The sequence below is a fragment of the Streptomyces sp. A3M-1-3 genome, assembly GCF_024213665.1.
GTDB lineage: Bacteria > Actinomycetota > Actinomycetes > Streptomycetales > Streptomycetaceae > Streptomyces.
In genome coordinates this window covers 55,213-103,696 of sequence record NZ_JANAVP010000025.1, presented here as the reverse complement: position 1 = coordinate 103,696, position 48,484 = coordinate 55,213, and the positions used below count along the sequence as shown (strand labels likewise).

The 48,484-nt window shown below is 72.1% G+C and carries 44 protein-coding genes, 2 pseudogenes and 1 riboswitch (1 of these 47 cut by a window edge); of the genes and pseudogenes, 13 read left to right on the top strand and 33 right to left on the bottom strand.

The window, feature by feature from the left end:
* Positions 1 to 73: 73 nt before the first annotated feature.
* The 3 genes and pseudogenes from NLX86_RS25510 to NLX86_RS25500 all read right to left on the bottom strand — a co-directional run.
* Positions 74 to 1,297 (bottom strand): TerD family protein, encoded by a 1,224-nt coding sequence (locus NLX86_RS25510; protein ID WP_254374124.1) that lies wholly within the window; start codon positions 1,295 to 1,297, stop codon positions 74 to 76.
* A gap of 56 nt (positions 1,298 to 1,353) precedes the next feature.
* Complete coding sequence (locus NLX86_RS25505) at positions 1,354 to 1,575, bottom strand: hypothetical protein (RefSeq protein ID WP_254374123.1); 222 nt, start codon at positions 1,573 to 1,575, stop codon at positions 1,354 to 1,356.
* A gap of 43 nt (positions 1,576 to 1,618) precedes the next feature.
* Positions 1,619 to 2,107 (bottom strand): annotated as a pseudogene (locus tag NLX86_RS25500) (NAD(P)-dependent oxidoreductase); the annotation flags it as partial.
* Here NLX86_RS25500 and NLX86_RS34820 point away from each other — a divergent pair.
* Together NLX86_RS34820 and NLX86_RS25490 are read left to right on the top strand one after the other, a co-directional pair.
* A pseudogene (locus NLX86_RS34820) lies at positions 2,105 to 2,360 on the top strand (dihydrodipicolinate synthase family protein); the annotation flags it as partial. The pseudogenes NLX86_RS25500 and NLX86_RS34820 sit on opposite strands and share 3 nt — an antisense overlap.
* A gap of 241 nt (positions 2,361 to 2,601) precedes the next feature.
* A complete protein-coding gene (locus tag NLX86_RS25490) occupies positions 2,602 to 4,059 on the top strand; it encodes an NCS2 family permease (protein ID WP_254374122.1) in 1,458 nt (485 codons plus the stop codon).
* A gap of 24 nt (positions 4,060 to 4,083) precedes the next feature.
* Here NLX86_RS25490 and NLX86_RS25485 read toward each other — a convergent pair whose 3' ends face one another.
* The 6 genes from NLX86_RS25485 to NLX86_RS25460 form a co-directional block, all read right to left on the bottom strand.
* A complete protein-coding gene (locus NLX86_RS25485) occupies positions 4,084 to 5,529 on the bottom strand; it encodes a penicillin-binding protein 2 (RefSeq protein ID WP_254374121.1) in 1,446 nt (481 codons plus the stop codon).
* Between the two features lie 82 nt (positions 5,530 to 5,611).
* Entirely contained in the window at positions 5,612 to 6,304 is a 693-nt protein-coding gene (locus NLX86_RS25480; protein ID WP_254374120.1) for a response regulator transcription factor, read from the bottom strand.
* Positions 6,301 to 7,590, bottom strand: coding sequence for a sensor histidine kinase (locus NLX86_RS25475; protein ID WP_254374119.1), 1,290 nt, complete (start codon positions 7,588 to 7,590; stop codon positions 6,301 to 6,303). The genes NLX86_RS25480 and NLX86_RS25475 overlap by 4 nt, the downstream gene beginning before the upstream one ends.
* Entirely contained in the window at positions 7,587 to 8,528 is a 942-nt protein-coding gene (locus NLX86_RS25470) for a hypothetical protein (RefSeq protein WP_254374129.1), read from the bottom strand. Before NLX86_RS25470 ends, NLX86_RS25475 begins: the two co-directional genes overlap by 4 nt.
* A gap of 456 nt (positions 8,529 to 8,984) precedes the next feature.
* Positions 8,985 to 9,476 (bottom strand): GNAT family N-acetyltransferase, encoded by a 492-nt coding sequence (locus NLX86_RS25465; RefSeq protein ID WP_254374118.1) that lies wholly within the window; start codon positions 9,474 to 9,476, stop codon positions 8,985 to 8,987.
* Between the two features lie 3 nt (positions 9,477 to 9,479).
* Positions 9,480 to 10,250: an IclR family transcriptional regulator gene (locus NLX86_RS25460; RefSeq protein WP_254374117.1), complete on the bottom strand. Its 771-nt coding sequence runs from the start codon at positions 10,248 to 10,250 to the stop codon at positions 9,480 to 9,482.
* Positions 10,251 to 10,379: 129 nt separating this feature from the next.
* Between NLX86_RS25460 and NLX86_RS25455 the strand changes: the two genes are divergently transcribed.
* A complete protein-coding gene (locus NLX86_RS25455) occupies positions 10,380 to 11,912 on the top strand; it encodes an aldehyde dehydrogenase (NADP(+)) (protein ID WP_254374116.1) in 1,533 nt (510 codons plus the stop codon).
* A 27-nt stretch (positions 11,913 to 11,939) separates the two neighbouring features.
* Here the strand turns inward: NLX86_RS25455 and NLX86_RS25450 are convergent, their stop codons facing one another.
* Positions 11,940 to 12,233, bottom strand: a complete 294-nt coding sequence (locus tag NLX86_RS25450; RefSeq protein WP_254374115.1) for a hypothetical protein — start codon at positions 12,231 to 12,233, stop codon at positions 11,940 to 11,942.
* A complete protein-coding gene (locus tag NLX86_RS25445) occupies positions 12,220 to 12,573 on the bottom strand; it encodes an AbrB/MazE/SpoVT family DNA-binding domain-containing protein (RefSeq protein ID WP_254374114.1) in 354 nt (117 codons plus the stop codon). Before NLX86_RS25445 ends, NLX86_RS25450 begins: the two co-directional genes overlap by 14 nt.
* Before the next feature lie 95 nt (positions 12,574 to 12,668).
* On the opposite strand from NLX86_RS25445, the gene NLX86_RS25440 reads away from it, so the two are divergent.
* The 3 genes from NLX86_RS25440 to NLX86_RS25430 all read left to right on the top strand — a co-directional run bounded on the left by NLX86_RS25440 (position 12,669) and on the right by NLX86_RS25430 (position 14,982).
* Complete coding sequence (locus tag NLX86_RS25440) at positions 12,669 to 13,043, top strand: GNAT family N-acetyltransferase (RefSeq protein ID WP_254374113.1); 375 nt, start codon at positions 12,669 to 12,671, stop codon at positions 13,041 to 13,043.
* Positions 13,044 to 13,116: 73 nt separating this feature from the next.
* Positions 13,117 to 13,845: a DsbA family oxidoreductase gene (locus tag NLX86_RS25435; RefSeq protein ID WP_254374112.1), complete on the top strand. Its 729-nt coding sequence runs from the start codon at positions 13,117 to 13,119 to the stop codon at positions 13,843 to 13,845.
* Positions 13,846 to 13,878: 33 nt separating this feature from the next.
* Positions 13,879 to 14,982 carry an aminotransferase class V-fold PLP-dependent enzyme gene (locus NLX86_RS25430; RefSeq protein ID WP_374213956.1) on the top strand — a complete coding sequence of 368 codons (1,104 nt, stop codon included), beginning with the start codon at positions 13,879 to 13,881 and terminating at the stop codon, positions 14,980 to 14,982.
* Here the strand turns inward: NLX86_RS25430 and NLX86_RS25425 are convergent.
* Positions 14,931 to 15,536 carry a MarR family winged helix-turn-helix transcriptional regulator gene (locus NLX86_RS25425; protein ID WP_254374110.1) on the bottom strand — a complete coding sequence of 202 codons (606 nt, stop codon included), beginning with the start codon at positions 15,534 to 15,536 and terminating at the stop codon, positions 14,931 to 14,933. The genes NLX86_RS25430 and NLX86_RS25425 overlap by 52 nt on opposite strands.
* Positions 15,537 to 15,673: 137 nt before the next feature.
* Here NLX86_RS25425 and NLX86_RS25420 point away from each other — a divergent pair, with 137 nt between their 5' ends.
* The gene (locus NLX86_RS25420; RefSeq protein WP_254374109.1) at positions 15,674 to 16,750 is read left to right on the top strand and encodes an alkene reductase; all 1,077 of its coding nucleotides are present in this window, start codon (positions 15,674 to 15,676) and stop codon (positions 16,748 to 16,750) included.
* A gap of 73 nt (positions 16,751 to 16,823) precedes the next feature.
* Here the strand turns inward: NLX86_RS25420 and thpD are convergent, their stop codons facing one another.
* From thpD to NLX86_RS25395, 5 genes are all read right to left on the bottom strand, one after another.
* Positions 16,824 to 17,714, bottom strand: a complete 891-nt coding sequence (thpD, locus tag NLX86_RS25415) for an ectoine hydroxylase (RefSeq protein WP_254374108.1) — start codon at positions 17,712 to 17,714, stop codon at positions 16,824 to 16,826.
* Between the two features lie 2 nt (positions 17,715 to 17,716).
* Positions 17,717 to 18,121, bottom strand: coding sequence for an ectoine synthase (locus NLX86_RS25410; protein WP_254374107.1), 405 nt, complete (start codon positions 18,119 to 18,121; stop codon positions 17,717 to 17,719).
* Positions 18,122 to 18,174: 53 nt separating this feature from the next.
* Positions 18,175 to 19,443 (bottom strand): diaminobutyrate--2-oxoglutarate transaminase, encoded by a 1,269-nt coding sequence (gene ectB / locus NLX86_RS25405; RefSeq protein WP_254374106.1) that lies wholly within the window; start codon positions 19,441 to 19,443, stop codon positions 18,175 to 18,177.
* Between the two features lie 66 nt (positions 19,444 to 19,509).
* A complete protein-coding gene (gene ectA / locus NLX86_RS25400) occupies positions 19,510 to 20,034 on the bottom strand; it encodes a diaminobutyrate acetyltransferase (protein ID WP_254374105.1) in 525 nt (174 codons plus the stop codon).
* 268 nt (positions 20,035 to 20,302) lie between these two features.
* On the bottom strand, positions 20,303 to 21,415 hold the full coding sequence (locus NLX86_RS25395) for an aminotransferase class V-fold PLP-dependent enzyme (RefSeq protein ID WP_254374104.1): 1,113 nt from the start codon (positions 21,413 to 21,415) through the stop codon (positions 20,303 to 20,305).
* Between the two features lie 79 nt (positions 21,416 to 21,494).
* Here NLX86_RS25395 and NLX86_RS25390 point away from each other — a divergent pair, with 79 nt between their 5' ends.
* The gene (locus NLX86_RS25390; RefSeq protein ID WP_254374103.1) at positions 21,495 to 22,586 is read left to right on the top strand and encodes an amidohydrolase family protein; all 1,092 of its coding nucleotides are present in this window, start codon (positions 21,495 to 21,497) and stop codon (positions 22,584 to 22,586) included.
* A gap of 310 nt (positions 22,587 to 22,896) precedes the next feature.
* Positions 22,897 to 23,847: an SCO1860 family LAETG-anchored protein gene (locus tag NLX86_RS25385; RefSeq protein WP_254374102.1), complete on the top strand. Its 951-nt coding sequence runs from the start codon at positions 22,897 to 22,899 to the stop codon at positions 23,845 to 23,847.
* Positions 23,848 to 23,868: 21 nt separating this feature from the next.
* On the opposite strand, the gene NLX86_RS25380 is transcribed toward NLX86_RS25385, so the two are convergent.
* The 7 genes from NLX86_RS25380 to cobM all read right to left on the bottom strand — a co-directional run bounded on the left by NLX86_RS25380 (position 23,869) and on the right by cobM (position 31,088).
* A complete protein-coding gene (locus NLX86_RS25380) occupies positions 23,869 to 24,297 on the bottom strand; it encodes an SgcJ/EcaC family oxidoreductase (RefSeq protein WP_254374101.1) in 429 nt (142 codons plus the stop codon).
* A gap of 146 nt (positions 24,298 to 24,443) precedes the next feature.
* A complete protein-coding gene (cobC, locus tag NLX86_RS25375; protein WP_254374100.1) occupies positions 24,444 to 25,538 on the bottom strand; it encodes an Rv2231c family pyridoxal phosphate-dependent protein CobC in 1,095 nt (364 codons plus the stop codon).
* Positions 25,483 to 26,433 (bottom strand): sirohydrochlorin chelatase, encoded by a 951-nt coding sequence (locus NLX86_RS25370; protein ID WP_254374099.1) that lies wholly within the window; start codon positions 26,431 to 26,433, stop codon positions 25,483 to 25,485. The genes cobC and NLX86_RS25370 overlap by 56 nt, the downstream gene beginning before the upstream one ends.
* Positions 26,430 to 27,032 carry a precorrin-8X methylmutase gene (locus tag NLX86_RS25365; RefSeq protein WP_254374098.1) on the bottom strand — a complete coding sequence of 201 codons (603 nt, stop codon included), beginning with the start codon at positions 27,030 to 27,032 and terminating at the stop codon, positions 26,430 to 26,432. Before NLX86_RS25365 ends, NLX86_RS25370 begins: the two co-directional genes overlap by 4 nt.
* Entirely contained in the window at positions 27,029 to 28,993 is a 1,965-nt protein-coding gene (gene cobJ, locus NLX86_RS25360; protein ID WP_254374097.1) for a precorrin-3B C(17)-methyltransferase, read from the bottom strand. The genes NLX86_RS25365 and cobJ overlap by 4 nt, the downstream gene beginning before the upstream one ends.
* The gene (gene cbiE, locus NLX86_RS25355; protein WP_254374096.1) at positions 28,990 to 30,252 is read right to left on the bottom strand and encodes a precorrin-6y C5,15-methyltransferase (decarboxylating) subunit CbiE; all 1,263 of its coding nucleotides are present in this window, start codon (positions 30,250 to 30,252) and stop codon (positions 28,990 to 28,992) included. Before cbiE ends, cobJ begins: the two co-directional genes overlap by 4 nt.
* Positions 30,249 to 31,088, bottom strand: coding sequence for a precorrin-4 C(11)-methyltransferase (gene cobM / locus NLX86_RS25350; RefSeq protein ID WP_254374095.1), 840 nt, complete (start codon positions 31,086 to 31,088; stop codon positions 30,249 to 30,251). Before cobM ends, cbiE begins: the two co-directional genes overlap by 4 nt.
* A gap of 128 nt (positions 31,089 to 31,216) precedes the next feature.
* Between cobM and NLX86_RS25345 the strand changes: the two genes are divergently transcribed.
* A complete protein-coding gene (locus NLX86_RS25345; RefSeq protein ID WP_254374094.1) occupies positions 31,217 to 31,942 on the top strand; it encodes a ZIP family metal transporter in 726 nt (241 codons plus the stop codon).
* Positions 31,943 to 31,944: 2 nt separating this feature from the next.
* Here the strand turns inward: NLX86_RS25345 and cobI are convergent, their stop codons facing one another.
* The 9 genes from cobI to NLX86_RS25300 form a co-directional block, all read right to left on the bottom strand.
* The gene (gene cobI, locus NLX86_RS25340) at positions 31,945 to 32,694 is read right to left on the bottom strand and encodes a precorrin-2 C(20)-methyltransferase (protein WP_254374093.1); all 750 of its coding nucleotides are present in this window, start codon (positions 32,692 to 32,694) and stop codon (positions 31,945 to 31,947) included.
* On the bottom strand, positions 32,691 to 34,184 hold the full coding sequence (locus NLX86_RS25335; RefSeq protein WP_254374092.1) for a cobyrinate a,c-diamide synthase: 1,494 nt from the start codon (positions 34,182 to 34,184) through the stop codon (positions 32,691 to 32,693). The genes cobI and NLX86_RS25335 overlap by 4 nt, the downstream gene beginning before the upstream one ends.
* The gene (gene cobO, locus NLX86_RS25330; RefSeq protein WP_254374091.1) at positions 34,178 to 34,777 is read right to left on the bottom strand and encodes a cob(I)yrinic acid a,c-diamide adenosyltransferase; all 600 of its coding nucleotides are present in this window, start codon (positions 34,775 to 34,777) and stop codon (positions 34,178 to 34,180) included. The genes NLX86_RS25335 and cobO overlap by 7 nt, the downstream gene beginning before the upstream one ends.
* Positions 34,777 to 36,780, bottom strand: coding sequence for a putative cobaltochelatase (locus NLX86_RS25325; protein WP_254374090.1), 2,004 nt, complete (start codon positions 36,778 to 36,780; stop codon positions 34,777 to 34,779). Before NLX86_RS25325 ends, cobO begins: the two co-directional genes overlap by 1 nt.
* Before the next feature lie 142 nt (positions 36,781 to 36,922).
* Entirely contained in the window at positions 36,923 to 40,573 is a 3,651-nt protein-coding gene (gene cobN / locus NLX86_RS25320) for a cobaltochelatase subunit CobN (RefSeq protein WP_254374089.1), read from the bottom strand.
* Positions 40,570 to 42,165: a cobyric acid synthase gene (locus tag NLX86_RS25315; RefSeq protein WP_254374088.1), complete on the bottom strand. Its 1,596-nt coding sequence runs from the start codon at positions 42,163 to 42,165 to the stop codon at positions 40,570 to 40,572. The genes cobN and NLX86_RS25315 overlap by 4 nt, the downstream gene beginning before the upstream one ends.
* Before the next feature lie 11 nt (positions 42,166 to 42,176).
* Entirely contained in the window at positions 42,177 to 43,136 is a 960-nt protein-coding gene (locus NLX86_RS25310) for a cobalamin biosynthesis protein (protein ID WP_254374087.1), read from the bottom strand.
* A gap of 141 nt (positions 43,137 to 43,277) precedes the next feature.
* A riboswitch (cobalamin riboswitch) is annotated at positions 43,278 to 43,408 on the bottom strand.
* Between the two features lie 157 nt (positions 43,409 to 43,565).
* Positions 43,566 to 43,796: a hypothetical protein gene (locus tag NLX86_RS25305; protein WP_254374086.1), complete on the bottom strand. Its 231-nt coding sequence runs from the start codon at positions 43,794 to 43,796 to the stop codon at positions 43,566 to 43,568.
* A 12-nt stretch (positions 43,797 to 43,808) separates the two neighbouring features.
* Positions 43,809 to 45,065, bottom strand: a complete 1,257-nt coding sequence (locus tag NLX86_RS25300) for an inorganic phosphate transporter (RefSeq protein ID WP_254374085.1) — start codon at positions 45,063 to 45,065, stop codon at positions 43,809 to 43,811.
* A 285-nt stretch (positions 45,066 to 45,350) separates the two neighbouring features.
* Between NLX86_RS25300 and NLX86_RS25295 the strand changes: the two genes are divergently transcribed.
* From NLX86_RS25295 to NLX86_RS25285, 3 genes are all read left to right on the top strand, one after another.
* Entirely contained in the window at positions 45,351 to 46,040 is a 690-nt protein-coding gene (locus NLX86_RS25295; RefSeq protein WP_254374084.1) for a class II aldolase/adducin family protein, read from the top strand.
* Positions 46,041 to 46,076: 36 nt separating this feature from the next.
* Positions 46,077 to 47,204: a prolyl oligopeptidase family serine peptidase gene (locus NLX86_RS25290; protein WP_254374083.1), complete on the top strand. Its 1,128-nt coding sequence runs from the start codon at positions 46,077 to 46,079 to the stop codon at positions 47,202 to 47,204.
* A 187-nt stretch (positions 47,205 to 47,391) separates the two neighbouring features.
* Positions 47,392 to 48,484: the 5' portion of a hypothetical protein gene (locus NLX86_RS25285; RefSeq protein WP_254374082.1), read on the top strand. It continues 311 nt past the right edge of the window; only the first 1,093 of its 1,404 coding nucleotides appear in the window; its start codon is at positions 47,392 to 47,394; the stop codon falls past the right edge of the window.

Here is a 48,484-nt window from a genome sequence, read left to right as displayed (position 1 = left end):
GTTCGTCCGTCAGATCTGCACGCGCCACAACACAAGATCATTTCACAGGCGAGATCCACTTTCGCAACAGGCCCTAGAGCGCCTGCGCCGCGGGCTTGACCATGCCGCGGACCGTGCGCGACTTCGCAAAGTCGCCCATCGCCGTCATTTCCCACTCGCCGGAGAACTGTTTGATCAGCTTGGCCATCATCACGCCGGTCTGCGGCTCGGCGCCGGTCAGGTCGAAGCGGACCAGCTCCTCGCCGGTGCCGGCGTCGATCAGCCGGCAGTAGGCCTTGGCGACCTCCGTGAACTTCTGGCCGGAGAAGGAGTTGACCGTGAAGACCAGTCCGGTCGCCTCCGCGGGCAGCCGGCCGAGGTCGACGACGATCACCTCGTCGTCCCCCGCGCCCTCACCCGTGAGGTTGTCCCCGGAGTGCTTGATGGAGCCGTTGAGGATGGACAGCTTGCCGAAGTAGCAGCTGTCGAGGTGGTTGCGCTGAGGGCCGTACGCGATGACGGAGGCGTCGAGGTCGATGTCCTTGCCGCGGAAGGCGGGCTCCCAGCCGAGGCCCATCTTGACCTGGGAGAGCAGTGGGCGGCCGCCCTTGACGAGGGAGACGGTCTGGTTCTTCTGGAGGCTGACCCGGCCCTTGTCGAGGTTGATCTTGCCGGTGGAGGCCGACGCGGCCGCCGGTGCCTGCGGGGCCGCCGGGGCGGAGGGGGTCACCGGGGCGGAGGGGGTCACCGGGGCGGCGACCGGAGCCGGTGGCGCCACGGGGGCGGGGGCGGGCGGCGCTGCCGGGGCCGCCGCGGGCTCGTCGACCGAGACTCCGAAGTCGGTGGCGATGCCCGCCAGGCCGTTGGCGTATCCCTGACCGACCGCGCGCGCCTTCCAGGCGCCGCCGCGCAGGTAGACCTCGACGACCACGAGCGCGGTCTCGGCGCCCAGCTGCGGCGGGGTGAACGTGGCGAGCACGCTTCCGTCGTCGGCGTTGCGGATGGTGGCCGTGGGCTCGATGCCCTGGAAGGTCTGCCCGGCGGCGTCGGGGCTCGCGGTGACCACGATCTTCTCGATGCCGGGCGGGACGGCGGCCGTGTCCACGACGATGGCGTCGGGGGCCGCGCCGCCGCCGGACCGGTAGGTGACTCCGGCGCCCGACGGCTGGTTGTAGAAGATGAAGTCGTCGTCGGAGCGCACCTTGCCGTCGGCGGTGAGCAGCAGGCCCGACACGTCGAGCCGCACGGGGGCGGAGACGTCCACCGCCACGCGGGCGGCGGACAGCGGGATGTTCGAGCCGGGGGTCATAGCGGTCATGCCCCGGATAACGACCGAGCCCGCTTTGCCGTTCCCTTACCGTCGCCCGGACGGGTTCACCGGCGGTTGCGCGGGTGGTCGCGAGCGGTGCGTTCGTTGCCGTGCTTGTACGCGCCGGTCCACCGGGCCATCACCAGCTGGCCGTCGCCGGACTCCACCTCGGCGAGGAACCTCTCCGCCCGTGCGCCGCGCAGGGTGCCCGCGGCCCGTTCCTGGTGGGTGATGACGACGGTCCCGTCGCGGTGCTGTTCGTACGTGAATCCGTAGGGCCGTGGCATGCGGCTCACTCTGGACCGTGCCGGCCGGGCCCGGCAAACGGATTTACCACATCGGCGGGTGGGTGCAGAAGTGGCCGCCGAGCTGGGCGTGGTCGGGGTTGGCAGGGTCGAGTTCGCCCTGCTCGGCGATGAGCTTTTCGGCGTACTGCTCGGAGTCGTCCTGCGATTCGTAGCCGAGCGCCCGTGCGGTCGAGAGGTCCCACCACAGGCGCGTGTGGGCGGAGGAGCCGTAGACGACGGTGTGGCCGACGTCCTCGGCGGTGAGCGCAGCGTGGAAGAGCCGCGCGCCGTCGCCCGGGCTCATCCAGACCGAGAGCATGCGCACCGAGCTGGGCTCCATGAAGCAGGAGCCGATGCGGACGGAGACGGTCTCCACGCCGTGGAGGTCCCAGTAGAGCTGGGCGAGATCCTCGCCGAAGCATTTCGACAGCCCGTAGAAGGTGTCGGGGCGGCGCGGGGTGTCGATCGGGATCAGCGCGCTCGAGTCGAGCGGGGGCTCGCCCTGCGGGCGCGGGGTGAAGCCGACGGCGTGGCCGCCGCGACCTCGGTCGACGTCATCGTCTACCAGCGCGACAACGCGGTCTTCACCCCCGAGACCGTGGTGGAACTTGCCAAGGTCCCCGGCATCATCGGCCTCAAGGACGGACACGGCGACCTCGACCTGATACAGCGCATCGTCGGCGCCGTCCGGACCGAACTGCCCGAGAGGGACTTCCTCTACTTCAACGGCCTGCCGACCGCCGAACTGACCGGCCTCGCCTACCGTGGCATCGGTGTGCTGCTCCGTTTCGGAGCCGGGGCGTACGAAGTGGCCCAGATCGAGCCTTCGGATGGAGGTGTCGGCAGCCATCGGCCCATCCTGGCACGGCACGCGACCTCACCGGGCGGCTCCGCCCCGGCAGTTCGGGTGTCCGGGCTGATAGCCCGGGCGGCCCAATGCGTTGCACAACGAAAAGCTGAACCTGGCCTGCGGCGGCAACAATCCAGCTACCCAGCGACGGATCATCTCGCCCATCGAGGAGAGCCATGTCAGGTCAGGCCCCGGACAAGGCCGCACCACTGCCGCCAAGCGCACCGCCCCGGAACGCGGTCGACCGGTACTTCCGGATCACCGCACGCGGCTCCACCTTCGGACGCGAGGTACGCGGCGGCTTCGCCACGTTCTTCACCATGGCCTACATCCTGGTGCTCAACCCGATCATCCTCGGCAGTGCCGAGGACAAGTTCGGCGCCCAGCTGTCCGGGCCCCAGCTCGTCACCGCCACCGCCCTGGTGGCAGCCGTAATGACCGCGATCATGGGTCTCGGCGGCAATCTGCCGCTCGCCCTTGCCGCCGGGCTCGGCCTCAACGCCGTCGTCGCCTTCCAGATCGCGCCGCTGATGAGCTGGGCCGACGCGATGGGCCTGGTTGTCCTCGAAGGGCTGCTGATCTGCGTCCTCGTCGTCACCGGACTGCGCGAAGCGATCATGCAGGCCATTCCGCAGTCCCTCAAGCAGGCCATCAGCGTAGGCATCGGCCTCTTCATCGCCTTCATCGGCTTCATCGCCGCCGGCTTCGCCTCCCGCATCCCCGGCGACACCGGCACCGTCCCGGTCCAGCTCGGCGCGGCCGGTCGGCTGTCCGGCTGGCCGGTGCTGGTCTTCTGTCTGGGTGTCCTGCTCACCGTCGCGCTGCTGGCCCGCAAAGTGAGGGGCGCGATCCTCCTCAGCATCGTCGCCATGACCGTCCTCGCGATCGTCATCAACGAGATCGCGGACATCGAGCCGATCGCCTGGGGCCTGACTGTCCCGGCGGTCCCGGACGACGTCGTCGCGGCCCCCGACCTCGGGCTGGTCGGCTCGTTCAGCCTGTTCGGCGCGTTCGAGCAGGTCGGTGTGATCACCCTCGTCCTGCTGGTGTTCACCCTCATCCTCAGCGACTTCTTCGACACCATGGGCACGGTCGTCGGCGTCTCCAACGAGGCCGGCCTCCTCGACGAGAGCGGCAAGGTCCCCAACCTCGGCCGGGTCCTGCTGATCGACGGTGCGGCGGCAGCAGCGGGCGGCGCGGCGTCCGCGTCCTCCAACACCTCGTACATCGAATCCGCGGCCGGCGTCGGTGAAGGCGCGCGCACCGGCTTCGCCTCCCTCGTCACCGGAGTGCTCTTCGCCCTCGCGCTCTTCCTCACCCCGCTCGCCACGGTCGTCCCCGCCCAGGCGGCGGCGCCCGCGCTGGTCGCGGTGGGTTTCCTGCTGATGACGCAGGTCCGCCATATCGACTGGGAGAGGTACGAGGTCGCGATCCCCGCGTTCCTCACGATCGCGGTGATGCCGTTCACGTACTCGATCACCAACGGCATCGGCGCGGGCTTCATCGCGTACGTCGTCATCAAGACGGTGCTGGGCCGGGCCCGTGACGTCCACTGGCTGTTGTGGGGGACCGCGGCACTGTTCGCCGTGTACTTCGCGATCGACCCGCTCGAGCAGCTGCTCGGCGTGAACTGAGCGGTGCCCCTCGCACACGACGGCCTACCTCAGTGCCGCCTCCATCATCTTCTGCGCGACCGGCGCCGCCAGTCCGTTGCCACTGACCTCCGACCGCGCCGCGCCCGAGTCCTCGATGATCACCGCGACCGCGACCGTCTTGCCGTTGCCGTCCTTCGCGTAGGAGGTGAACCAGGCGTACGGCGTCTTGCTGTTGCCCACGCCGTGCTGCGCCGTGCCGGTCTTGCCGCCGACCTCCATGCCGCTGATCCGCGCGTTGCTGCCGGTGCCGTCCTCGACGACGGTCCGCATCGCGCTGCTCAGCTGCTCGGCGGTCGACGCGCTGACGATCTGCTCGGACTCCGGGTCCTCGAAGCTCTGCAGCGTGTTGCCGTCGGCGTCGGTGACCTCGGAGACCATGTGCGGGGCCTTCAGCTCACCGCCGTTGGCGATCGCCGCCGAGACCATGGCGATCTGCAGCGGGGTCGCGGTGACCTCGAACTGGCCGATGCCGCTGTAGGCCGTGGACGGCTGGTCCATCCCGGACGGATAGATGCTCTTGGCGGCCCGTACCGGCACATCGAGCTTGTCGTCGTTGAAGCCGAACTCCTCCGCCGTCGCCCGGACCTTGTCCTCGTCGAGGTCGACCGCCAGCTTCCCGAAGACGTTGTTGCAGGAGAACTGCAGAGCGGTGCGCAGCGTCGCGTTCTCGCAGGGCGCCGACTTGTTCTCGTTCTCCAGGACCCTGCTCGTGCCGGGCGGGCTGTACGGGTCGGGGCTGTCTGTCGGGGTATCCACGGACGCGTACAGCCCGTCCTCCAGCGCCGCGGCCGCGACCACCAGCTTGAACGTCGAGCCGGGCGGCAGCGGCTGCCGCAGCGCCCGGTTCACCAGCGGCTTGTCCTCGTCCTCGGTCAGCTGCTGCCACGCGTCCCCGTCCGTACTCCCGGCGATCTTCGAGGGGTCGTACGACGGCGTGCTGGCCATGGCGAGGATCTTCCCGGTGTCGGGGTCGAGGGCGACGGCGGCCCCCTTCTTGTTGCCCAGCGCCTCGTAGGCCGCTTTCTGCACCACCGGGTCGATGGTGGTGAGCACGTTGCCGGGATCGGCCCGCTCGCCGGTGATCAGGCCGAGCGGGTTGCTCAGCCTGCTGTCCGAGCCGTCGAGCACGTCCTGGTAGATGCCTTCGAGCTGGGTCGCCCCGAAGACCTGGGAGCTGAAGCCGGTGACGGCCGAGTACAGCTCGCCGTTCTCGTACGTCCGCTGGTACGCGAAGTCGCCGCTGTCCGTCCTCTTCGATCCGGTGACCGCTTCCCCGGCCACGATGATGTTCCCGAGCGGCTGCGCGTACTTCGCGATGGTCGTCCGCCGGTTGTGCTTGTCGTCTGCGAGGGCCTCGGCCTTGTACCCCTGAACCCAGGTGACCCGCACCAGCAGGGCGAGTATGAGCAGCAGAGAGAAGACCGAAGCGCGCCTGATCGTCTTGTTCATCCCGCAGGAGGGACGAGCGGGCGGCGGGGCGGAGTTCCGGTTGGTCCCGGTTCTCAGGACTTCTTCATCAGCCCGGGGGGATTCAGCCCGGCGTGATGAAGCCGGACTCGTACGCCGCGATCACCGCCTGCGTGCGGTCGCGGGCCCCGGTCTTCGCCAGGACCGCCGCGACATGCGTCTTCACCGTGGCCGCACCGACCCCGAGCCGTCCGCTCATCTCCGCGTTGGACAGGCCCGTCGCCATCAGCCGCAGCACATCGGCCTCCCGCTCGGTGAGCCGGGCCACCCAGGGGGCGGCGGCCGCCGCCTGCCGCTTCCCGTACGCGGCGGCCAGGCCCCGGACGGCGGCCGGGAAGAGCAGCGAGTCGCTGCGGGCAACCAGCCGGACCGCCCCGATCAGCTCTTCGGCGCCGGCGCGCTTGAGCAGGAAGCCCGCGGCGCCGGCGCGCAGCGCGTCGTACACGTAGGAGTCGTTCTCGAACGTGGTGACCACCACGATGCGCGGCGGCTCCGGGAGCGAGCCGAGGATCTGCTCGGTGGCCCGGATGCCGTCGATCTCCGGCATCCGTACGTCCATCAGCACGACGTCCGGGCGCAGCTCCCGCACCACCGACACCGCCTCGGCGCCGGTCGCGGCCTCCCCGACGACCTCCAGGTCCGGTTCGGCGGCGAGGATGACCCGCAGGGCGGTCCGCACCATCCGCTCGTCGTCGGCGAGCACGATACGGATGCTGCCCCCGCCGAGTGCGCCGCCAGGTCCTGTCCGGGGGCTCATCGCGTGCCCCCGAGCGGCAGCCGGGCGGTGAGCCGCCAGGCGCCGTCCCGCGGGCCGGCCTCCGTGTGGCCGCCGAGCAGCGCGGCCCGTTCAGCCGCGCCGCGCAGGCCGCGGCCGCCGGTGGTCCGTGGGCCGGTCGCCCGTGCCGCCGGGTCCGTGCGGCCGGGCAGTGGATTGGTCATCGTGATCTCCAACTCCTCGCCGGTCACGGCGATCCGCAGTTGCACCGGCGTCGCCCCGCCGTGCCGCAGGGCATTGCTCAGCCCCTCCTGGACGATCCGGTACGCCTCCCGGGACACGACCGGGGGGAGGGCCGCCCAGCCGTGGCCGGCCTGTTCGGTGACAGTGACGGTGACGGTCACGCCGGCGCCTGCCGCGCGGGTGCGGTCCAGCAGACCGTCCAGGTCGGTGGCGAGTGTGGGGGCCGGGGCGGTCTCGCGGGCCTCGTCGCCCTCACGCAACAGCCCCAGTACGGCGTCGAGTTCCCCGACTGTACGCCGGGTGGTGTCCTCGATGGCGGCCAGCGCCTCCCGTACGAACTCCCGGTCCGCCGGGCGGTCGCTGTCCAGCACCCGGCGGGCCGCGCCCGCCTGGAGGGTGACGGCGCTCAGCGCATGGCCCACCGAGTCGTGCAGTTCGCGGGCCAGCCGGTTGCGCAGGGCCAGGTCGGCGGCCCGCTCCTCGGCGGCGGCCAGCCGGTCCGCGGGCGTCGGCCCCAGCAGTACGGGTGCCAGGCGGGCCAGCAGCGCGCCCGCGCCGGCCGCGCAGGCCGCCAGCGCCAGCAGGGACGCGACGCCGATCACCGGGGCGAGGACGAGCCCGGCCGGGGTGCCGAAGAACTCGGGCAGCCCGAGCCGGGAGTCGCGCAGCCCGGCGAAGAGCGGCAGCACGATCAGCACCACCGCCATCGGCGGAAGGGCGAGGGTCGTACCGCTGACGAGGGCGCCGAGCCCGACGTGCAGCGTGTACCAGGCCGAGGTCCGCAGCCGGGCGGCCCTGGACCGGGCGGGCCCGTCGGCCAGTTGCTCCGCCGGCACCCCGCACATGGCGCGCACCGCCGCCACGGACATCGGGCGGGTGAGCGGGAAGAGGGCGCTGACCGCGGCGAGCGGCAGCGCGACGGCGTACGCGCCCAACTGCAGCGGCAGGGAGCTGAACACGTTCTGGTCCTCGGTGAACGGCCCGACGACGACCGAGCCGACGAGGAAGTACGGCATCAACAGCGCGCCGCCGAGGATCAGATGGACCCAGCGCAGCCGGGCCCGCGCCCCGAGCAGGATGGTCATGGGTTCCGCCGGGCCGCCGCTGCGCGCTCCGCGAAGAAGTAGGCGCCGATCGTGACCACGAGCATCCCGACGATCATCTGCGCAGAGTACGTCAGGTTCATCAACTGGGTGGGGTTCTCGGCCGGGTCGTCGCCGCCGACCGATGCGGTCAGCATCCAGCCGCCCCAGCAGGCCAGAGCACTGGAGCCGAGCCAGGCCATCGCGAGTGGCGCCTTCAGCGGGAGGGCACGGCCGCGGCGGAATGCGAGCATCAGGACGCCCGCGACCGTGAGGGCGGCGAACAGGACAAACACCGCTTCGAGGGCGTAGAAGTCGCTGGTACGGTCCTCGATCCGGGCCTCGCCGAGACCGGCGGTGCCGCCGCACGCCCACAGCATGTGCATGGCGGCGGGCAGCAGTGCGAGCACCGCCGCGGCCACGGCGGCGGCCTGCTGAGCGGGGCGGGTGGGGCTGCTCGGCAGCTCCCGCATCCTGCCGCTCCACAAGTGGCCCCAGCGGTCCCGGGCGTACAGCACGAACAGTGTGCCGAGGGTGAGGCCTTGGATGATGAAGCCGGGGTAGACGACGGCGAAGACCCATTCGTCCAGGAAGGGTTCGCGGCCGTTGTTCGACGCGGTGGCGACGGTGCCGCCGAAGGCCCGGACCAGCAGCTGGAGCGGGTAGCCGGTCATGATGGGGGCGAGCAGCCCGGTGGCGAACCACATGGGAAGTGCCGGCAGCCAGGCCGGCACGCGCCGGCCCCAGGCCTGGGTGAGCAGCAGCGCGAGCACGATGACGCACGCGTCCATGAGGACGGTGACCCCGTTGGCGACGATCATGCCCATGCGGTGGTCGAGCAGCACGCTGCCTTCGGGGATGCCGATACGGCTGCCGGCGATCCAGGCGATCTTGAGCGCCAGGTACGGCACGCAGGAGGCGATGGCGACCGCCCGCAACACGCCACGGGCGCGTCCGGCGCGACCGGCCCCGTCCGGGCGCGGGCCCGGCCCTGGCCGGGAGTCCGGCTCTTGCCCGGAGTCCCGCCCCTGGCCGACAGGGTCCGTATCCGCCCGGCGGTAGGCCGCGGTGTCCGTGCCCGTGGGGGCGGCGCCTTGGCCGAGGGCGGGCGCCGAGTTCGTGGATGGGTCCGCGGCCGCGGGCATGTGCCCACGCGGGAGCGCCGCTGCGGCGGCGTTCGGCTCGGCGGCGGGGACGGGGCGGGGGGAATCGGGCTGGGTCATGGGTCCACCCTCCCCGGCGGAGCCGCCCCGTACGTCCTGCGCTGCGACGATCCCCCTCCGCCGTGCGGCGGAGGGACCCCTCAGCCCAGCGGGGTGAGTACGACCTCCGCCCGGGCCGGTGGGCCCCTCAGCCCAGCGGGGTGAGTACGACCTCCGCCCGGGCCGGTGGACCCCTCAGCCCAGCAGGGTGAGGACGACCTCGTCGATCTCCTCGCCGCGCGCGTTCGCGAAGCCCTTGTCGTGTCCCGTGACCACGAAGCCGGCCTTCTCCAGCACCCGGATCGAGCCGGTGTTGTCGGCCGCGGCGCGGGCGTGCAGCGGGCGGTCCGGTACGAGCGCGAGCAGCGCCCGCAGCGCCCCCGTGGCCACCCCGTGGCCCCAGTGCTCGCGCCCGATCCAGTACGTGACCTCGCGCTCCTCCGGCGGGCCGAAGACCGCCGCATGCCCGACGATGATCTCGCCGTCGCTCTGCGGACCCGCCCCGACGACCGTGCGTACGGTGACCTCGGGGTTGCCCCGGACCCGCGCCCAGTGCGACGCGAAGTGCCCTCGGTCCGCGGGGTCCTCGTGGGTGAAGGCGGCCATGTGGTTCGCCACCGGGTCGTTCAACTGGCCGAAGAAGGCCGGCAGATCGCTGTCGCGCACCTCGCGCAGGGAGATCTCCACCGGTCAGAGCCTGCGGGTCGCGAGGGTCAGGCGGTCGCGCGCGTCGAACAGCGCGTCCTTGATCATCTGCTCGTGTGCGGGCGTGAGCCGGGCCACCGGGACCGAGCAGCTGATCGCGTCCCGCGCCGGGGTGCGGTAGGGGATCGCGATGCCGAAGCAGCGCAGCCCGAGGGTGTTCTCCTCGCGGTCCACGGCATAGCCCTGCTCGCGGACCGTGTGCAGCTCCTCGATGAGCTTCTCGCGGTCGGTGATGGTGTGCTCGGTCAGCGGGTGCAGGGTCTCCGGCAGCATCTTGCGGATCTGCTCGTCGGTGTACGTGGCGAGCAGCGCCTTGCCGAGCGAGGTGGAGTGCGCGGGCAGCCGGCGGCCGACCCGGGTGAAGGGCCGCAGATAGTGCTGGGACTGGCGGGTGGCCAGGTAGACCACGTTCACGCCGTCCAGCCGGGCGAGGTGGATCGTCTCGGTGGTGTCGTCGGAGAGCCGGTCCAGAGTGGGGCGGGCGGCGGTGACGACCTCGTCGCCGTCGATGTACGAGGTGCCGACCAGCAGGGCGCGTACGCCGATGCCGTACCGCGTGCCGGTCGCATCCGTCTCCACCCAGCCCAGCTCGACCAGGGTGCGCAGCAGCATGTAGAGGCTGGACTTGGGGTAGCCGACGGCTTCCTGGACGGCCGCGAGACTGTGCATGCCGGGCCGCCCGGCGAAGTACTCGAGCAGCTCCACCGTCCGCACCGCGGACTTGACCTGTGCCCCACCCGTATCCGCAGTCGTCATTGCCCTTGCCCCTCTTGTCAACGCAGAACGCCCGGAAATAGAGTCCCCAACAATATTCATCATCAGGAACTCTGTTCAGAATACCGAACGACTCCTGGTGGGTGGCAGAGGAGCCGGGAGGAACCCGCGGTGACAGCAGCACCAGTCTGGAGTCACGACCCCCGAACCGGGAAGCCGCGCGAGCAGGTTGCAGTCGAATCGACACACCGGGAAGTGGACCAGGCGGTGCGCGCCGCGCTCGCCGCCCGGGGCGCGCTCGCCGACCGTACGGTACGCGCCGCACTGCTGCGCACGGCCGCCGACCTCCTCGACGAGGCCGGCGAGCACGTAATCGAGGCGGCCGACGCCGAGACGGCCCTCGGCCCCGGCCGGCTCACCGGCGAACTCGGCCGCACGACCTACCAGTTGCGGGCCTTCGCCGACATCGTCGAGGAGGGCGCGTTCCTCGACGTGCGCATCGACCACGCCGACGACACCCTCACCCCGCCGCGCCCCGACCTGCGCCGCTACAAGGTGCCGCTGGGCGTGGTCGCCGTCTACTCGGCCAGTAACTTCCCGCTGGCTTTCTCGGTACCCGGCGGCGACACCGCCAGCGCGCTCGCCGCCGGCTGCCCGGTCGTCGTCAAGGCACACCCCGGCCATCCCGCGACCTCCGAGCTGTGCGCTTCCGTACTGCGCCGGGCCGCCGCCCGGGTGGGGCTGCCGGAGGGCGTGGTGTCGGTCGTCCACGGCTTCGACGCGGGCGTCGAACTGGTCCGGCACCCGCTGGTGTCCGCCGCCGGATTCACCGGTTCCGTACGCGGCGGGCGGGCCCTCTTCGACGCCGCGGCCGCCCGGCCCGTACCCATCCCCTTCCACGGCGAACTCGGCTCCCTCAACCCGGTCGTGGTGACCGAGGCCGCCGCCGCCGAGCGCGCCGAGCAGATCGGCGCCGGGCTGGCCGGCCCGATGACGCTGGGCGTCGGGCAGTTCTGCGTCAAACCGGGCCTCGTGCTGGTCCCGGCGGGGGCGGACGGTGACCGGCTGGCCAAGTCGCTCACCGACGCGGTCAGCGAGACCGAGGCGGGCGTGCTGCTCGACCACCGGATGCGCGACAACTTCGTCGCCGGGGTACGGGAGCGGGCCGCGCTCCCCGGGGTGGTGGCCCCGGTCACCCCGGGCGCGGGCGGAGAGCACACCGTCGGCGCCGGGTTCCTGACCGTAGCGGCGCGGCGCCTGGCCGAGGCGGGCCCGCACGACCTGCTCCTGGAGGAGTGCTTCGGGCCGGTCACCGTGGTCGCGCGCTACCAGGACGAGGCCGAGATCACCGCCGTACTCTCCCGGCTGCCCGGCAACCTCACCGCCACCGTCCAGCTCTCCGCCGCCGAGGCGGAGGGAACCGAAGGCCGCGGCGCCGAACTCCTCGCCGCACTCACCCCGCTCGCCGGCCGGGTCCTGGTCAACGGCTGGCCCACCGGCGTAGCCGTCGCCCCGGCCCAGCACCACGGCGGCCCCTACCCGGCGACCACCTCCACCGCCACCTCGGTCGGCGGCACGGCCATCGAACGCTGGCTGCGCCCGGTCGCGTACCAGAGCACACCGCAGCCCCTGCTCCCGCCGGAGCTGCACGACGACAACCCACTGGGTGTGCCGCGGCGTATCAACGGCCGGGCGGAGAGCTGAGCCGCGCCCCCGAGCCCGGACGCCCGGTCAGGGACGGGTGAAGACGGAATGTGTCCCGATCCGACGCCACACGATGTGCGGCTCCCCCTCGTGCACGGGCTCGCCATAGTGGAACGTGGCACGTCCGTCCGGGGCCCACGACATTTCCCAGACGTCGTCGAAGCCCTGCATCTTCTTCACTCGCAGTCCCCGGCGGAATCCTGATCCGGTCTTGAGATCGGCGACGAACTGCGTGACAGCGACGAGGAACGCCGCTTTCTGGGAAGCGGTGAGATTCTTCCAGTCCCGCAGAAAGTGGCTCAGCGTCTCATACGTCGGCACGCTTCACGATCTCCCCGAGATCGATGCCGGCGTCCTCCGCGAGTGTCCGCAGGAAGGCGTCCCCGTCCTGGTGAACCTCGCCTCGTTCGCCTTCGGCAAGCGACTCATCCACCTCGCGCTCCTTGGCCTGCCATTCGGGCGACCAGAACCATGCCTGGTCGTCAGGAACCACGGATGCCGGAGTCAGCACGATCCGACCGTCCTCTACCGCCACGACCAGCTGGTCACCCTCCTGGAGGTCCAGCTGATCCCTTATGTCCTGCGGGATGGTGATGACGCCCTTCTTCCGCAGGGGGGTAGCCACGAGGTGCGGCCTGCGCCGCCGCTTGACAGTCGCCATACGGCAAGTCTACCTGGCAGACTTTCTTTCCGGCGCACCAAGGTTTCCCGACGCGTGACGGAACCTACTGCCGGGTTGGTCGCGTCCGCTTCCTCATGATCAGAATCGCCACCCCCGCCGACCTCGACGCCATCGGCCGCGCCGACGGCAGCGTGCTCTGCGCCGAGCAGGACGGGACGGTCGCGGGCGTCGCCGCGTTCCGCGCGGTCGGCGGGGCCATGACCCTCACCCAGCTCCATGTGGACCCCGACCGCTGGAGCCGGGGCATCGGCGGCGCGCTGCACGCCGCCTGCGTCGCGGCCTGGCGGCGGGCCGGCGTCACGGCCGCGCGCCTGGAGGTATACGAGCACAATGAGCGCGCCCAGCGGTTCTACGCCGAGCACGGCTGGCAGCCGGACCCGGACGTCTCGCGCGCCCCGGACTCCGCCCATATCGCGCTGCGGCTCGCCGTCGGACCGTCGGGGGAATGAGCCGGGCCGGTCCGGCGTTGTGCTCCGGGGCGGAGGGCGCCTCCGCATCGTACGAACCGGAGAGAAGACAGACATGCGCGTCGAGATCTGGAGCGACATCGCCTGCCCGTGGTGCTACATCGGCAAGGCCCGCTTCGAGAAGGGGCTGGCCGCCTTCCCGTACCGCGCGGAGATCGAGGTCGTACACCGTTCCTTCGAGCTCGACCCGCAGCGCGCCAAGGGCGACACCGCCCCGGTGATCGACATGCTGGCGAAGAAGTACGGACGTACGCGTGCGGAGGCGCAGGCGATGGAGGAGCACGTCGCCGCCAACGCCAGGGCCGAGGGCCTCGACTACCGCACCGAGGGGCGCGACCACGGCAGTACCTTCGACATCCACCGGCTGCTGCACCTGGCCAGGGCCCGCGGCCGCCAGGACGAGCTGCTGACGGCGGCCTACCGCGCCAACTTCGCCGAGGAGCGTAGCGTCTTCGACGCTGAGGTCCTGGTGGACCTCGCCGTCGAGGCCGGTCTCGACGCCGAGGAGGCCCGCGCGGTGCTCGGCGACGACAGCGCGTACGCCGACGCGGTACGGGCCGATGAGCGCGAGGCCGCCGACCTCGGCGCCAACGCCGTGCCGTTCTTCGTCCTCGACCGGCGCTACGGGATCTCCGGGGGCCAGCCCTCCGAGGTGTTCACCCGGGCGCTGGAGGAGGCATGGGAGGGGCGCACGCCGACCCCCCTCGCCGGGACCGACGCAGCCGACGCAGCCTGCGGCACGGACGGCTCGTGCGAGGTTCCGCAGGTCAGCGGCCACGCGTAAGCGGTGCTTGGAGGTTTCCGTTAATTAATCGCAATGGACGGGGAGTCGGGCACCCAGCACAGTGGGGGCATGGACTCCCTCTCTCTTTCACTGACTGACGTGGCAGACGCCGAGTTCGCCCCCGGCAGGACCTACCTGAACACCGCCAGCTGCGGGCTGCTGCCGCGGCGCACCGCCGCGGCGGTACGGGTATTCGCCGACGAGGCCGTGGCCGGCGGCGCCGCCGCGCTCGGCAGTTTCGACTCCGTGACCGCCGCCCGCGCGGCCTTCGGCCGCCTGATGGGCGTCCCGGCCGAGCGGGTGTCCACGGGGTCGGCGGTGGCCACCCATGTCGGTCTGGTCGCCGCCTCGCTGCCGGAAGGCGCGGAAGTCCTGGCCGCCGAGGGCGACTTCAGCTCGGTGATCAACCCCTTCGTGGTGCGCCGGGATCTCAAGGTGCGGCTTGTGCCGCTGGAGGCGCTGGCCGAGTCCGTTCGCCCCGGTACCGCACTGATCGCCGTCAGCGCCGTGCAGTCGGCCGACGGGCGGATCGCCGACCTGCCCGCGATTCGGGCCGCGGCAACCGCCCATGGGGCCCGTACCCTCGTGGACGCCAGCCAGGCGGCGGGCTGGCTGCCGCTGAACGCGGGCGACTACGACTACACCGTCACCGGCGGCTACAAGTGGCTGCTGGCCGTGCGCGGCGCGTCCTATCTGACGGTGACCGAGGAGGCCCAGGAGTCTTTGGTGCCGATCCACGCCGGCTGGGTCTCGGGCGAGGACCCCTGGGGGTCGACGTACGGGCCGGTCGAGGAACTCGCCCGCTCCGCCCGCCGGTTCGACGAGGGCCCCGCTTTCGTCGCCTACCACGCGGCCGAGCAGTCCTTCGCGCTCATCGAGGGGATCGGGGTCGAGCGCATCCACGGCCACAACACGACCCTGGCCGCCCGCTACCGCGCCGGCCTCGCGGAGCTGGGCCTGGCGCCGGTCCCCGGCGAGTCCCCGATCGTCTCCGTACCCGGCCTCGCGCACCGTCAGGAGGACGTGGCCCGGGCCGGCATCCTGACCTCCGCCCGCGCCGGAAACCTGCGCGCGGCCTTCCACTTCTACAACTCCGCCGCCGATGTGGACCGGCTGCTGGACGTGCTCTCCGGCTGAGCCGCCGGCCCCGCTGCCCGGCCGCCGCGCAGCTCCGGGCAGCCGCTGGTCTCGGTGCAGAGGTTGTCCTCGACCCTGGCCAGCAGCCGGGCCAGTTCGCTGCGCTCCCCGTCATCGAGGCCCGCGAGGGTGAGCTCCTCCAGCCCGTTCCAGGCCCGCTCCACATCCGCGAGCAGCGCGCAGCTGGCGTCGGTGGCCTCGACGACCACGGCCCGGCGGTCCGAGGGGTCCGGGCGGCGCCGTACATGACCGGTCTGCTCCAGACGCTGGAGCATCTTCGTCACGGTCGAGGGGTCGAGGTCGACCGACTTGATGAGGTCGGACTGGCGGACCGGGCCGGCATCCCACAGGTGCATCATCAGGAATTCCTGCCCCGGATAGAGGCCGAGCTGCTTGAGCAGCTTGCCGGCGGCGATTCGGTGCAGCCGGGCCACCCGGGACACGGCATGGCTGACCGGGCCGCCGCGGGCGGCGCTCGGCAGCCCGGTACAGGCGGGGTCTCCCTGGGGCGCCGGTGCCGGTGCCGGTGCCTTGGGGCCGGTGGTGCCGGTCATGGCGATTCTCCTCGGGGCGGTGCGGTGGCTGCCGGTCGGGCAGCTGAGAAAATTTTACCTTGGTCGGCCAAGTAATGCGTTACAGTGGCACTCGACCCAATTACTTGGCCGACCACATAAATTCTCCAGGAGCTCCCATGACCACCGCATTCGACCCGATCGACCTGGCCGGCACGGTCCTCGCCAACCGCATCGCCATGGCCCCGATGACCCGATCGAGGGCGTACGGACCGGGGAACTCCCCGACCGACTCCAACGCCGCGTACTACGCCCAGCGCGCCTCCGCCGGCCTGATCATCACCGAGGGGGTCCAGCCCTCGGTGCTCGGCCAGGGCTATCCCGACACCCCCGGACTGCACAGCGACGAGCAGATCGCCGGCTGGCGCAAGGTCACCGACGCCGTGCACGCGGCCGGCGGCCGGATCTTCGCCCAGATCATGCACACCGGCCGCATCGGCCACCCCGTACTGCTGCCCGGCGGCCTGGTTCCCGTCGGCGTCTCACCGGTCGCCGCCGCGGGGCAGGTGTACACGCACGAGGGGCCGAAGGACTTCATCGTGCCGCGCGAGCTGCCGGACGCCGAAATTCACGCGACCATCGGCGAGTTCGCCTCCGCCGCCCGCAACGCCATCGAGGCCGGCTTCGACGGGGTCGAGCTGCACGGCGCCAACGGCTACCTGATCCACCAGTTCCTCGCCCCCAACACCAACCTGCGCACCGACGCGTGGGGTGGCTCGGTCGAGGGCCGCATCCGCTTCGCCGTCGAGGTGGCGAAGGCAGTCGCGGCCGAGATCGGGGCGGACCGGACCGGCCTGCGGATCTCGCCGACCAACCCGTACAACGACATCGACGAGCAGGACGCCGAGCCCACCTACACGGCGCTGGTGGAAGCCCTCGAGCCGCTCGGTCTCGCCTATCTGCACGTCGTCGAGGCCGGCCCCGAGCTCAGGGAGCTGGCGCTCGCCCTGCGCAAGCGGTTCACCGGCACCTTCATCCTCAACCCGGCGACCGAAGGCCCGACCGGCGCCGACACGCTCGGCCTGATCGAGGACGGCACCGCGGACATCGTCGCCTTCGGCGCGCTGTTCCTGGCCAATCCGGACCTGCCGGCCAGGCTCGCGGCCGGGGGCCCGTACAACACCCCCGACCCGGCCACCTTCTTCGGCGGCGACGACAGCGGCTACCTGGACTACCCGACGCTGCAGGCAAGCTGACCATGCGAGGGCCCGGCACCCACGGGGATGGCGCCGGGCCTTCGCGTCCGTACGTACGCGTCCGTACGTACGGCTACCGGACGGGAGTGAAGTCCCGCGCCCCGATGTAGTCGGGCCGCCGCACGGGCGCCGCGAACGGTTCCACCGCCGCGTTCTCGACGCTGTTGAAGACGATAAAGACATTGCTGCGCGGATACGGGGTGATGTTGTCGCCCGAACCATGCATGCAGTTGCAGTCGAACCAGGTCGCCGAGCCCGCCTTGCCGGTGAACAGCCGGATGCCGTGCTGATCAGCCATCGCCGTCAGGGCCTCGTCGGACGGGGTGCCGGCCTCCTGCATTTTCAGCGACTGCTTGTAGTTGTCCTTCGGCGTCTCACCCGCGCAGCCGAGGAACGTTCTGTGCGACCCCGGCATGATCATCAGGCCGCCGTTGGTGTCGTGGTTCTCGGTCAGCGCGATCGAGACGGACACGGTCCGCATGTTCGGCAGCCCGTCCTCGGCGTGCCAGGTCTCGAAGTCCGAGTGCCAGTAGAAGCCCGAAGCCCCGAAGCCCGGCTTGACGTTGATCCGGGACTGGTGGACGTACACGTCGGAACCGAGGATCTGCCGGGCGCGGTCCACGACACGCGGATCGCTCACCAGCCGGGCGAAGACCTCGCTGAGCTTGTGGACCTCGAACACCGACCGGACGGCCTGGGACTTGGGCTCGATGATGGCGCGCTGGTCCGCGCGGACCGCCGGATCGGCGATCAGCCGCTCCAGCTCGTCGTGGTAGAGCGCGACCTCGTCCGGCCTGATCAGCTGCGGCACCGCGGCGAAGCCGTCCCGCTCGAAGCCCGCCAGCTCGGACGGCCGGAACGGTCCCGGAGTGCCGGGGCCCTGCCACACCACCGGGTCCTGGCGGGGGACGGTCACCTCGGTGGCACCACGGGTCGGGTAGAGGTCGCTCAGTACGGTGGTCATGGTCAGCCCTCCTCGGCCTCGGTCAACAGGGGGTAGACGCCGTTCTCGTCGTGGTCCTCCCGTCCGGTGACGGGCGGGTTGAAGACGCAGACACAGCGGAAGTCGGTCTTGGGGCGCATGGTGTGGCGCTCGTGGCCGTCCAGCAGGTACATCGTGCCGGGCTCGATCCAGTGCGTCTCACCGGTCTCGTCGTTGGTGAGTTCGGCCTCGCCCTCCACGCAGAGGACGGCCTCGATGTGGTTCGCGTACCACATCGACGTCTCGGTACCCGCGTACAGCGTGGTCTCGTGCAGCGAGAATCCGACCCGCTCCTTGGCGAGCACGATGCGCTTGCTCTCCCAGGTGCCGGACGCGGCCTTCACATGGCGCTCGGTGCCTTCGATGTCCTTGAACGATCGGACGATCACGATGGGTTGCAGCCTTTCTCTTACGTCTCTTACGCGGTTTCTCGGCTTCTCGGTTACGCGGTCTCGCGGACGGAACGGGCCAGGGTCCGCAGGCCCTCGTCCAGCTCCTCGGGCGTGATGGTGAGCGGCGGCAGCAGTTTCACCACCTCGCTCTGCGGGCCGGAGGTCTCCAGCAGCAGACCGAGTTCGAAGGCGCGGGCGCAGACGGCCGCCGCCCGGGACTTCTCGGTGAACTCCAGGCCCCACACGAGGCCGCGGCCCCGGTACTCCGCGCCGAGGCGGGCGTGCTCGTCGCAGATGGCCAGCAGCGCCTGCTCCACCTGTTCGCCGCGCGCGACGGTCTGCTTCTCCATCTGCCCGTCGGCCCAGTAGGCGTCGAGCGCGGCGGCGGCGGTGACGAACGCCGGGTTGTTGCCGCGGAACGTGCCGTTGTGCTCGCCCGGCTCCCAGATGTCCAGCTCCGGCTTGAACAGGCACAGCGACATCGGCAGTCCGTAGCCGCTGATGGACTTGGAGAGCGTGACGATGTCCGGGGTGATGCCGGCCTCTTCGAAGGAGAAGAATGCGCCGGTACGGCCGCAGCCCATCTGGATGTCGTCGACGATCAGCAGCATGTCGCGACGGCGGCACAGGTCCGCGAGCGCGCGCAGCCACTCGGGACGGGCCACGTTGATGCCGCCCTCGCCCTGCACCGTCTCGACGATCACGGCGGCGGGCTGGTTGAGCCCGGAGCCCTGGTCCTCCAGCAGCCGCTCGAACCACAGGAAGTCCGGCGTCCGGCCGTCGAGGTAGTGGTCGAACGGCATCGGCGTGCCATGCACCAGCGGGATGCCGGCGCCGGCCCGCTTGAAGGCGTTGCCGGTGACGGCCAGGGAGCCCAGCGACATGCCGTGGAAGGCATTGGTGAAGGAGACGATCGACTCGCGGCCCTTGACCTTGCGGGCCAGCTTGAGCGCCGACTCGACGGCGTTGGTGCCGGTCGGGCCGGGGAACATCACCTTGTACGGCAGGTCACGCGGGCGCAGCACCACATTCTGGAACGACTCCAGGAAGGCGCGCTTCGCGGTGGTGGCCATGTCCAGGCCGTGGGTGATGCCGTCGCGCTCCAGGTAGTCGATCAGCGCGCGTTTGAGCACCGGGTTGTTGTGGCCGTAGTTGAGCGAGCCGGCGCCGGCGAAGAAGTCGAGGTATGTGTGGCCGTCCTCGTCGTGGAGGCGGCTGCCCTGGGCCCGGTCGAACACGGCCGGCCAGTTGCGGCAGTAGCTGCGTACCTCCGACTCCAGGGTCTCGAAGACGCTGAGGGCGGGCGGGGTGATGGTCACCAGGTTCTCCTGTTCGTGGGGGGTGTCAGGCTGGGCCGTCAGGCGCGGTGTCAGGGGCGTCGGGCGTCAGGCTGCGATCGGTCCGATGCGGTAGAGCACCTCCGGCTGGTGCGCCCCGTCGGGGAACAGCTCCCCGTCGAAGAGGACTTCACGGCTGACGGATGCGCCGCGCCGTTCGGCGTACGAGGTGAACAGGCGCTCGGAGGCGGTGTTTTCCGGGGTGATCGTGGTCTCGATCCGGTCGACCCCGTGGGTGTCGGCGACCTTCGCCGCCAGGTCCTCCAGCAGGGTGCCGGCCAGGCCGCGCCCGCGGTGCTCGCGGTCCACGGCGACCTGCCAGACCACCAGGGTCTGCGGGCTCTCGGGGCGTACGTAACCGGTGATGAAGCCGACCGGCTCACCGTCCGCACGGCGTGCGACCGCGGAGGTCGCGGCGAAGTCGCGGCACCACAGCAGATAGCTGTAGGAGGAGTTGAGGTCCAGGGTCACGGAGTCGCGCGCGATTCGCCACATCGCGGCGCCGTCTTCCACCTTCGGAGTGTCGACCTTCGGAGTGTCGACCTTCGGAGTGTCGATATGCGCTGCGGTCATGGGGTGCGAATTTAGCGAGCGAATTCTGAAATCGCATCCGGCGTGGGGGTTACGCGAGAATGCCTGCTGTGTTATCACGCGGGCGCGAAACAGGGTCGTTTTGCCCGGAAATTACCGGGCAAATCGCCTCCAGTGTGGAGTCGGTCACATGCCCGTGGACCTTGTCGAAATCTTGGCGTTTACAGCTGGAGAACGCGGGCAGACGAGCAGCTGACAACAAATCGGGAAGCCGCCCGGAATTTAACTTCTTCCGGGTGTGAGGAATTCATTAATTCGAAGCGCTCTGCCAGGTTTCCGAAATTGCCTTACGGGCAGACTCGAGATCCGGCGTGCGCCCGTGGCGGCCGAGCGCGGTACCGAGCGCTGCCACCGAGGCCCGCACCACCTCCCGGGTCGCGTCCGGCCCGTAGTGATTGACCCGGATCATCTCGCCGGCCAGTGCCCCGCCGCCCGCGACCAGCGGCAGCGTCGGGTCGGCGGCCAGCGCCGCGGCGACCAGCTCCGACGCGTCGACCCCGGCCGGTGTACGCAGCGTGGTGGCCACCGGCGCCGCCTCGGCCGCCGCGTGGACGAACGGTGCGAGGCCGGCGCCGAGAGCGAGCGCGCCCGCGCGGGTGGCCGCTGCGGCCGCCGCGTGCCGGTTCATCACCGCCGCCGGCCCCTCGGCCTCGATCCGCTCCAGGCAGGCGTCCAGGGCCAGCATCTCCAGCTGCGCGGGCGCGTGCAGCAGCGCGTTGCGGCCGCCGTCGATCCAGCGCTCCTTCCAGTCCAGCAGCGAGAGGTAGGACCGGCGCGGCGCCTGTGGGTTGGCGGCGAACCGGGCCCAGGCGCGGTCGCTCACCGACACCGCCGAGACGCCGGCCGGTCCGCCCATGGCCTTCTGCGCGCCGATCACGCACAGGTCGACGCCCCACGCGTCCGGAAGCAACGGCTCCGCGCCCACAGAGGCGACGGCGTCCAGCATGAACAGGGCGCCGCGGGCCCGTACGACCTCACCGATCTCCGCGACCGGGTTGGTGTTCCCGGTCGCCGCCTCCGCGTGGACCAGGGAGACGAAGTCGATCTCCGGGTGCTCGGACAGCACCTGCTCCACCTGCTCGGCGGTGACCGCCGTGTGGAACGGCACCGCCAGGTCGACCACCGAGGCACCGCAGTCCCGCAGCCAGTTGCCGAAGGTCTGGCCGTACGGCCCCGTGACGATGTTCAGCGCGGTCGAGCCGGGCCGGGCGCCGCTGCGGATGCAGCCCTCCAGGGGCAGCAGTGCCTCGCCCTGGGTGATGACCACGTCCTGCTCGGTCGAGAGCAGTGCGGCCACGCGTCGCTCGATCGACGCGAAGTGCGCTGCGGTCAGCGGGGCCAGGTCAAGCAAGGGGTGCGTCACGGTGGTGCTCTCTTCGCGAGGTTGCGCTTTGTCCGGGGTGCTGAGCCGAGGGTACCCACGGCCTCGTACAGTGCCTCATATGAGCGATCAGCCTGTGCTGCACGTCAGGGGTCGGGTGCTGTTGGGCCCCGAGGAGGTCCGGGACGAGCTGTGGGCCGTCGGCGGCCTGGTCTCGTACGAACGGCCCGCCGGCGCGCGTGAGGTGACGACCGTCGACGGCTGGGCGCTGCCGGGCCTGGTCGACGCGCACTGCCATGTCGGCCTCGACCAGCACGGCCCGGTCGACGACGCGACCAGCGAGAAGCAGGCGCTCACCGACCGGGACGCCGGCACCCTGCTCATCCGGGACGCCGGGTCGCCCTCCGACACGCGCTGGATCGACGACCGCGAGGACCTCCCGAAGATCATCCGGGCCGGCCGGCACATCGCCCGTACCCGCCGCTACATCCGCAACTACGCCCACGAGATCGAGCCGGACGACCTCGTCGAGTACGTCGCCCACGAAGCGCGGCGCGGCGACGGCTGGGTCAAGCTCGTCGGCGACTGGCTCGACCGGGACTCCGGCGACCTCGGTGCCTGCTGGCCGCGGGGCGCGGTCGAGGCGGCCATCGCCGAGGCGCACCGGCTCGGCGCCCGGGTCACCGCGCACTGCTTCGCCGAGGACTCACTGCGCGACCTCGTGGAGGCGGGCATCGACTGCATCGAGCACGCCACCGGCCTCACCGAGGAGACCATCCCGCTCTTCGCCGAGCGCGGCGTCGCGATCGTCCCGACGCTGGTGAACATCGCGACCTTCCCGCAGCTCGCGGCGGGCGGCGAGGACAAGTTCCCGCGCTGGTCGGACCATATGCGCCGGCTGCACGAGCGCCGTTACGACACGGTCCGCGCGGCGTACGACGCGGGCATCCCGGTCTTCGTCGGCACCGACGCGGGCGGCTCGCTCTCGCACGGACTGGTCGCGGCGGAGGTCGCGGAGCTGGTGAAGGCGGGCATCCCGCCGCTGGAGGCGCTGTCGGCGACCGCGTGGGGAGCGCGCAGGTGGCTCGGCCGACCGTCGCTGGAGGAGGGCGCGCCGGCCGACCTGGTGGTGTACGAGTCGGATCCGCGGGCGGATGTCCGGGTGCTGGCGGCGCCGCGGGCGATTGTGCTGAACGGCCGCGTGATCGGCTGATCCGCGGCTTTGCCAGGTTGACCGGGCGTGACGTACGGCGGCGGTTTCCCGTTGACGCTTCTTCGCGGGCGCTCCTGCGCGGTCAACCGGCGTACGCCGTACGGTCCGTGAAACGGGTGACGCACGAGAACCTCCGTGCCAACAGATTCGAATGAAGGCGCGGAAACCCCACTTTGGAGTGAACTCACGCCAGGTTGCTGCCCATTCACTCACCGTGCGTAAAGATTCCGGGGTCGAGGTCGTCGGCGCACGCGATGTCCCCCATCGGCGGCGCCCGGCGGCTCCATGTCTCCTGTGAGGTTCCACCACCTTGAACAGCAACACCTTCCGCATGCCCGCACGCCGTTGCGCCTCCGCCGTCGCGGCCGCCACCCTGGCCGCCGGACCGGCCGCCCTGCTGACCGCGTCCCCCGCGCATGCCACCGACGGGGGCGGCACCGGCGGTGACGGCCGGGCGAGCGCCGTCGTGCTGCGGACCGGGCTCGATGTCTCCCTGCTCAACAAGACCGTCCACGTGCCGCTGAAGGCCACCCTCAACGAGGTGCACGCCCCGGCGAGCGCCGGGAAAACCGCGCTGACGGTCACCTTGGACGGCGTCGACCAGGGCAGGCCGTTCACTGTGCTGCGCGCGGATGTCGCCACCGCGAAAGCGACCGCCGACGGGCACCGCGCGGAGGGCTACACCAATCTCGCCAAGGCCAGGGTCCATGTGCCGGGGCTGCCCCTGCTGTCCCTGATCGAGGTGGAGAAGGTCACCTCGAAGGCGGTCTGCGAGGCGGGCAAGCAGCCGGTCGCCGAGTCGAACGTGCTGGGCGCGGTCACCGTGCTCGGCAAGCGGACGACACTGACCACGGGAGGTACGACCAAGGTCGGGGTACCGGGAGTCGGCGAGGTGCGGCTCGACCTGTCGAAGACGGAGACCACGTCCTCCACGGCGGCCGCCACCGCGCTGCGACTCAACGTGTCCCTGAACCCGCTCAAGCTGAACGTCGCGGAAGTCGAAGGCGAGATCACGCTCGCCGAGGCGACCTGCGCCGCGCCCAAGGCCCCCGCCCAGGCCCCCGCTGAGCAGGCCCCCGCTGAGCAGGAGCCCTCCGGCGTGGAGGCCCAGTCCGGCGGCACCGAGCCCGAGCCCGCCGAGGAGTCCCTCGCCAAGACCGGCGGCAGCTCGACGACCCCGTACGTCGCGGGCGGAGCGATCGCACTCGTCGCGGCGGGCGCGGCAGCGCTGGTACTGGCCCGCGGCCGAAGCAGGACCTGACGGCAGAACAGCGCGGGCCCGTCACCGATCGGTGGCGGGCCCGTCATCCTCGCCGGAGGTATCAGGGAACGAGTGGTGCTCGTGTGCCACAGTCCAACGGCCCTGCTCCTTGCGCAACCCGAGCGTGAGCCGCAGCCGATTGGCCGGTTGCTCGGTGAGTTCCTGCGGAGTTCCGCAGCGCAGCAAGGCGTGGGCATAGGCGACATCGTCGCCGGCGGTGACATCGAGGGACACGATCTCGAACGAGGCGCCTTGCAGCTGCCACTTGAAGAACGGCGGCCATGTCTCGCGGTAGGCGTCAATGCCGCGGACGCCCTCATACGGCGGCGGCACATCGAACATCACGATGTCGCCGGAGTGATCCGCCACGACACCGCTCAGGTCTCCCCGGTGCACCGCCGCGGCCCACTGCTCGATCAAGGTCCGAATCTGCTCTTCGTCATCGCGCATGTCAGCTCACAGTCCTTTCGACGGCACCGCTCCGTGTCCCCAGCCCGAAAGGTAGCCGTCGGGTGGCTCGCGGGAGTTGCGCACGCGGCCGTTGCTCCGGCCTTCGCCGTTTCGTTGGGCTGAACGGAACGGTTCGGGCTTCGCCGTCAGCGGTCCGACAGGACCAACGCCTGGTCCAGGGCCTGGAGGAAGCGGCCCGTTGTGGTCCGGTCGCGTACGGCCAGGCGCAGCCACTGCGTGCCCAGGCCCGGGAATGTGTCGCCGCGCCGGGCCGCGAAGCCCAGGCGGCGCAGCCGGTCGCGTACCGCGTCCGCCCGTTCCATCCGGATCAGTACGAACGGTCCCTCCGCCCGCTCCACCACCCGGATCTCGTCGAACTCGGCCAGCCCGGCCAGGAGATGCGCCCGGTCGGCCGCGATCCGGTGGGCGGCGTGCGCCGCCTCCGCGAGCGCCGCCGTGGACATACACGCCTCGGCGGCGGCCAGCGCGGGCGTCGAGACCGGCCAGAGCGGCTGCGCCCGCTCCAGCGCGGCGACCGTGTCCGGCTCGGCCAGGACGTAACCGATCCGCAGGCCTGCCAGCCCCCAGGTCTTGGTGAGGCTCCGCAGCACTACCAGGCCCGGTACGTCGGTCCGCCCCGCCAGTGCCTCGCGCTCACCCGGCACGGCGTCCATGAACGCCTCGTCGACGACGAGGGTGCGGCCCGGGCGGGCCAGCGCGGCCAGCGTCCGGGCCGGATGCAGTACGGACGTGGGGTTGGTCGGGTTGCCGACCACCACCAGATCCGCGTCCTCGGGGACGGCGGACGGGTCCAACCGGAAGCCGTCCCCGTCCGCCAGCAGCACCCGCCGCACCTCGTGCCCCGTATCCCGCAGCGCCGCCTCCGGCTCCGTGAACTGCGGGTGCACGACGACCGGCCGGCGCGCCGGCAGGGCGCGCGCGATCAGTACGAACGCCTCCGCCGCGCCCGCCGTCAGCAGCACCCGGTCCACCGGCAGCCCGTGCCGTCCCGCGACCGCCGACCGCGCGGCCCGGCCGTCCGGGTAGGCGGCCACGGTGTCCAGGGACGCGGCGATGCGCGCCTTCAGCCAGGCCGGGGGAGTCCCGGCCCGTACGTTCACCGCGAGATCGGTGAGATCCCCGCCGCGCACCTCCGCGTCCCCATGGTGACGCAGGTCGTGGGCGTCAGTGGGCGTGTGCATGGCCGCTGTGGTGGTGATGGTGGTGCCCACCGTGTCCATGCCCGCCGTGCCCGCCGTGTCCGTCGTCGTCCGGGTGGAAGTGCGGCTGCTGCGGCAGGCCCACCTTGTCCTCGAACCCGGGCAGCGCGATCCGGTATACACAGGAGTCGCAGTTCATCCGCAGATCGCCCTGCACGGCCTCCCGGTAGCGCTCCATCACCAGGCCGAGCAGCTCCTCGGTGGGGCCGATGACATCGGCCGAGCGCACCTCGGTCCCCGGATGCGCCGCCGCCCACTCCGCCGTCTGCGTACACACGCGGTCCGGCAGGATGCCGGTGAAGAGGAAGTACGGCAGTACGACGACGCGGCCCGCGCCGAGCTTCACGCACCGGTCGAGCCCCGAGGGCACGTCGGGCGCCGCCAGCGACACGAACGCGGTCTCCACGCCCGCGTAACCGCGCCCCTCCCACAGCAGCCGCGCCGCCTTGTGCACCTCCGCGTTGGCGTCCGGGTCGGTCGAGCCGCGGCCGACCAGCAGCACGGTCACATCCGAGCGGTCGACGTCTTCGGATGTGACAGCGCCGATGACCTCGTCTATGCGCCGCTCCAGCACGGACAGCAGCGCCGGGTGCGGGCCGAGCGGTCGGCCGTAGGAGTACGAGATCCCGGCGTGCCGCTCCTTCTCGCGGGACAGCGCCGCCGGGATGTCGCCCTTGGCGTGCCCGGCCGACACCAGCATCAGGGGGACCGCGGCGAAGCGCCGTACCCCTCGCTCGACGAGTTCCGTCACGGCCTCGCCGAGCGGCGGAGGGGACAGCTCGATAAAGCCGCCCGCGACGGGCAGTTCGGGGTTGCGGCGGGCAAGCTCCCGTACGAAGTCGCGGAAGGCTTCGGCTCCCGCTTCGTCCCGGGTGCCATGGCCGGCGATGAGCAGTGCGGGGGGCGGGGTGGTCACGCGTTCTCCTTGGTGCTGAGGGGGGTGGTGTGGAGCGGGGTGTAGAGCAGGGCGTTGAGCGCGGCCGCGGCGACCGCGGAACCGCCCTTCTCGGAAACATTGCTGACGGCGGGCAGGCCGCTCTCGCGCAGCGCGGCCTTGGACTCCGCCGCTCCCACGAATCCGACCGGCAGGCCGATGACGAGCGCCGGCGCGGCATCGAGGACGAGCAGCTCCTCCAGTGCGGTGGGTGCGCAGCCGATCACCCAGACCGCGCCGGGCCCCACCTGTTCGTACGCCAGCCGGATCGCGTGCGCCGAACGCGTCAGGCCGGGACGGGACTCGGCCTCCTTCAGCCGGCACACGCTCTCGCGGCGCGTGATGCCGGCCGCGACCATCTCGACGTCCGCGACCACGGGGGCGCCGGCGTGCAGCGCGGTGTGCGCGGCGCGCAGGGTGGTCTCGTCGCAGACGAGGTCGTCCGCGTACGCCAGATCGGCGCTGGAGTGGATGACGCGCTCCACCACCGCGCGGGTGAGCGGCGCGAAGTGCGAGGTGTCGAGGCGGGTCCGCAGCCTGCGGAACGACTCCTGCTCGATGGGGTGGACAACCCTGGTCACCGTGCTCCCTCCGACTGCCACCGGTAGCCCCGGGGGGTCACCATCCGGCCCGCGATCTCCCGCGTGGCCGTGTTCCCGACGGTCACCACCGTCATCATGTCCACCGTCGCCGGATCGAGTCCTGCGAGTGTCGTCAGCCGGCTGCTCTCGTCCGTACGGGACGCGTTGCGTACAACGCCCACCGGGGTGGTGGGCGCGCGGTGCTCGGCGAGAATGCCCAGCGCGTTGGGCAGTTGCCAGTCGCGGCCGCGGCTGCGCGGGTTGTAGAAGGTCACCACGATGTCCGCCTCGGCGGCGGCCCGAACGCGCCGCTCGATGACCTCCCACGGCGTGTGCAGGTCGGAGAGGCTGATCGAGACGTGGTCGTGGCCGAGCGGCGCACCGAGGATGGCGGCGGCCGCGAGGGCGGCGGTCACCCCGGGGACGCCCACCACGTCGATGTCGTCGGCCGCCTCGGCGAGCGCGGGCGACGCCATGGCGTACACGCCCGCGTCGCCCGACCCGATCAGGGCCACGGCGTGCCCCTTGCGCGCCTCGGCGACGGCGGTACGGGCCCGCTCCTCCTCGGCGCCGAGCCCGGACTCCAGGATCGTCGTCCCGGGCCGGAGCAGGTCGCGGATCTGGTCGACGTACTGGTCGAGTCCCACGAGCACCGAGGCGCGCCGCAGCTCCTCCCTCGCACGGGGGGTGAGCAGGTCCCGCGCTCCCGGACCGAGCCCGACGACGGCCAGCCGGCCGCGCGGTGCCCGCCGCACGACGGCGCAGGTGGCCATCGCGGCGCGTCCCTCGGGCGCGGACTTCCGCTTCGGTACGAGGAGTTCGCCCCCGCCGGCGAGGGCAGCGGCCTCCGCGACGGACGGCGTCCCGACGGCGGCGAGCGGAGCGCCGGACGGGTTCGGCACCACGATGGCGGCCAGCGTCCCGGCGTCGTACGTCCTGACCGGCACGCCGAGGCGGGCGGCGGCCTCGACGATCCCGGCCTCGCCGGCCTTGGCGTCCACGGTCGCCAACTCCACGACGGAGCCGACGGAGAGCCCGGCGTCACGCAGGGCGCCCTCGACGAGCCCGAGCACCTCCTCGACGGGCGCGCCCTTGCTGGCGCCGACCCCGACGACGAGCGACGGAGGCCGCACCAGGGCTTCCCGCGCCCCGAGCGGAAGGATCCGATCGGTGACCCACAGGGTCGCGCCGGCCGCCGCGGCGTCGGGGCCCGTGCCGGGGTCGGCCGGGGCGCCCGCCGAGCCGTCGGCCGACACCGTGCCGGTGCCGGTCTCGGCGTCAGCCGTGGGTGGCACGGCGCCGTCCTCGGCGCGTGCCACGCTCTGTGCGGCGAGCGGTGCCTGGCTCGAGCCGTCGGCCGCTTGGCCGTCGTCGGCGGGGGCCGTGTTCTGCGCGGCGCTTGGCGTGCCGGCCCGCTCGGCCGGCCCGGCGTCCTGGCCGACACGGCCCGTCGGCACCGGCGCCGGTACGACATTCGGCGGCAGCGGGGGCAGTGGCCAGACGGTGTCCGCCCGCAGGGCCACCCGCTCGCCGTCCAGGATCGCTCGCGTGACCGCGGCCACCGCTCCCTCCACCGGGCGGCCCAGTGTGTCCAGGCCCGGGATGTCCGTGGCGTCCGTCGCCGTCGTCACCACCGGGGCGCAGCCGAGGACGTCCGCGACTGCGTGCGCCAGGTCGTTGGCCCCGCCGCCGTGCCCGCCCAGCAGCGCCACCGCGTGGCGCAGGGACTCGTCCACCGTGACGACACCCGGGTCGGATGCCTTGTCCGCGAGCAGCGGGGCGATCAGCCGGACCGTCGCCCCCGTCGCGAGGAAGCACACCAGCTGCTCGCACTCCGCGAAGGCGCGCTCCACGGCCTCGCGCACCGGGCCCTCGTAGACCCGGGTGCGGCCGGGCCAGGCCGCGGCCAGCCGGTCGCGGGCGGCAGCGCCCGCCGCCGTGGCGGAAATCAGGCCGATCACTCGACTGCTCCTTCAATTGCGGTGTCCGAGGGGCGGTTGCCCCACAACAGAAAGACGGGGTTCGTAGCGGCGAGCCGGTGCACGTCGCCGGGCAGCGGCGCGAGCCGCGAGGACTGCAGCAGTACGCCGTCGGGCACGAACCCGGCGCCCGACAGCGCGCCTCGCACAGCGGGCACCCGGTCCAGCGCCGCCATCGCGACGACCACCGTGCGCCGCGCCCGCCGGGCGCAGGCCGTGACGATCGCGGGCAGTTCCCGGCCGCCACCGCCGATGAACACCGCGTCCGGGTCCGCGAGATCGGACAGGACGGTTGGCGCCGCCCCGTGGACGATCCGGACGTCCACCTCGTGCGCGGCCGCGTTGGCCCGGATACGCCCGATGCCGTCCGCCGTCTTCTCGACCGCGACCACCGCCGCGCCGAACCGCGCGCACTCCACGGCCACCGACCCGGATCCGGATCCGATGTCCCACACCAGGTCGCCCAGGCGCGGCCCGAGCCGGGCCAGCGCCAGGGCGCGCACCTCGAACTTGGTGATCATGGAGTCGCGGTGGGTGAAGTCGCCTTCGGCCAGGGCCCATTGGGACGGGGTGGGCCGCGCGCCCGCGATCGTCCGTACCGGCGACAGCGTCCGCGACTCGTCCAGGCACACCACCACGCTCACCGCGCCACCCCAGTCGCGGGCCGCCGCCTCGGCCGGCGACACCCGCTCCAGGCGCTCGTGCTCCGGATCACCCAGCGCCGAGGCCACCACCATGGTGCGGTCCACCGTCCGGCGGGCCAGTTCGGCACCCAGCTCCGCGGGCCCCGAGCCCGGACCGGTGAGTACCGCGGTCTTGGGGTGGGCCCGGCACACATTGACGGCGGTCCGCAGGTCCCGCCCATGTGCGCTGACCACCACCGCGTCGTCCCACGGCAGTCCGAGCCGCGCGAAGGCCACCGCCACCGACGCGACCGAGGGCCGGACATCGAGCGCGTCCGCCCCGAAGCGCTCGGCCAACGCCCGTACGATCCCGAAGAATCCGGGGTCGCCGGAGGCGAGGACCACCACGCCGGCACCGTCCTTCGCCAGGTGTTCGTCGATCGCGTCGAACGCGGGAGCCAGTGGCCCCAGCACCACACGCGCCGCGCCCTCCGGCACGGCGGCCGCGTCGAGATGCCGCTGCCCGCCGACCACCAGCGTGGCGGCGTCCAGCACGGTGCGGTCCCGGCCGGCCGGCGGGGCCCCCGTTCCCGTACCCAGGACCGTGATCGTGATCACGAAGTCGCCGCCCCCTGCGCGCCCTGGGCTCCCTGCGCGCGCAGCGACTTGCGGGCCGCCGGGTCGGCCCTGCGGAAGCCGTGGAAGTGCCCGGGGTGGTAGAGGTGCGAGCGCGTGCCGGAGGCGGACAGGGCCGGGCCGACCAGGAAGAGCGTGTGCTTCCAGAGCTTGTGCTCCTTGACGGTCTCCTCCAGCGTGCCGATCGTGCAGCGCAGCACCAGCTCCTCCGGCCAGGTCACCTGGTACGCGACGACGACCGGCGTGTCCGTCGGATAGCCGCCCTCCAGCAGCTCGGCCGTCAACTGCCCCGACCGGGCGGCCGACAGGAACACGGCCATGGTCGTGCCGTGCCGGGCGAACTCCCGTACCTCCTCGCCGGGCGGCATCGGCGTCTTGCCGCCACCGAGCCGGGTGAGGATCACCGACTGCGCGACCTCGGGGATGGTCAGCTCCCGCTGCGCTATCGCCGCCACGGCCGAGAACGACGAGACGCCGGGCACGATCTCGACCTCGACCCCCAGCGCCGCGCACCGGTCGACCTGCTCCTGCGTGCCGCCCCACAGGGCGGGGTCGCCGGAGTGCACCCTCGCCACGCGCAGGCCGTCCCGTACCGCCCGCTCGTACACCGCGACGACGTCCTCCAGCGACATCGCCGCCGAGTCCAGGATCTCCGCGCCCTCCCGGGCATGGTCCAGGACCTCGGCCTGCACCAGGCTCGCGGCCCAGATGACGACATCGGCGCCGGCGATGGCCTTGGCAGCCCGGAACGTCAGGAGATCGGCGGCGCCGGGTCCGGCACCGACGAAGGTCACCTTGCCGGTGGGGGCAGCGGCCATGAGCGGGGGTCCTCTCGGGTTTCCGTCGATCCGTGTGTTGCGGGGTGTACGGGCGTACGGGGTGTACGGGTCAACGGGATGGAATGGGGATGTGCGGAACGGGGGTCAGGTCAGGTAAGCAGGGGCGCATGGCGATGATCGTCGCGCTCGGCGCGTTCCTGATGACGCTGGCGGGCGGATGGACGGCGCAACGCATCACCGATCGCCGCCACCTGGTACTCGGCCTCGCGGGCGGGCTGATGCTCGGAGTGGTCGGACTCGACCTGCTGCCGGAGGCGATGGAGGCGGCGGGCGGCCCGGTCTTCGGAGTACCCGCCGCGCTGCTGCTGTTCGTCGGCGGCTTTCTGGTGGCGCACGTCGTGGAACGGCTGCTCGCGGTCAGGCAGGCGGCGCACGGAGCCGATCCGGGGGAGAGGGTTCCGCAGGTGGGTCTGACCGCCGCCGCGGCGATGGTCGGGCACAGCCTGATGGACGGCATCGCGCTGGGCGCGGCCTTCCAGGTCGGCGGCGGCATGGGCGTGGCAGTCGCGATCGCCGTCATCACGCACGACTTCGCCGACGGCTTCAACACGTACACGCTCACCCGCCTGTACGGGAACGACCGCCGGAAGGCCGTGCTGATGCTCGTCGCGGACGCCCTGGCCCCGGTCGTCGGCGCCGCGTCCACCGTGCTGTTCACCTTCCCCGAGGAACTCCTCGGCAGCTACCTGGGATTCTTCGGCGGCGCGCTGCTCTACCTCGCGGCCGCGGAAATCCTCCCCGAGGCGCACCACGACCACCCGGCGCTCTCCACCCTGCTGTGCACGGTGGCGGGAGTCGCCGGAATCTGGCTGGTCGTGGCCATCGCGGGCTGACGTCACAACTTCCCTCCGCGGCCGCCGTCGCGCCGCGCCGGCGCGATGAGCGTCGAGAGGTAGGGCAGCGGTCCGTCCGCCAGCTCGGCGGCCGGGCGGATCGACTCCTCGTCCAGGCCCAGTGCTGAACCCCATACCGCGCCCTCGGTCCGGCCGGTCTCGCGCAGCGCGGTCGCCACCTCGTGGGCCAGCCGCCCGAACTTGTACGCCACGACCGTGCCCGGCCCTTCGAGCGCGTCCTTCAGTACGGCCGACCCCGCCGTCACCGGGACGAGCGTCAGCGGCTCGGTCCCCTCGGTGAGCACCGCCCCGCTGCGCGCGGCCAGATCCTGCATCGCGGTGATTCCCGGCACGGTCTCGACGACCGTCCCCGGAACCAGGTCGCCGATGGTCTGCGCGAGATAGGTGAACGTCGAGTACACGTTGGGGTCACCGATGGTCGCGAAGGCCACGGAGCCGTGTGAGCCCAGCAGTTCGGCGACCCGGGCACCCGCGGCGTCCCAGGCGGCCTCGCGCCGCCCCCGGTCGCTGCGCTCGTTGAGCGCGAAGACGACCCGGACGACGTTCGCGGTATCGACGTAGTGCAGGACGGTCGCCTCGGCCCGGCCGCGCTCGCCACCATCCTTTCCATCAGACGCAGCCATGACGGGTACGACGACGACATCGGCCTCCTGGAGCTCCCTGACCCCCTTGACGGTCACCAGCTCCGGATCGCCCGGCCCCACGCCAACGCCGATCAACCTGCTGCTCATACCCCACACCTCTCAACAAACCTCTGTGCGATTCCGGGCGCGGCCGCCCAGTGCGTATGCAGATAGCTCGCGTGCACGCCCTGCTGTACGAATCCCTCAACCCGGCGCTCCGGGTGCACCAGCCCCCACGCGGGCGCCGGCCCGGCCGCCGGTTCCAGCACCGTGCGGTGGAACTCGTGCCCCCGCAGCCGGGTTCCGGCCTGTGCCAGCACACTGTCCGAGACGGCCACGGCCTCGCGGTAGCCCAGTGTCAGCCGTTCCGACATACGCGCGTCCGCGTCCAGCACCCCGCACATCGGCTTGCCGTCCAGCGAACGCGCGAGATAGAGCAGCCCCGCGCACTCGGCGGCGACGGGCGCGCCACTGTGCGCCAGTTCTGCCACGGCCTTGCGCAACGGCTCGTTGGCCGACAGCTCGGGGGCGTACACCTCGGGAAACCCGCCGCCGATGACCAGCCCTGCGGTGCCGTAGGGCAGTTGCTCGTCCCGCAACGGATCAAAGGTCACGACCTCCGCCCCGGCGGCGGCGAGCAGCTCGGCATGCTCGGCATAGGAAAAGGTGAACGCGGCCCCCCCGGCCACGGCCACGAGAGGCCGCCGCCCGCCGCGCCCGCCCACCGCACCCCCCAGCCCGTCCCGCGTCCTCTCCAGCCCGTCCGGCGATTGAGGACCGGGGTCCGGGGCAGAGCCCCCCCGCGGCGGAGCCGCATTTCGGTACAGCCGGGAAGGGGCGGGGCTGGGGAAAGAACCCTCGGCCAGCGCAACCCCGGGCTCCCACGCGTGCGCACTCAGCGGCGGCGCGGAACGGGCCAACGCCAGCAGCGCATCCAGGTCGCACCCCACCCGCACCCGCTCCGCCAACGCGGCGACAGCCGCCACCGCATCCACCCGCCGCTCGGCAACCGGCACCAGCCCAAGGTGCCGTGAAGGCGCGGCGACCTGCTCAACCCTCCTCAGCACCCCCAGCACCGGCACCCCGGACTCATCCAGCGCCTCGCGCAGCAGCACCTCGTGGCGGTCCGAGCCCACCTTGTTGAGGATCACGCCGCCGATCCGCACCTCGGGATCCCACGACGCGAAACCGTGCACCAGCGCCGCCACCGACCGCGACTGCGACGACGCGTCCACGACCAGCACCACCGGCGCCCGCAGCAGCTTCGACACCTGTGCGGTGGAGGCCAGTTCACCGAACCCGCTCGCCCCGTCGTACAGCCCCATCACGCCCTCGACCACGGCGACATCGCACCCCGCCGCGCCGTGCGCGAACAGCGGCGCGATGAGCTCCGTACCGCACATGTACGCGTCGAGATTCCGCCCCGGACGGCCGGTGGCCAGTGCGTGATAGCCCGGGTCGATGTAGTCGGGCCCGGCCTTGTGCGGGGACACCGAAAGCCCCGCCGAGGCGAAGGCCGCCATCAGCCCCGTCGCGACGGTGGTCTTGCCGCTGCCGGAGGCCGGCGCGGCGATGACCAATCGCGGGATCGTCACCACTCGATGCCTCTCTGGCCCTTCTGGCCGGTGTCCATCGGGTGCTTGACCTTGGACATGTCCGTCACCAGGTCCGCGAAGTCCACCAGCTGCTCCGGCGCGTTGCGGCCGGTGATCACCACATGCTGGGTGCCCGGCCGGTCACGCAGGACCTGGATCACCTCGTCGGTGTCGACCCAGCCCCAGTGCATGGGGTACGCGAACTCGTCCAGCACGTACAGCTGGTACGTCTCGGCCGCCAGGTCGCGCTTGACCTGCTCCCAGCCCTCCCGCGCCGCCTCCTCGTTGTCGAGCTGCGCGTCGCGCTGAACCCACGACCAGCCCTCGCCCATCTTGTGCCAGGCGACGGACCCGCCCTCGCCGCTCGTGCCGAGGACCTTCAGCGCGTTCTCCTCGCCGACCTTCCACTTCGCGGACTTGACGAACTGGAACACCCCGATCGGCCAGCCCTGGTTCCAGGCGCGCAGCGCGAGCCCGAAGGCGGCCGTCGACTTGCCCTTGCCGATGCCGGTGTGGACGACGACGAGGGGACGGTTGCGGCGCTGACGGGTGGTGAGCCCGTCGTCGGGAACGACGGACGGCTGTCCCTGCGGCATTACGCGGCCCTCCTGTTGCTTGTCTGTACGTCCTTGACCAGCCCGGCGATACTGTCGGCCCGCAGCTCGTCGAGCGTGACGGCGGTACCGCCGAGCTCATAGGCGAGGGCACTGGCGAGCCCGAGCCGTACCGGCCCCGACTCGCAGTCCACGACCACGGAAGCGGTGCCCTCCACCTCGTGCAGCCGCGCGGCCCTCGCCCCGAGCGCCACCGGATCGACGCCGCCGGTCGCGCGCCCGTCGGTCACCACGACCAGCAGCGCGCGGCGCGACGGATCGCGCAGCCGCTCGACGCGCAGCACGTCGTGCGCCTTGAGCAGGCCCGCCGCCAAGGGCGTTCGGCCGCCCGTCGGCAGTTGCTCCAGCCTCGCCGCCGCCGCGTCGACGGACGAGGTCGGCGGCAGGGCCAGCTCGGCGTCCTTCCCCCGGAATGTGATCAGGCCGACCTTGTCGCGCCGCTGGTACGCGTCCAGCAGCAGCGACAGCACAGCACCCTTGACCGCGCTCATGCGCCGGCGCGCCGCCATCGAACCGGAGGCGTCCACCACGAACAGGACGAGGTTGCCCTCACGGCCCTCCCGGGTCGCCTGCCGCAGATCGTCCCGCCGCACCACGAGTCCCGGCCCGCTGCGCCCACGCGCCCGCTGATGCGGGGCCGCGGCCTGCACGGTCGCCGCCAGGTGCAGCTTGGTCAGCGCCCCCCGGGGCCGCCGGGCCCCGGTGGTCCGGCCGTGCTCGGTACGGGCCCGGGACCGACGCCCCGCCGCTCCCGCCCCCAGCCCCGGCACGCTCAGCATCTTCGTACGGAACGGCTCGCCCGCGCTCGCGGCCGACCGCTCACCGCTGCCGGCGGATGCCTTGCTCTCGCCGCCCTCGGACGCCTCGGGCTGCGCGGGGTCGGTGTCCTCGGGCCCGTCCGGTCCATCACCCTGCGGCGGCTGACCACCTCCGTCCGGCCCGCCGTCCGGATCCGGGTCCGGATCGTCGTCCTCCCCGCCGAATTCCTGAAGCGTCTCGTCGAGCTTGTCCTCGTCCAGACCGGGCGCGTCGAAGGGGTTGCGTCGGCGCCGGTGGGGGAGCGCGAGGAGAGCGGCCTGTCGTACGTCCTCGGCGATGACGTCCGTACGCCCCGCCCAGGAGGCCAGCGCGGTCGCGGTACGGGCCATCACGATGTCGGCCCGCATACCGTCCACCTCGAACGCCGCACAGGTCGCGGCGATCTGTCGCAGAGCCGCGTCCCCGAGGCGCACCTCCGGCAGCAGCGCCCGCGCGGCGACAATGCGCGCCCGCAGGGCGTCCTCCTCGCCGGCCCACTTGGCGGCGAACCCGGCCGGATCGTCGTCGTACGCCAGCCTGCGCCGTACGACCTCCACCCGCTGGTCGGGCTCGCGCGAGGCAGCCACCTCCACCGTGAGCCCGAAGCGGTCGAGCAACTGCGGCCGCAGCTCACCCTCCTCGGGGTTCATGGTCCCGACGAGCAGGAAGCGCGCCGCGTGCCGCACCGACACGCCCTCGCGCTCCACGTACGAAGCACCCATCGCGGCGGCGTCCAGCAGCAGGTCCACCAGGTGGTCATGCAGCAGGTTGACCTCATCCACGTACAGGATCCCGCGGTGCGCATCAGCCAGCAGCCCCGGCTCGAACGCCTTCACGCCCTCCGCGAGCGCCCGCTCGATGTCGAGCGCGCCGACGAGCCGGTCCTCCGAGGCGCCGACCGGCAGTTCGACCATCCTCGCCGGCCGGGCGGTCCCGCCCCCGTCCTCGTGCGGGCCGTCCGGGCACGCCGGATCAGGCGCACCGGGCGCGCACGAGAACCGGCACCCGGCGACGACCGCGACCTCCGGCAGGAGCGCCGAGAGGGCGCGCACGGCGGTACTCTTCGCGGTCCCTTTCTCGCCACGCACCAGCACACCGCCCACGGCAGGCGACACGGCGTTCAGCAGCAGCCCGAGCCGCAGGTCGTCCATCCCGACGATCGCGGTAAAGGGATACGCGGTGTTCACGCGGCCTCCTTGGCACGTCCGGCGCATCCGCCGGATCCGGCACATTCCAGCCCGTCCGGCGTTTGAGGACTGGGGTTCTGGGGGCAAAGCCCCCAGCTACGGGAAGGGGCGGGGTGGGGGAGAGAACTCGCCCGGAGTGACCTCATGCGTCCCCCTCCAGATCACCCTCGAGTTCGAGGTAGGTCTGCCGGAGCCGCTCCAGCGTGTCCGCGTCCGGCTCCGCCCACAGCCCGCGCTCCGCCGCCTCCAGCAGGCGTTCCGTGATCCCCCTCAGCGCCCACGGGTTGGACTTCTCCATGAACTGCCGGTTTTCTGGGTCGAAGACGTACTCGGCGCTGAGCTTCTCGTACATCCAGTCGTCCACCACCCCCGCCGTCGCGTCGTACCCGAAGAGGTAGTCCACGGTCGCGGCCATCTCGAACGCGCCCTTGTAGCCGTGGCGCCGCATCGCCGCCATCCAGCGCGGGTTGACCACCCGGGCGCGGAAAACGCGGTGCGTCTCCTCGCCCAGCGTGCGGGTCTTCACCTGGTCCGGGACCGCCGAGTCACCCACGTACGCCTCGGGGGAGACCCCCGTCAGGTGCCGCACCATGGCGACCATGCCGCCGTGGTACTGGAAGTAGTCGTCCGCGTCGACGAGATCGTGCTCCCTCGTGTCGACGTTCTTCGCCGCCACCGCGATCCGCCGGAACGCCGTCTCCATGTCCCCGCGCGCCGCCCGCCCGTCGAGCCCGCGGCCGTACGCGTAGCCGCCCCACACCGCGTACACCTCGGCGAGGTCGGCGTCCGAGCGCCAGTTACGGGCATCGATCAGCGGCAGCAGACCCGCCCCGTACGCACCCGGCTTGGAGCCGAAGATACGGGCCGTGGCGCGGCGTCGGTCGCCGTGTTCGGCGGTGTCCTCGTCGGCGTGCGCGCGTACGTAGTTGGACTCGGCCGGCTCGTCCAGCTCGGCGACCGCCCGTACGGCGTCGTCGATCAGGCCCACCACATGCGGGAACGCGTCCCGGAAGAAGCCCGAGATACGAACGGTGACGTCGATACGCGGGCGCCCCAGTTCCGCCACCGGCACGATCTCGAAGCCGGTCACCCGCCGCGAGGCGTCGTCCCACACCGGGCGGCAGCCCAGCAGGGCGAGGATCTCGGCGATGTCGTCGCCCTGGGTGCGCATCGCGGACGTGCCCCAGACCGTCAGGCCCACCGACTTCGGGTAGTCGCCGGTGTCCGCGAGATAGCGGGCCACGAGCGAGTCGGCGAGCGCCTGGCCGACCTCCCACGACAGCCGGGACGGAATCGCCTTGGGGTCGACGGAGTAGAAGTTACGGCCGGTCGGCAGGACGTTGACCAGCCCGCGGGTCGGCGAGCCGGACGGTCCTGCGGGGACGTAACCGCCTCTCAGCGCGCGCAGGATGTTGCCGATCTCGTCGGTCGTACGGGCCAGCCGCGGCACGACCTCCTCGCAGGCGAAGCCCAGCACGGCCACAGCGGAAGGGAGTGCGGAGCCCAGTACCTCCCGCACCAGCCCGGCCGCCGTCGAGACGTCCCAGCCGCGCTCCTCCATGCCCTCCGCGAGCCGCCGGCACAACTGCTCCAGCAGGTCGATGGCGTCGGCGCCGGTACGGGCGGGACCGTGGACCAGCGCGGTCAGCTCCACCGGCACCTTCACGGCCGCGCCCGGCTCTCCGAGCAGCGCCTTCTCCTCCAGCCCGAAGTGCTCGGCGAGAGCGGCCCGCAGGCCCGGCAGCGCGTTGGCCTGGCCGCCCCACACCTGGGAGGCCCGCAGTACGGCCAGGACGAGGTTCACCCGGGCCTCGGCCTCGGGGCCGCCGCCCAGGATGTGCAGGCCGTCCCGGATCTGGACGTCCTTGATCTCGCACAGGTAGCCGTCGATGTGCATGACGAACTCGTCGAAGTCGCCGTCGTCGGGCTGCTCGTCGACGTGCAGGTCGTGGTGCAGCTCGGCGGCCTTGACCAGCGTCCAGATCTGGGCGCGGACGGCCGGCGCCTTCGTCGGGTCGAGGTCGCTGACGAGCGCGTACTCGTCGAGCAGCTGCTCCAGCTTTGCCAGATCGCCGTACGTGTCGGCGCGCGCCATCGGCGGCACCAGATGGTCGACGACCGTGGCGTGGCCGCGCCGCTTGGCCTGCGTGCCCTCACCCGGGTCGTTGACGATGAACGGGTAGATCAGCGGCAGTTCGCCCAGTACGGCATCGGGACCGCAGCCCGCCGACAGGCCGAGGCCCTTTCCCGGCAGCCACTCCATGGTGCCGTGCTTGCCCATGTGGACGATCGCGTCGGCACCGAACGAGTTGTCCAGCCAGCGGTACGCGGCCATGTAGTGGTGCGAGGGCGGCATGTCCGGGTCGTGGTAGATCGCGATCGGGTTCTCGCCGAAGCCGCGCGGCGGCTGGATCATCACGACGACGTTCCCGAACTGCAGTGACGCCAGGACGACGTCGTCGCCGTCCACGTACAGCCGGCCCGGCGGCTCGCCCCAGTGCTCCAGCATCCCGTCGCGCAGCCCGGGCTCCAGCTTGTCGAACCAGGCCCGGTAGTCGGCGAGAGGCACCCGCGCCGGCGCGGCCGCGAGCTGCTCCTCGGTCAGCCACTCCACGTCGTGACCGCCGGCGTTGATGAGCCGGTGGATCAGCTCGTCGCCGTTGTCCGGGTGGCCTTCGACGGCGTAACCGGCATCGCGCAGGGCGTCCAGCACCCGTACCGCGGACGCGGGCGTGTCGAGTCCCACCGCATTGCCGACGCGCGAGTGCTTGGTCGGGTAGGCGGTGAAGACGAGCGCCAGCTTCTTCTCACCGTTGGGCTTGTGCTTCAACTTGGCGTGCCGTACGGCGATTCCGGCGACCCGGGCGGCCCGCTCGGGATCGGCGACGTACACCGGTACGTCGTCGGGGCCCTGCTCCTTGAAGGAGAAGGGGACCGTGATCAGCCGCCCGTCGAACTCGGGGATCGCGACCTGCATCGCGGCGTCCATGGGGGAGAGGGCCGCGTCCGACTCGTCCCACGCGGCGCGCGAGGACGTCAGGCACAGGCCCTGCAGGACAGGCACGTCGAGGTCGGCGAGCGCGCCGATGTCCCACGCCTCGTCGTCGCCGCCGGCGGACGCGTCCGAAGCGCGCGTACCGCCCGCCGCGAGCACGGTGGCGATCAGCGTGTCGGCCCGGCCCAGCAGTTCGTAAAGCTCCGCGTCGGCGCCGCGCAGCGAACCGCAGTACACGGGAAGGGCGTTGGCGCCGCGCGCCTCAATGGCGTCGCACAGCGTGTCGACGAAGGCCGTGTTCCCCGAGAGGTGGTGCGCCCGGTAGAACAGCACACCGACGGTCGGCCGCCCTTCCGTGTACGTGCGCTCGCCGTGCAGCCCCCACTCGGGCATCTTCTGCGGCTCATCGAAGCCTTCTCCGGTCAGCAGCACGGTGTCCGACAGGAACCGGGCCAGCTCGACCAGGTTCGCCGGGCCGCCCTCGACGAGGTAGCGCAGCGCCTCGGCGACCACGCCCGCGGGCACCGACGACTCGGCCATCAGTTCCGCGTCCGGTACGGTCTCGCCGCCCAGCAGCACGGTCGGAATCCCGGACGCCTTGAGGGCGGCGAGCCCGTCCTCCCAGGCCCGCTTGCCGCCCAGCAGCCGTACGACGGCCACCGAGGCCCCCTCGACCAGCGCGGGCAGCTCCGCCGCGACGTCGATCCGGGTCGGATTGCCGATGCGGTACGGCGCGCCGGAGGCCCGCGCCGCCAGCAGGTCCGTATCGGCGGTGGACAGCAACAGCACGGTGCTCATGGCGCTCCAGGTGCGATGAAGGGAAGTCCTGACGGTGCGCCCGACTCGATCAGCCGCAGCAGCGCATCCGTATCGGCGTGTTCTTCGATGAGGTCGCCCAGCAGGTCCAGCTGCTCCTCGCGCAGCGTGCCGAACGACGTGTCCGGTGCCGGTACGAAGCGGCGACCCGCGGCGGCGGCCACCTCCCGCAGGAAAGCCCGCCGGAAGCCGTCGCTCTCCAGCGACCCGTGCCAGTGGGTGCCCCAGACGTCGCCGACCCGGCACCCGTCCAGGCTGTGTCCTTGGTCATCAGAGATGAACGGTTCCCCGCCGAGCACGTCGGCGACCCCGTGGTGGATCTCGTACCCCTCGACATGCTCGCCGAGCGCCTCGCCGACCGGCCGGGCGAGCGTCTTCTCCACGGCGAACCGCACCCGGACGGGCAGCAGTCCGAGCCCGTTCACGGCCCCCGCCCGCGACTCGACCTCGTCCTCGATGTGCTCACCGAGCGCCTGGAAGCCGCCGCAGATGCCGAGCACGGGCCGACCCTCGGCCGCGCGCCGCGCGATCGCGTCCGCCAGCCCCCGCTCCCGCAGCCACTCCAGTGCCCGGACGGTGCCGCGTGTTCCCGGCACCACCACCAGGTCGGCGTCGAGGAGTTCCTCCGCGCGGTCCACGAACCGCACGACGACACCCGGCTCGGCGGCCAGCGCGTCGACGTCCGTGAAGTTGGACATCAGCGGCACCGCGCACACCGCGACCCGCAGGACGTCCTCGCCGACCGGCGGGGCGACGACGGACTCCCGTACAGCGCCCCTCAAGGACACCCGCAGGCCGTCCTCCTCGTCGATCCCCAGCCCGTGCTGGAACGGCAGCACCCCGAACGTCTGCCGCCCGGTCAGCCCCCGGAGCATCTCCAGACCGGGTTCCAGCAGCGAGACATCGCCCCGGAACTTGTTCACGAGGTACCCGGCGATCAGCGCCTGGTCCGCCGCGCTCAGCAGGGCGGTCGTCCCGAAGAACGAGGCGAAGACGCCGCCGCGGTCGATGTCGCCCACCACGACCACCGGGAAGTGCGCCGCCCGCGCGATGCCCATGTTCACGATGTCCGTACGGCGCAGGTTGATCTCGGCAGGACTGCCGGCCCCCTCACAGATCACGGCGTCATACGTGCCCCGCAGTTCCTCCAGGCACGCCGTGACCGTCCCGAGAAGTGCCTCCTGCCTTCCGCCGTGCAGTGCTTTCCCGGGGGACACTGCGCCCGATTGCGGCTCTGCCGCGGGCCCAGACCCCCCGAAGAACCCACGCGCACTCATCTCGCCCACCGGCTTGCCCAGCAGCACCACCTGGCTGCTGCTGTCACTGCCGGGCTTGAGCAGGACGGGGTTCATCAGCGCGCTCGGCTCGACGCGCGCGGCCTGCGCCTGCATCGCCTGGGCCCGCCCGATTTCCGCGCCCTCGCGCGTGACGAACGAATTCAGCGACATGTTCTGCGCCTTGAAGGGCGCGACTTTGACCCCGGTGCGTACCAGCCAGCGGCAGATCCCGGCCGTGACCACGCTCTTGCCGGCGTCCGACGTGGTGCCGGCGACCAGCAGTCCACCACCGCTCATGCGCCCACCCCTCATGCGGTCCTCCTCCGTCGAGCGATCAGCCGGCCGGCGACGAGCCGGCCCGCGACACACGCGCCCAGGGCCAGCCACGTCACGCGGCGCGACAGGTTCACCGCGCGCTCGATGTCGCCCACTTCCACGGGCCGGCCGCCGCCGTTCAGTACCGGCCGGTGCTCGACACGGCCGCCGTACGCGAGGGTGCCGCCCAGCCGTACGCCGAGGGCTCCGGCGAACGAGGCCTCCACCGGACCGGCGTTGGGGCTCGGGTGCTTCGCGGCGTCCTCGCGCCAGGCCCGTACCGCCCCCTTGCGGTCGGATCCGGCGAGAGCCGCCGCGACGGCCGTGAGCCGGGCTCCCGGCCAGCCCGCCACATCGTCGAGCCGGGCCGAAGCCCACCCGTACCGCAGGTATCTGGGCGACTTGTGGCCGACCATGGCGTCCAGGGTGTTCACGGCCCGGAAGGCAACCAGTCCGGGCACGCCGGCGACTGCGCCCCAGACCAGGGCGCCGACCACCGCGTCCGAGGTGTTCTCGGCGACGGACTCCACCACCGCCCGGGCGATCTGAGGGCCGTCCAGCGCCTGCGGGTCGCGCCCGCAGAGATGGGGCAGGCGTTCCCGGGCGACATCGAGGTCGCCGGCCGCCAGCGCACCGCCGATTGCCCTTGCCTCGCGGCCCAGTGACGTCCCGCCCACCACGGCCCAGGTCGCCGCGGCGGTCAGCGCGGCATGGGCGGCGGGACGGGAGCGTACGGCGCGGGCGGCCAGCGTACCTGCGGCGGCCGCGCCCCCGGTGCACACCACGGCATGCAGCGCGCCCCACCCACGGTGGTCACGCCACAGGACACGCTCGACGACTGCCGCGGCCCGCCCGAACGCGGCAACCGGATGCCCTCGGCGGGGGTCGCCGAGAACGAGGTCGCCGATCAGGCCGGCCGTGGCGCCGTACGCGAAATTGCGATCGGCACGCATGGGTTCAGCCGGCCGAAACGCCTCGGCGGGACCCCGTACGTACTGCGCACGCAGCACTCACACAGACAACTGAACCGCAGCCGGGCATGGGATGAGTCCTCACTCAGGGTCCGCGCCCTGGTTCGACGTGACCGGCGGTGAGAGTCTCCTGGCTCCCGGATCGGCGGCTCCCCCGGCCTTCCAACCCATGTGTACGGGCCGTGACTTCCGGTGGGGGAGTGCTCCCCGGTGACAGTGGCGGGACCGCGCCGGATTCGCACCGGACTTCCTCTCCTGCCGCCGTATTGGCTCCGGAAGTCCACCACGCCCCGCGAACGCCCGTCAACTCGCCGTTGACCTGCGACGGGACAGTGTGCGAAGACCCACACGGCGGGAACGCGAACTCCCCCGGCAGGGACCCTGCCGGGGGAGTTCGGAAGCTGAACTGTGTCAGACGACGATCAGATAGATGCCGTACGCCACGGCCGCCGCGCAGAGCGCGAAGCAGGCGTACGCGCCGGTGCGGGCCAGGGCCACGGAGCCGGCGGAGCCTCCCTGCGCGGCCGCGGACTCCTGCTTGGAGAGGCCGACGATGCCCAGGGTGAACAGGCCCACCAGGGCGACGGTGGCCGTGAGGCTGACTCCGAACACGGAGCCGAGAGCTGCCCAGTCGATCTTCATACTGCTGATTCCTTAGACGGTCGCTGGCTGCGGCGGTTCGGGGGACGCGGGTGCCGGGGCCGGGATGGTGGCCTTCAGCTCACCGGTGCCGCCGGCGGTGACGCCCACCGGGGGCGGGGTGACGGCGGCGATGGCGGTGGTCACGACGCCCGCGGGCTCGCTGTCGCCGCCGGTCTCGTTGACGTTGGTGTGGTCGATGACCTGGCGGCGGGAGACGAGCCAGATCGCGAGGCAGGAGCTGACGAGGAACACCGCGACCGCGGCGACACCCCAGTCCCCCTGCTTGGTCACGAACTCCGCGCCCGCGGCGACCAGACCCGCCGCCGGCAGGGTGAGGCCCCAGGCGATGAACATCCGGGTCGCGGTGGACCAGCGGACCACACCGCCCTTGCGGCCGAGACCGGAACCCATCACCGCGCCGGAGCACGAGTGGGTGGTCGAGAGCGAGAAGCCGAGGTTCGAGGAAGCCAGGATGACGCTCGCCGCGCTGGTCTGGGCGGCGAAGCCCTGCTGCGGCTGGAGGTCGGTGAGGCCCTTGCCCATGGTGCGGATGATGCGCCAGCCGCCGAGGTAGGTGCCGAGCGCGATCGCGAGACCGGCCGAGAGGATGACCCACATGGGCGGGTTCGAGCCGGGGGCGAGGGCGCCGCCGGTGACCAGGGCCAGGGTGATGATGCCCATGGTCTTCTGCGCGTCGTTGGTGCCGTGCGCCAGCGAGACGAGGCCCGCGGAGCCGATCTGGCCGATGCGGTAGCCCTTGGCCGATGCCTTCTCGTCGGTCTTGCTGCTCAGCTTGTACGTGAGCCGGGTGGCGAGCATCGCGGCGAAACCGGCGACGAGCGGTGCGGCGATCGCGGGGAGCAGCACCTTGGTGACGACGACGTCGCCGTTGACACCGCCGAAGCCGACCGAGGCGACGGTGGCACCGATCAGACCGCCCATGAGGGCGTGCGAGGAGCTGGACGGCAGGCCGACCAGCCAGGTCAGCAGATTCCACAGGATGGCGCCGACGAGCGCCGCGAAAATGACTTCGGGCCTGATGCCCTCTTCGTTGACGAGTCCGCTGGAGATCGTCTTGGCGACCTCCACCGAGAGGAACGCGCCGACGAGGTTGAGCACGGCGGACATGGCCACCGCCGTCTTGGGCTTGAGAGCGCCGGTCGAGATGGTCGTCGCCATCGCGTTGGCTGTGTCGTGGAAACCGTTCGTGAAATCGAACACGAGAGCGGTGATGATCACGATCCCGAGGAGAAGCGTGATGTGTTCCATTTACCCAGGCTTCTGTTGGACGTCAGTGGCTCGGCGAACGTAGGCAACCTGAATGAACGGAAGATGAACTGGACCGGGCGGTGCGGTAACCCCAACGGAGCGCCGTCACTCCGCTTTCCCGTTGGGGGGACGATAGAAACGCGACAAATCCGCGCCAGGACTGGTTTCGCCGCGCCCCGAGCGGAACCGCTTCGCCCGGTTCGCCCGCCCGTGGGAGAAGGTGGGGAAGAGACTCAGATCACCTCACTCCGGAGACCGGATCCCCGGCCTGGCAGGATCACGCCCATGGAGCACCAGGACGCGACCGAGCAGGCGACCGATCACGCGACCGAGGAGGCAATCGAGCAGGCGTGGGCCGAGCTGGTGGCCACCGCCCGCCGGACAGCCGCCGAAGGGCTCGTCGTGGGCACCTCAGGAAACGTCTCGGTACGGGTCGGCGACCTCGTGCTCGTCACGCCCAGCGGAGTGCCGTACGACCGGCTCGGCCCGGGCGACATCGTCGCCGTCGACCTGACCGGCAAGCAGGTCACCGGAGAGCTCGTCCCCACCAGCGAGCTGCCGCTGCACCTCGCGGTCTACCGGAACACCCCCGCCCGAGCCGTCGTGCACACCCATGCCGTGCACGCGACAGCCGTCTCCACGCTCGTCCCCGAGCTGCCGCCCGTCCACTACATGACCGCGGCGCTGGGCGGCCCGGTGCGCGTCGCGCCGTACGCGCTCTACGGCACCCCCGAGCTGGCCGGGCACATGCTCCACGCCCTGCGCGGCCGCACCGCCTGCCTGCTGCGGAACCACGGCACGGTCGCCCACGGCGACACGCTCGACCAGGCCTACGACCGCACCGCCCAGCTGGAATGGATGTGCCGCGTCTGGCTCACCGCGAGCACGGTCCCCGGCCACACCCCGACCCTGCTCTCCCCGGCCCAGCTCGACGACGTCGCCGACAAACTCCGCGGATACGGGCAGTCCCGCTGACTGGCAGCCGTCCGCATACGCACCGACACTGAGACGGTGCGCCCGGCTACAGCGACGGCAGCGGCCGTCACCACACTCCTCGGTGTCGCCACGGTCGCGGTGGCGGCCGGCCGGTACGCCTGTGACGTCGCACTCAAGGCGTCGCCGGAACGGCCCGTGTCCCTCGGCCCCCGGCTCAGTGTCCACGCCACCGCGGCGGGACAGGTCACCCTGACCCGCTCGCTGGCCTCGCTGCGGCCCGGCACGTACGGGCTGCACGGACTCCGGGTGCACGCCGTTGTCGGACCGGTGCTGCAGGACGCGCGGCACGCCGCGGACACCGTCGTACGCCGGCTGGAGCGCGTCACCCACGGCACGCTGGAGCCGGGCGCGAAGGTCCGGCTCACCCCGCAGATCCACATCGGCAATCCCCGTACCGCGCTCGGCCTCGACCACGCGGACGTCGACGTTCCCGGCGAACTCGGCGCACTGCCCGCCTGGTTCGTGCCCGGCGCCCGCGACACCTGGGTGATCACCGTGCACGGCCTCGGCACCACCCGCGAGCACCCCATGGTCGTCATGCCGTTCCTGCACCGGCAGCGGTTCCCGGTGCTCGACCTGGCGTACCGCAACGACCTGGGCGCGCCCCGCTCCCCGGACGGCCTCGGACACCTCGGCGACTCGGAGTGGCGCGACCTGGACGCCGCCATCCGCTACGCCGTGCGGTACGGCGCCGAGCGCGTCGTCCTGCACGGCTGGTCCACCGGTGCGTCGATGGCCCTGCACGCCGCCGCCAACTCGGCGCTGCGGGACCGCATCACCGGTCTCGTGCTCGACTCCCCGGTCCTCGACTGGCAGACCACCCTGCGCGCCCTGGCCTCCGCCCGCCGCGTCCCGGCGCCGCTGCTGCCGCTCGCGGTCCGGGCGGCCCAGGGCAGGACCGGACTGCACAGCGACCGCCTGCCTGCCTCGGCCGACTCGGACGCCGTCCGCGTCCCCACCCTGATCTTCCACGGCCCGGACGACGTGCTGGCCCCCTGGCAGCGCTCGCGGGAACTGGCCCGGCGGCGCCCGGACCTCGTCACCCTGCACACCGTCCCGAACGCCCCGCACGCGGCGATGTGGAATGCCACCCCGGAGACGTACGAGGAGGCCCTCCGCCGCTTCCTCACCCCGCTGATGTAGCCACCGTCTGTTGTAGCCACCGTCCCGGCCGCGGTGCTGACGCGGCGCCGACGCAGCGCCGACGCGGCCCTGATTCGGCTCGGACGCGCGCCGAAGGGGTCGATGCGGGCGCCCGACGGCGGTTGCCGTAGAGCGCAACCCCCGGTTCCGTTTGGGCTTTCGGCCCGTCAGAGGCAAGACTGCTCCCGTGACGTCCCGTACCCCGCGCGACTCCAGGCTCCGACTCGTCCGTCAGCGTCCGATCGCCGCCGCCCGCAAGGCGGTGACGAACCGGCGCACCCGGCCCGCGCCGCGCCCCCCCGAGGGCACCCCGGCCCCCTCGGAGCTCGCCGGTCAGGCGAGGGCCGGCCTCGCCGACGCCGTACGGATCGCCCGCTGGGCCGACCAGCAGCGCGGCGCGGCGGCCGCCTTCCGCCCGGGGCAGTCCGGAGTGCTCTCCGCGCCCGCCGTGGAACGGGCCGCCGCCGCCCTGGAACTGACGGCCGCCCAGGTCCGGGCAGGCTGGGACCGGGCCCGGCTGGCCGGACTCGTCGAGGTGCACGGCGACACCGCGCGCCCCGGCTGGCGGCTGCGCGCCTGGGACCGCGACGACGCGGCCGTACTGCGCGGCTGGGTGGCCCTGTTCGACGCCTGGTCCCTGGTCCACCCCGCGCCGGCCGACGTCGCCCCGACCGCCGTCGCCGAGGTCGTCGAGGCCGTCCCCCAGCTCCTTTCCCTGCTCCAGCTCTCCGCCGGCCCCGTCCCTGTTCCCACGCTGCTCGACCTCCTCGAACAGCGCGTCGCCGAACTGCGCGACGAGCGCTGCGAGGTGCCGTACGGGCCGCAGCCGCTCCCCGCGCTCCCTGCACAGCCTCCCGCCCCCGATGCCGTCCCGCTCTCCCTCCTCCTCGGCTGGGCCCTGGAGGGCCTCGCCGCAGTGGACGCGCTGACCCTCGGCGAGGGTCAGGCGACCCTGACGCCGCTCGGTAACTGGGCGGTGTGGGTCAAGCTCGAGCAGATCTGCGTGGCCGCGCAGAGCCCTGCCGGCAACATCGAGCAGGCCGCCGAGGCCATGCTGCACGGCTGCGCACGCCTGAGCCCCGGCTCCGCGCGGGCCGAGTACCGGGCATGGCTGGCCGCCCGGACCGTCGGCAGCGCCGTCGCGGAGCTGCTCGGCGTCGCCCGCGGCGAGGACGCGCTGCTGCGCGGGCTCGCCTTCGAAGCGCTGCGCGTGGTCGGCGCCCCGGCCGAGCCCGAGGTGCGGGCCGCGGCCGCCGAAAGCGCGCTGCGCCCCTACGCCC

Excerpts from the sequence above, each read along its gene's own strand:
- ectA (WP_254374105.1), bottom strand. The coding sequence starts at position 20,034 with ATGACCGCAGCGCATATCGACACTCCGAAGGTCGACACTCCGAAGGTC.
- NLX86_RS25445 (WP_254374114.1), bottom strand. The coding sequence starts at position 12,573 with ATGGCGACTGTCAAGCGGCGGCGCAGGCCGCACCTCGTGGCTACCCCC.
- NLX86_RS25485 (WP_254374121.1), bottom strand. The coding sequence starts at position 5,529 with ATGAACAAGACGATCAGGCGCGCTTCGGTCTTCTCTCTGCTGCTCATA.
- NLX86_RS25435 (WP_254374112.1), top strand. The coding sequence starts at position 13,117 with ATGCGCGTCGAGATCTGGAGCGACATCGCCTGCCCGTGGTGCTACATC.
- NLX86_RS25390 (WP_254374103.1), top strand. The coding sequence starts at position 21,495 with ATGAGCGATCAGCCTGTGCTGCACGTCAGGGGTCGGGTGCTGTTGGGC.
- NLX86_RS25430 (WP_374213956.1), top strand. The coding sequence starts at position 13,879 with ATGGACGGGGAGTCGGGCACCCAGCACAGTGGGGGCATGGACTCCCTC.
- cobN (WP_254374089.1), bottom strand. The coding sequence starts at position 40,573 with ATGAGCACCGTGCTGTTGCTGTCCACCGCCGATACGGACCTGCTGGCG.
- NLX86_RS25315 (WP_254374088.1), bottom strand. The coding sequence starts at position 42,165 with ATGAGCGGTGGTGGACTGCTGGTCGCCGGCACCACGTCGGACGCCGGC.
- cobM (WP_254374095.1), bottom strand. The coding sequence starts at position 31,088 with ATGGCCGCTGCCCCCACCGGCAAGGTGACCTTCGTCGGTGCCGGACCC.
- NLX86_RS25300 (WP_254374085.1), bottom strand. The coding sequence starts at position 45,065 with ATGGAACACATCACGCTTCTCCTCGGGATCGTGATCATCACCGCTCTC.
- thpD (WP_254374108.1), bottom strand. The coding sequence starts at position 17,714 with ATGACCACCGTACTGAGCGACCTCTACCCGACCCGTGGTGCCACCGAG.
- NLX86_RS25505 (WP_254374123.1), bottom strand. The coding sequence starts at position 1,575 with ATGCCACGGCCCTACGGATTCACGTACGAACAGCACCGCGACGGGACC.
- NLX86_RS25425 (WP_254374110.1), bottom strand. The coding sequence starts at position 15,536 with ATGACCGGCACCACCGGCCCCAAGGCACCGGCACCGGCACCGGCGCCC.
- NLX86_RS25305 (WP_254374086.1), bottom strand. The coding sequence starts at position 43,796 with ATGAAGATCGACTGGGCAGCTCTCGGCTCCGTGTTCGGAGTCAGCCTC.
- NLX86_RS25490 (WP_254374122.1), top strand. The coding sequence starts at position 2,602 with ATGTCAGGTCAGGCCCCGGACAAGGCCGCACCACTGCCGCCAAGCGCA.
- NLX86_RS25460 (WP_254374117.1), bottom strand. The coding sequence starts at position 10,250 with ATGACGACTGCGGATACGGGTGGGGCACAGGTCAAGTCCGCGGTGCGG.
- cobI (WP_254374093.1), bottom strand. The coding sequence starts at position 32,694 with ATGAGCAGCAGGTTGATCGGCGTTGGCGTGGGGCCGGGCGATCCGGAG.
- NLX86_RS25380 (WP_254374101.1), bottom strand. The coding sequence starts at position 24,297 with ATGCGCGATGACGAAGAGCAGATTCGGACCTTGATCGAGCAGTGGGCC.
- cobC (WP_254374100.1), bottom strand. The coding sequence starts at position 25,538 with ATGGACACGGTGGGCACCACCATCACCACCACAGCGGCCATGCACACG.
- NLX86_RS25475 (WP_254374119.1), bottom strand. The coding sequence starts at position 7,590 with ATGACCATCCTGCTCGGGGCGCGGGCCCGGCTGCGCTGGGTCCATCTG.
- NLX86_RS25440 (WP_254374113.1), top strand. The coding sequence starts at position 12,669 with ATGATCAGAATCGCCACCCCCGCCGACCTCGACGCCATCGGCCGCGCC.
- NLX86_RS25310 (WP_254374087.1), bottom strand. The coding sequence starts at position 43,136 with ATGCGTGCCGATCGCAATTTCGCGTACGGCGCCACGGCCGGCCTGATC.
- NLX86_RS25480 (WP_254374120.1), bottom strand. The coding sequence starts at position 6,304 with ATGAGCCCCCGGACAGGACCTGGCGGCGCACTCGGCGGGGGCAGCATC.
- NLX86_RS25345 (WP_254374094.1), top strand. The coding sequence starts at position 31,217 with ATGGCGATGATCGTCGCGCTCGGCGCGTTCCTGATGACGCTGGCGGGC.
- cobO (WP_254374091.1), bottom strand. The coding sequence starts at position 34,777 with ATGCCGCAGGGACAGCCGTCCGTCGTTCCCGACGACGGGCTCACCACC.
- NLX86_RS25420 (WP_254374109.1), top strand. The coding sequence starts at position 15,674 with ATGACCACCGCATTCGACCCGATCGACCTGGCCGGCACGGTCCTCGCC.
- NLX86_RS25510 (WP_254374124.1), bottom strand. The coding sequence starts at position 1,297 with ATGACCGCTATGACCCCCGGCTCGAACATCCCGCTGTCCGCCGCCCGC.
- NLX86_RS25295 (WP_254374084.1), top strand. The coding sequence starts at position 45,351 with ATGGAGCACCAGGACGCGACCGAGCAGGCGACCGATCACGCGACCGAG.